The sequence below is a fragment of the Caloramator quimbayensis genome (assembly GCF_900167605.1).
GTDB classification, from domain to species: Bacteria; Bacillota; Clostridia; order Clostridiales; family Caloramatoraceae; genus Caloramator_B; species Caloramator_B quimbayensis.
Genome location: NZ_FUYH01000002.1, coordinates 129,189 through 186,859, shown reverse-complemented (window position 1 = coordinate 186,859; position 57,671 = coordinate 129,189). Strand labels below are relative to the sequence as shown.

The 57,671-nt window shown below is 32.7% G+C and carries 48 protein-coding genes, 1 pseudogene, 2 riboswitches and 1 other annotated feature; of the genes and pseudogenes, 14 read left to right on the top strand and 35 right to left on the bottom strand.

What is annotated here, in order from left to right:
- The first annotated feature begins 36 nt into the window (after nt 1-36).
- Entirely contained in the window at nt 37-1,995 is a 1,959-nt protein-coding gene (locus B5D15_RS02145; protein ID WP_078695459.1) for a sensor domain-containing protein, read from the top strand.
- A gap of 187 nt (nt 1,996-2,182) precedes the next feature.
- On the opposite strand, the gene B5D15_RS02140 is transcribed toward B5D15_RS02145, so the two are convergent.
- The 7 genes from B5D15_RS02140 to B5D15_RS02110 all read right to left on the bottom strand — a co-directional run bounded on the left by B5D15_RS02140 (nt 2,183) and on the right by B5D15_RS02110 (nt 10,372).
- The gene (locus B5D15_RS02140) at nt 2,183-2,536 is read right to left on the bottom strand and encodes a hypothetical protein (protein ID WP_179122156.1); all 354 of its coding nucleotides are present in this window, start codon (nt 2,534-2,536) and stop codon (nt 2,183-2,185) included.
- Nucleotides 2,494-3,681: a glucosidase family protein gene (locus B5D15_RS02135; RefSeq protein ID WP_078695457.1), complete on the bottom strand. Its 1,188-nt coding sequence runs from the start codon at nt 3,679-3,681 to the stop codon at nt 2,494-2,496. The genes B5D15_RS02140 and B5D15_RS02135 overlap by 43 nt, the downstream gene beginning before the upstream one ends.
- 19 nt (nt 3,682-3,700) lie before the next feature.
- A complete protein-coding gene (locus B5D15_RS02130) occupies nt 3,701-4,528 on the bottom strand; it encodes a carbohydrate ABC transporter permease (protein ID WP_207651442.1) in 828 nt (275 codons plus the stop codon).
- 20 nt (nt 4,529-4,548) lie between these two features.
- The gene (locus B5D15_RS02125) at nt 4,549-5,460 is read right to left on the bottom strand and encodes a carbohydrate ABC transporter permease (RefSeq protein WP_078695456.1); all 912 of its coding nucleotides are present in this window, start codon (nt 5,458-5,460) and stop codon (nt 4,549-4,551) included.
- Nucleotides 5,461-5,588: 128 nt separating this feature from the next.
- Entirely contained in the window at nt 5,589-6,851 is a 1,263-nt protein-coding gene (locus tag B5D15_RS02120) for an ABC transporter substrate-binding protein (RefSeq protein WP_078695455.1), read from the bottom strand.
- A gap of 180 nt (nt 6,852-7,031) precedes the next feature.
- Entirely contained in the window at nt 7,032-8,066 is a 1,035-nt protein-coding gene (locus B5D15_RS02115) for a LacI family DNA-binding transcriptional regulator (protein ID WP_078695454.1), read from the bottom strand.
- Nucleotides 8,067-8,092: 26 nt separating this feature from the next.
- Nucleotides 8,093-10,372, bottom strand: coding sequence for a glycoside hydrolase family 65 protein (locus B5D15_RS02110; protein ID WP_078695453.1), 2,280 nt, complete (start codon nt 10,370-10,372; stop codon nt 8,093-8,095).
- 152 nt (nt 10,373-10,524) lie between these two features.
- Here B5D15_RS02110 and B5D15_RS02105 point away from each other — a divergent pair, with 152 nt between their 5' ends.
- The 3 genes from B5D15_RS02105 to B5D15_RS02095 are packed head-to-tail and all read left to right on the top strand — an operon-like array spanning nt 10,525 to nt 14,161.
- Entirely contained in the window at nt 10,525-11,601 is a 1,077-nt protein-coding gene (locus B5D15_RS02105) for a GerAB/ArcD/ProY family transporter (protein WP_078695452.1), read from the top strand.
- Nucleotides 11,598-12,692, top strand: coding sequence for a Ger(x)C family spore germination protein (locus B5D15_RS02100; protein ID WP_179122155.1), 1,095 nt, complete (start codon nt 11,598-11,600; stop codon nt 12,690-12,692). Before B5D15_RS02105 ends, B5D15_RS02100 begins: the two co-directional genes overlap by 4 nt.
- 14 nt (nt 12,693-12,706) lie before the next feature.
- A complete protein-coding gene (locus tag B5D15_RS02095; protein ID WP_242948671.1) occupies nt 12,707-14,161 on the top strand; it encodes a spore germination protein in 1,455 nt (484 codons plus the stop codon).
- Between the two features lie 61 nt (nt 14,162-14,222).
- On the opposite strand, the gene B5D15_RS02090 is transcribed toward B5D15_RS02095, so the two are convergent.
- The 3 genes from B5D15_RS02090 to B5D15_RS02080 form a co-directional block, all read right to left on the bottom strand.
- Nucleotides 14,223-15,032: a CPBP family intramembrane glutamic endopeptidase gene (locus B5D15_RS02090; RefSeq protein ID WP_179122154.1), complete on the bottom strand. Its 810-nt coding sequence runs from the start codon at nt 15,030-15,032 to the stop codon at nt 14,223-14,225.
- Between the two features lie 56 nt (nt 15,033-15,088).
- Entirely contained in the window at nt 15,089-15,862 is a 774-nt protein-coding gene (locus B5D15_RS02085) for an alpha/beta hydrolase (protein WP_078695448.1), read from the bottom strand.
- A gap of 110 nt (nt 15,863-15,972) precedes the next feature.
- On the bottom strand, nt 15,973-17,643 hold the full coding sequence (locus B5D15_RS02080) for a glycosyl hydrolase family 18 protein (RefSeq protein WP_078695447.1): 1,671 nt from the start codon (nt 17,641-17,643) through the stop codon (nt 15,973-15,975).
- Between the two features lie 282 nt (nt 17,644-17,925).
- On the opposite strand from B5D15_RS02080, the gene B5D15_RS02075 reads away from it, so the two are divergent.
- From B5D15_RS02075 to B5D15_RS02065, 3 genes are all read left to right on the top strand, one after another.
- Nucleotides 17,926-18,378, top strand: a complete 453-nt coding sequence (locus B5D15_RS02075; protein ID WP_078695446.1) for a hypothetical protein — start codon at nt 17,926-17,928, stop codon at nt 18,376-18,378.
- Between the two features lie 281 nt (nt 18,379-18,659).
- Nucleotides 18,660-19,460, top strand: a complete 801-nt coding sequence (locus tag B5D15_RS02070) for a ZIP family metal transporter (RefSeq protein WP_078695445.1) — start codon at nt 18,660-18,662, stop codon at nt 19,458-19,460.
- A gap of 382 nt (nt 19,461-19,842) precedes the next feature.
- A complete protein-coding gene (locus B5D15_RS02065) occupies nt 19,843-20,886 on the top strand; it encodes an IS110 family RNA-guided transposase (protein WP_078695444.1) in 1,044 nt (347 codons plus the stop codon).
- Between the two features lie 392 nt (nt 20,887-21,278).
- On the opposite strand, the gene B5D15_RS02060 is transcribed toward B5D15_RS02065, so the two are convergent.
- From B5D15_RS02060 to thiD, 20 genes are all read right to left on the bottom strand, one after another.
- Nucleotides 21,279-22,445, bottom strand: a complete 1,167-nt coding sequence (locus tag B5D15_RS02060; RefSeq protein ID WP_078695443.1) for an SIS domain-containing protein — start codon at nt 22,443-22,445, stop codon at nt 21,279-21,281.
- A 28-nt stretch (nt 22,446-22,473) separates the two neighbouring features.
- Nucleotides 22,474-23,328, bottom strand: a complete 855-nt coding sequence (fba, locus tag B5D15_RS02055) for a class II fructose-1,6-bisphosphate aldolase (RefSeq protein WP_078695442.1) — start codon at nt 23,326-23,328, stop codon at nt 22,474-22,476.
- A 4-nt stretch (nt 23,329-23,332) separates the two neighbouring features.
- Entirely contained in the window at nt 23,333-23,974 is a 642-nt protein-coding gene (locus B5D15_RS02050; protein WP_179122152.1) for an HAD family hydrolase, read from the bottom strand.
- 81 nt (nt 23,975-24,055) lie between these two features.
- Nucleotides 24,056-24,493, bottom strand: coding sequence for a PTS sugar transporter subunit IIA (locus B5D15_RS02045; RefSeq protein WP_078695440.1), 438 nt, complete (start codon nt 24,491-24,493; stop codon nt 24,056-24,058).
- 1 nt (nt 24,494) lies between these two features.
- Nucleotides 24,495-25,304 carry a PTS galactosamine transporter subunit IID gene (agaD, locus tag B5D15_RS02040; protein WP_078695439.1) on the bottom strand — a complete coding sequence of 270 codons (810 nt, stop codon included), beginning with the start codon at nt 25,302-25,304 and terminating at the stop codon, nt 24,495-24,497.
- The gene (gene agaC, locus B5D15_RS02035; RefSeq protein ID WP_078695438.1) at nt 25,282-26,076 is read right to left on the bottom strand and encodes a PTS galactosamine transporter subunit IIC; all 795 of its coding nucleotides are present in this window, start codon (nt 26,074-26,076) and stop codon (nt 25,282-25,284) included. The genes agaD and agaC overlap by 23 nt, the downstream gene beginning before the upstream one ends.
- A 14-nt stretch (nt 26,077-26,090) precedes the next feature.
- Entirely contained in the window at nt 26,091-26,564 is a 474-nt protein-coding gene (agaB, locus tag B5D15_RS02030; protein ID WP_078695437.1) for a PTS galactosamine transporter subunit IIB, read from the bottom strand.
- Between the two features lie 173 nt (nt 26,565-26,737).
- Nucleotides 26,738-28,378 (bottom strand): mannose/fructose/sorbose PTS transporter subunit IID, encoded by a 1,641-nt coding sequence (locus tag B5D15_RS02025; protein ID WP_078695436.1) that lies wholly within the window; start codon nt 28,376-28,378, stop codon nt 26,738-26,740.
- Nucleotides 28,379-28,381: 3 nt separating this feature from the next.
- A complete protein-coding gene (locus tag B5D15_RS02020) occupies nt 28,382-28,864 on the bottom strand; it encodes a PTS sugar transporter subunit IIB (protein WP_078695435.1) in 483 nt (160 codons plus the stop codon).
- 16 nt (nt 28,865-28,880) lie between these two features.
- A complete protein-coding gene (locus B5D15_RS02015) occupies nt 28,881-29,282 on the bottom strand; it encodes a PTS sugar transporter subunit IIA (RefSeq protein WP_078695434.1) in 402 nt (133 codons plus the stop codon).
- A 38-nt stretch (nt 29,283-29,320) separates the two neighbouring features.
- Nucleotides 29,321-32,089, bottom strand: a complete 2,769-nt coding sequence (locus B5D15_RS02010; protein ID WP_242948669.1) for a sigma-54-dependent transcriptional regulator — start codon at nt 32,087-32,089, stop codon at nt 29,321-29,323.
- 184 nt (nt 32,090-32,273) lie between these two features.
- Nucleotides 32,274-32,735, bottom strand: coding sequence for a 6,7-dimethyl-8-ribityllumazine synthase (gene ribH / locus B5D15_RS02005; RefSeq protein WP_078695432.1), 462 nt, complete (start codon nt 32,733-32,735; stop codon nt 32,274-32,276).
- Nucleotides 32,722-33,939 carry a bifunctional 3,4-dihydroxy-2-butanone-4-phosphate synthase/GTP cyclohydrolase II gene (locus B5D15_RS02000; RefSeq protein ID WP_078695431.1) on the bottom strand — a complete coding sequence of 406 codons (1,218 nt, stop codon included), beginning with the start codon at nt 33,937-33,939 and terminating at the stop codon, nt 32,722-32,724. The genes ribH and B5D15_RS02000 overlap by 14 nt, the downstream gene beginning before the upstream one ends.
- A gap of 12 nt (nt 33,940-33,951) precedes the next feature.
- Nucleotides 33,952-34,593, bottom strand: a complete 642-nt coding sequence (locus B5D15_RS01995) for a riboflavin synthase (RefSeq protein ID WP_078695430.1) — start codon at nt 34,591-34,593, stop codon at nt 33,952-33,954.
- 4 nt (nt 34,594-34,597) lie between these two features.
- Nucleotides 34,598-35,689, bottom strand: a complete 1,092-nt coding sequence (ribD, locus tag B5D15_RS01990; RefSeq protein WP_207651441.1) for a bifunctional diaminohydroxyphosphoribosylaminopyrimidine deaminase/5-amino-6-(5-phosphoribosylamino)uracil reductase RibD — start codon at nt 35,687-35,689, stop codon at nt 34,598-34,600.
- 70 nt (nt 35,690-35,759) lie between these two features.
- Nucleotides 35,760-35,879: riboswitch (FMN riboswitch) on the bottom strand.
- A gap of 42 nt (nt 35,880-35,921) precedes the next feature.
- Nucleotides 35,922-37,670 (bottom strand): methyl-accepting chemotaxis protein, encoded by a 1,749-nt coding sequence (locus B5D15_RS01985; protein WP_242948668.1) that lies wholly within the window; start codon nt 37,668-37,670, stop codon nt 35,922-35,924.
- A gap of 145 nt (nt 37,671-37,815) precedes the next feature.
- A complete protein-coding gene (thiE, locus tag B5D15_RS01980; protein ID WP_078695429.1) occupies nt 37,816-38,451 on the bottom strand; it encodes a thiamine phosphate synthase in 636 nt (211 codons plus the stop codon).
- Nucleotides 38,441-39,277 carry a hydroxyethylthiazole kinase gene (gene thiM / locus B5D15_RS01975; protein ID WP_078695428.1) on the bottom strand — a complete coding sequence of 279 codons (837 nt, stop codon included), beginning with the start codon at nt 39,275-39,277 and terminating at the stop codon, nt 38,441-38,443. Before thiM ends, thiE begins: the two co-directional genes overlap by 11 nt.
- The gene (cytX, locus tag B5D15_RS01970) at nt 39,235-40,470 is read right to left on the bottom strand and encodes a putative hydroxymethylpyrimidine transporter CytX (RefSeq protein ID WP_078695427.1); all 1,236 of its coding nucleotides are present in this window, start codon (nt 40,468-40,470) and stop codon (nt 39,235-39,237) included. Before cytX ends, thiM begins: the two co-directional genes overlap by 43 nt.
- The gene (thiD, locus tag B5D15_RS01965) at nt 40,463-41,287 is read right to left on the bottom strand and encodes a bifunctional hydroxymethylpyrimidine kinase/phosphomethylpyrimidine kinase (RefSeq protein ID WP_078695426.1); all 825 of its coding nucleotides are present in this window, start codon (nt 41,285-41,287) and stop codon (nt 40,463-40,465) included. The genes cytX and thiD overlap by 8 nt, the downstream gene beginning before the upstream one ends.
- 57 nt (nt 41,288-41,344) lie before the next feature.
- Nucleotides 41,345-41,456: riboswitch (TPP riboswitch) on the bottom strand.
- Between the two features lie 157 nt (nt 41,457-41,613).
- Here thiD and B5D15_RS01960 point away from each other — a divergent pair.
- The 4 genes from B5D15_RS01960 to B5D15_RS01945 all read left to right on the top strand — a co-directional run bounded on the left by B5D15_RS01960 (nt 41,614) and on the right by B5D15_RS01945 (nt 44,980).
- Entirely contained in the window at nt 41,614-41,838 is a 225-nt protein-coding gene (locus B5D15_RS01960) for a FeoA family protein (protein WP_078695425.1), read from the top strand.
- Nucleotide 41,839: 1 nt separating this feature from the next.
- Nucleotides 41,840-43,603 carry a ferrous iron transport protein B gene (gene feoB / locus B5D15_RS01955; protein WP_078695424.1) on the top strand — a complete coding sequence of 588 codons (1,764 nt, stop codon included), beginning with the start codon at nt 41,840-41,842 and terminating at the stop codon, nt 43,601-43,603.
- 240 nt (nt 43,604-43,843) lie between these two features.
- Nucleotides 43,844-43,981 (top strand): FeoB-associated Cys-rich membrane protein, encoded by a 138-nt coding sequence (locus B5D15_RS01950; protein WP_078695423.1) that lies wholly within the window; start codon nt 43,844-43,846, stop codon nt 43,979-43,981.
- Nucleotides 43,982-44,608: 627 nt separating this feature from the next.
- Nucleotides 44,609-44,980 carry a hypothetical protein gene (locus tag B5D15_RS01945; RefSeq protein WP_078695422.1) on the top strand — a complete coding sequence of 124 codons (372 nt, stop codon included), beginning with the start codon at nt 44,609-44,611 and terminating at the stop codon, nt 44,978-44,980.
- A gap of 226 nt (nt 44,981-45,206) precedes the next feature.
- Here B5D15_RS01945 and B5D15_RS01940 read toward each other — a convergent pair.
- Nucleotides 45,207-45,760: pseudogene (locus tag B5D15_RS01940) on the bottom strand (ABC transporter ATP-binding protein); the annotation flags it as partial.
- A gap of 199 nt (nt 45,761-45,959) precedes the next feature.
- Nucleotides 45,960-46,231, top strand: a binding site (T-box leader).
- A 122-nt stretch (nt 46,232-46,353) separates the two neighbouring features.
- On the opposite strand from B5D15_RS01940, the gene B5D15_RS01935 reads away from it, so the two are divergent.
- Nucleotides 46,354-47,802: a tryptophanase gene (locus B5D15_RS01935; RefSeq protein WP_078695421.1), complete on the top strand. Its 1,449-nt coding sequence runs from the start codon at nt 46,354-46,356 to the stop codon at nt 47,800-47,802.
- A 148-nt stretch (nt 47,803-47,950) separates the two neighbouring features.
- On the opposite strand, the gene carB is transcribed toward B5D15_RS01935, so the two are convergent.
- Together carB and carA are read right to left on the bottom strand one after the other, a co-directional pair.
- Nucleotides 47,951-51,136, bottom strand: a complete 3,186-nt coding sequence (gene carB / locus B5D15_RS01930; protein ID WP_078695420.1) for a carbamoyl-phosphate synthase (glutamine-hydrolyzing) large subunit — start codon at nt 51,134-51,136, stop codon at nt 47,951-47,953.
- Complete coding sequence (gene carA, locus B5D15_RS01925; protein ID WP_078695419.1) at nt 51,129-52,253, bottom strand: glutamine-hydrolyzing carbamoyl-phosphate synthase small subunit; 1,125 nt, start codon at nt 52,251-52,253, stop codon at nt 51,129-51,131. The genes carB and carA overlap by 8 nt, the downstream gene beginning before the upstream one ends.
- A 493-nt stretch (nt 52,254-52,746) precedes the next feature.
- On the opposite strand from carA, the gene B5D15_RS01920 reads away from it, so the two are divergent.
- Both B5D15_RS01920 and B5D15_RS01915 read left to right on the top strand, forming a co-directional pair.
- Entirely contained in the window at nt 52,747-53,145 is a 399-nt protein-coding gene (locus B5D15_RS01920) for a GntR family transcriptional regulator (RefSeq protein WP_078695418.1), read from the top strand.
- On the top strand, nt 53,145-54,551 hold the full coding sequence (locus B5D15_RS01915) for a DUF5808 domain-containing protein (protein WP_078695417.1): 1,407 nt from the start codon (nt 53,145-53,147) through the stop codon (nt 54,549-54,551). Before B5D15_RS01920 ends, B5D15_RS01915 begins: the two co-directional genes overlap by 1 nt.
- A 184-nt stretch (nt 54,552-54,735) precedes the next feature.
- Here B5D15_RS01915 and ppaX read toward each other — a convergent pair whose 3' ends face one another.
- The gene (gene ppaX / locus B5D15_RS01910) at nt 54,736-55,365 is read right to left on the bottom strand and encodes a pyrophosphatase PpaX (RefSeq protein WP_078695416.1); all 630 of its coding nucleotides are present in this window, start codon (nt 55,363-55,365) and stop codon (nt 54,736-54,738) included.
- 715 nt (nt 55,366-56,080) lie between these two features.
- Nucleotides 56,081-57,466, bottom strand: a complete 1,386-nt coding sequence (locus tag B5D15_RS01905) for an ATP-binding protein (RefSeq protein WP_078695415.1) — start codon at nt 57,464-57,466, stop codon at nt 56,081-56,083.
- Nucleotides 57,467-57,671 lie beyond the last annotated feature (205 nt).

Sequence of the window (57,671 nt, the reverse complement as noted above, 5' to 3'; positions counted from 1 at the left end):
GGCTTATAAACTTAAAAAGATTTCGGAGGGTTTATTTTGTATTTATACTTTAAACTTTTAAGCAGCAGCATAATTAGCTTAAATAATTATTTTTGCACCATTAAAAACATAGATTTGCCCTTTTGGCTTAGAAATTGGGCTTTAATTGCTGCAATATTAATCATCTCAATTATTTCAAATTTTTTAATTATCATTTATTCTATGAAAATCGTAAAAATGAAAAAACAGCTCCAAAAAAGCAACGAAGAACTTACTTCATTATATCAGCAGATAACAGCAGCGGATTCACAGCTTAAAGAGCAATATGAAGAGCTCAGTGCACTAGAGCAGCATCTTCGAGAAAATGAAGAAAGATACAGGCTTATTGTTGAGGCGGCTAACGATGCAATTTATGAATATAACTATAAAACTAATACACTTAATCTATATGGTAAATGGAAGGAACTCACAGGATACAAGCCTGATGAAATAGTATTATTGGGGGGATTTAAAAATTTAATTCCTCCTGATGATTATAGCACTTTAAAAAATGCTATAGAAAATCACATAAAAGACAAAACTCCCTGCTTTACATTACAATATAGGATAAAAACTAAAAATGGGGATTATAGATATCTTATGCTAAGGGGAGTTGTACTTTTAGATGAAGAGGGAGAAAAAAAGACTTTAGTATCTGCAAGTATTGATATAGATGAACTTAAAAAGGCTCAGGAAAATCTTCACAATCTTGCATACAGCGATTATCTTACAAAACTTCCAAACAGAATTGCACTTTGTGAGGATTTTGAAAAAACTACACTTCCTAAATATGCTGTGTTTTTGTTTGATATTGATAATATGAAATACATAAATGATACCATGGGGCATGATTTTGGAGATAAGTTCATTATAGAACTTTCTAAAAGATTCAAATCTGTTTCCCAAAACTATGGAAAGCTTTACAGCTATGGAGGGGATGAGTTTTTACTTGTTGCATCCTTTGAAGCTGAAAACGATATTAAAGCAATCGCAGACAGCATTATTAAATCAACACATACCCCTGTAGTTGTCCAAAACAGAGAAATACATTTTTCAGTAACAATGGGTATATCTTATCACCCCTATCACGGCTATGTTTTCAGCCAAATACTTATGAATGCTGATATTGCAATGTATAAAGCAAAAATGCAGGGGAAGGGAAAATATTTATTTTATAACCCTTCTATGCATGAGGGAATCATAGAAAGGCTAAAAATAGAGAGCCATCTTCAAAACGCTCTAACAAAAAACGAGTTTATGCTTTATTTTCAGCCACAATACGATTTAAGAAACTCAAAGATTACAGGGTTTGAATCCCTTATAAGGTGGAACAGCCCGGAACTTGGATTTATACCCCCTGATAAATTCATAAAAATAGCAGAGGATAATCACTTTATAATCCCTCTTGGTAAATGGGTACTTGAAAAATCCTGTGAATTTATAAAAAAGGTTCATGAGATGGGATATAAAGACTGTATTATAAGCGTTAATATATCAGTCGTTCAAATACTTGAGGATGACTTTACTGATATTGTTGTTGATGCAGTTAAAAATTATGGAATAGACCCCTCATATATTGAGCTTGAAATCACCGAATCAGTACTTATGGAATCCTTTGAGATTATTATAAACAAGCTTAATAAGCTTAAAAACATGGGCTTTAAAATCGCTCTGGATGATTTTGGACAAGGATATTCCTCTTTAAGCTATCTTCAAGCCCTTCCAATCAACACTTTAAAGATAGATAAATCATTTATAGACTTGATAGATGCAAAGAAAAGAAAACGCTCGATTACCGACTATATAGTAATCCTCGGAAGAAGGCTTGGACTTTCAATAGTTGCTGAGGGAGTTGAAACACAGGAACAGATGAATTACCTTAAAAAATTCAAATGCAATAAGATACAAGGATATTATTTCAGCAAACCCCTGCCCTTAGAAGAAGCGCTGAAAATTATTGATAAAAACAAAGGCTAAAGGCTGCAGTTAGCAGCCTTTAGCCTTTGTTTTTTACCTTTACATTTACATTTTCAGATGAAAAAACTTTAACCTTCCACTCATTTTTCAATGAGTAAATTTCAATATATTTTCCATCATCTTCTTCATTATATATTATATCGAATATATTATCCCCTGCATAAAGGTTTTTTATTGAATAATATTTCTAATCATCTGAAAGATTAGGAGCTACTGTAAATATTTTTTCATGGGCATTTGGCTTAATACCAAATATACCGTCGATAAGAGGCCAAACAATACCATTGCCGGACCATGCCTGAAGGAAACATCCATAATCAGGAGATATTTCACTTAAGGTCCCTGGCATTGCAACATCTATGAATGATGCCATTTTCTTCATATATTTAAAGGCTTTGTCTGATTTTTTATAGTTTGCCTCACAAACTGCCATAACCCCTGTTGAAATTGACATTGTCATATCATCTTTATAAGCTCCATTTTGGGGTACAAAATTTTTTAAAAACTCATTTCTTTGAGAAATTCTACATCTCCTGTCCACAGAAAAACATAATAAACCATTTTTATAAAGTGGGGCGTTTCCTGAGTATTACCATCATTCGATACTACTCCATTTGTTACAACTTCATGGATTATTCTCCCGTTACCATTTTGTTCTTTGGATATTTTCATTAAAAGTCTTAAGGTATTCTTTGCTAAATCAAACTGTCCTAAAGCTATGGCACCATAAAGTGCATAGGAAGAATCAGTTCCAAACCACCAGGGGTATTCTGGTATACCTGCCCCAAGTCCTTCCCCAATACCTGCAACTTTTCTATTTAACATATCATAATTTATTTTTATCCAGTCAAAAACCCTTTTATAATCTTTATCACATATATTAATATCACTTCTTTGCAAAAGATCATTTATCCTTTTTTCTTTTTGATTATACAATATTTTATGATTTTCTCTTACATAATTTAATGTATCTATACATTCCTTCCTTGAATTGCACGATCCTGCAATAAAAAATCTTATATCTTCTTTTCCTAAAGGTGCAATACATAAATCATATTTTAAATATCCCGTTATACCTCTGCCCTTTGTTTTTTCAAAGGCATATAAATCCTTTTCAACTTTATATTCACAAGGAATAAAATCTGAACCAAAAGCAACAAACCATGGATTTTTTTCATCATAGGCTACCACTGCCTTTAAGTTTTTTACATATTCTCCAAAATCATCCTCATCATGAGCCCCCACCCAATCTGACGTCCAAACTCCCCTAAGTTCTGTTTTCCCATAAAATTCTAAACTTATATTTCTTCCCCTGTTATCTAAATTTTTTATAGTAAAACACACAACATATCCCTCAATATCATCTGGACAAAACTCATGCCTTAAAACTTCAATATTTAATTCTTCTACTTTATATTTTAGCTCATTAAAAAAGCTCCCTGTTGTATATTCTAAGGCACTTTCAAGCCATACTTTTTTGTCATCTTCAATAAGTTTTATCCAATACCCATCCATTAATTTTATAGGATGATCCCATATACCGCCCATTTCATATTTTATATGATTCCCAAAATCCGGAAAGGTACCATCCTGAGCCCCTATAAGATAAACCCTATTACCAAAGCAGCCATATAAGTCCTTTAGATTATTTTTCTTCGAAATTTTCATATGCTTTAAACAGTCCATACTGTATACTCCTTGCTATTTATTTCATACCTGATGTAGTTGAATTTTCAATAATGTATTTTTGAAGAACTAAGAACATTATTATAATTGGTATTGTAAGACACATCGTTCCTGCCATAACCTGATTTTGAAATGAAAAATATCTAAATTCAAGATCTCCAAGTCCTACAGGAAGAGTAAACCATTCCTTTTTGGTTGCAATAAGGCTCGGCCACAAAAAAGCATTCCAATTCCCTATAAAAAGACCTATCGCCTGTGTTGAAAGTGCTGGTTTTACAAGTGGAAGGGCTATCTTAAAGAATATCCCTCCTCTGCTCATTCCATCTATAAAAGCTGCTTCCTCAAGATCTTTTGGAATTGACATAAAAAATTGTCTCATCATAAATATATAAAAGCTGCTAAAAAGGAAAGGTATTGTAAGTCCTCTAAATGAGTTGAGCCAGTTTAATTTTGAAAGCATAACGAATGTTGGAACCATAAGAACCTGCCCAGGAATCATCATTATTCCTAAAACAATCATAAACATTATATCTTTCCCCGCAAACTCCAGCCTTGCAAAGGCATAGCCTGCCATAGAATTTATAAGAAGATTCCCTACTGTTACTATTGCTGCTACGATTACGCTATTCAAATAATATCTTCCTATTGGGAGGTTGGTAAAAATATATTTGTAATTCATCATGCTCAAATTTTTAAAACTTATATTTATTTTATTTACATCCTCAGGAGTTCTAAAGGATGAATAAAAAGACCATATAAATGGCATAATTGCAATTAATGCATATGATATTGTGATTATGTAAAATATAACTTTAGACATATTTATTTTACTGCTATTTTGATTCATTTTCTCTCCTCCCCCCATTATCAATAACTTTCAGCACCCTTATCGAAGAATTTCTTTTGTATTAAAGTTAGAGTAAATATAATTGCAAAAAGAAGAAATGCAAGAGCTGATGGGTATCCCATATTAGCATTTGTTGTTCTAAAACCCTTATTGTATATATAAAGAACAACAGTCATAGTAGAATCCAAAGGACCTCCGCTTCCTCTTGATACAATATAGGCCTGGTCAAACACTTGCAGAGTTCCTATAATGCCAGTTACAACTGCAAAAAAAATCGTTGGTCTTAAAAGGGGTAGTATAATTTTTAAAAACCTTTGAAATCCATTGGCACCATCTACCTGTGCAGCTTCAATTACAGAGCTTGGTATGTCTTGAAGTCCTGCAAGAAATAATATCATACCTCCTCCAACTGAGGACCATATTGCCATAATCATACAAAGAGGAAGAGCATAACTAGGATCCTCAAACCAACTTACAGAGTGAAATCCAAAATTTGATAAAAATCTATTAATAATTCCCTGCTGATTGAATAAAAATTTAAACATCGTTCCAACTGCAAGAGCTGAAGTTATTGAAGGAATATAGTAGGCTACTTTAAAGAAAGTTTTACCCTTTATTCTGCTGTTGCAGACAAGAGCTAATAGCAGTGATATTATAGTCTGCACAGGAACAACTATCAAAGAGTATTTAAATGTATTTGTTAGAGCTTTTTTAAAAGTATCATCAGAAAAAGCTCTTATGTAATTTGCAAATCCTACGTACCTTGCCTTTTCAGGAGTTAGATATTTAAAATTCATAAAACTCAATCTAAAAGCAAATATCATGGGGTATATTATCCATACTGCAATTAAAATCATTGCAGGAAGAACAAATAAATATCCCCAAACAGCATCTTTCTTTGCATAGGATGGTTTCCCTCTTTTTTGTGGCATTAATCTTCCTCCTCTAATTTTATATTTATTCTCATAATCTTATATCATATCAAATTGCAATAGAAGGATATTTACCCCCTATAAATAAATTTTAGGAGTAAATATCCTTTTAATCTTAGTCCTTTGTACTATTTAACATCAGCAAGATATGCTTCTATATTTTTTTGTGCTTCATCAAAGGCTGATTTAGCATCAGACTTTTTAAGCTTTATTTTTTCAAGAGCTTTTCCAACCTCGTCTATTACTGTTGTACCTGCAATGCCATAATTATATGGAGCAGCGTATTCATAGGATTTAGTAAAGGCATCCCACATTGGGAATTTGTCCTTAAATTCCTGATGAAGTGATATTCTTGATGGAAGAGCATTTTGCTCTGGTATAACTTTTCTTTGATTATCCTTGTTAGTAATAAAAGAAACGAATTTAAATGCTGCATCTTTATTAGGTGATGTGGAAGCTATACCCCACGCAACTGTAAAAGCCATAGTTGACTTTGTTTTATTAACTGGAAGTTCAACAACACCATACTTAAGATTAGGAGCTGTGTTTTGAAGATATTTGCACATCCATCCGCCTTCAATTGTCATAGCAACTTTACCCTTGCCGAAGGCATCTCCGTCCCATCCTTCTCCAATATCCTTAGGCTCTACTGCAAGACCATCTTTAAATAAGCTTGTCCAAAATTCCGCAGCCTTTATGTTTTCATCTCTGTTTACCTTGGGATTTTGTCCATCCATCATACTTCCGCCGTTTTGATATGCAAGGGGCTGAAATCTTGCAATTTCGTTTTGAAGTGCTAAACCTTTAACATCCTTTGTTGTAAGCATCTTTGCACACTGTCTTAGCTCTTCCCAATTTGTAGGTGGTTTTAATCCTTTTTTCTCAAACATTTCTTTGTTATAAAAAAGTCCAAGCATGTTATAGTCCTTTGCAATACCATATAGCTTTCCATCCCAAGTAAAGGCTTGCCTTAAGGATGGCACTATATCATCAATATCATAATTGTACTTACTTATGTAATCGTCAATAGGCTCAACCTTTCCAGCATTTATTAAGGATGGTGCTTGAACTATATCAAGATAAAATACATCTGGTGCCTGATTTGCTATAAATTTGTTTTCGAGAGCTTTAAAAAAATCTCCTGGATACTGCTCAAGATTAACCTTAATGTCAGGATTCTGCTTCATAAACTCATCAGCAACTTCCTTTTCCCATTTGTTGCCGAAAGCATCAGAGAAGGTTGCAACCGTTATTGTTACTGGTTCCTTTTTTTGTTCTGTCTGTTGTTGCTGTTCATTTTGCTGATTTGTCTGAGCTGCTTTTTTACTGCAGCCTGCAAATAATGTTACTGTCATGCACAAAGCAAGAAATAATGATAAGACTCTTTTCATATTTAGATCCCCCTTTTTTATAATTATCTATGCAAAACCCTTAAATATTGCTATGCTGATTGAAAATATACATTTTTTATTTTATAATTAGTTATCATGTATTTTTATTATCCAGTATAAGTTGTAACTGCGCAAAAAATATTACAATTTATGCTGGATTTTTATTTAGCAATAGCTAAGTTAAGGGTTTGCCTTCAAATACTGAGCTTTTGTTGATTCCCTTATAACTATTTCAGGCTGAATAACTACTCGCCCTATTCTCTGCTCTGAAATAAGATTTATTAAAAGATTAGCAACAGATTCTCCAATTGCCTGTGCATCCTGTTTTATGGTAGTAAGTTTTGGATTTGATAGCTGTGCAAGATATAAATCATCAAATCCTACTATTGATATATCATCTGGAACTGAATAACCCCTGTTATTTAATGCATTTATAGCTCCTATAGCCATAAGGTCGCTGGCACAAAATATAGCAGTTATATCTTTATGCCTGATAAGAAGTTCTTCTACTGCAGCTGCCGCTCCTTGATCTGTAAAGTCGGCATAATAGATTAAACTCTTATCAACCGGTAGTGCATATCTATTTAGTGCAAGCATATATCCATCCAGCCTCTCATAGCTTACAAAAGCATCCTTATGCCCATTTATCATGGCTATTTTTTTATGTCCTAAATTTATTAAATGTTCAACAGCTAAAAATGAACCCTTAGTATTATCAACCCCAACGCATCCAACATTAGGATTGTTTATATATATATCATAGAGCACGCAGGGATGATTAAATTCAATAAGTTCTCTATAATAGTCGTCTGATAATTTAAGACCCATAATAAAAGCACCATCAAACTGTTTTTGTGAATAAATCGTGCTAAGTTTAACTGACTTTTGTGTATCAGTGTTTGTAGATAAAAGAACCACCTCATATCCTAATTTATCAGCTGTGCTTTTAAAAGACATCATTATTTGGAAAACTAAAGGGTTTAGCATACCTGTTATATTATAATCCTCAACTATCATTCCAAGCCTAAAGTTTCTATTTGAACTAAGGCTCTTTGCTACTATGTTAGGCTTGTAATTCAACTCCTGCGCAATTTTTAATATGTTTTCCCTTGTTTCAGGATTTATATCACTGTAATTATTAAAAGCTCTCGATACGGTGCTTACAGAAACACCAGCTTTTTTTGCTACATCTTTGATTGTAAGGTTTTTTTCCATATTTACCTCCTCTGAAATTTTATTTATTAGTGCTTATCTATAATGATTTTTTCATTCTTAGCAGCTTCATACTTTCTTCCATAAACCTTAATTGTTATATCCTTTGAGCTTTCAATTTCAACCTTTCCCTTCATAACGCTTACTTTAATTAAAGCACTTTTCCAATTTATTTTATATGTCAGCTGGTTCCACTTTTCTGGAATCCAAGGACTAAAATTAGGAATTTCGTCCTTATCAACACTAAACCCTCCGAATCCAAAAACAGCGCTTTGCCACGAGCCTCCAGTTGATGCTGCATGAAGTCCAAAATCTGTATTCCCCTGATTATCCTCAAGGTCTGTATATATTGTCTTCATAAAATATTTGTATGAATTGTGGGTATCTCCAACGTTAAGCCCCATAATAGAATACATAGATGGACTTAAGGATGATTTGTGCATAGTTCTTTTCTCATAGTATTCATAGTTTATTTTCTTAGTCTCTAAATCGAATTCATCTCCTAAAAGAAGCATAAGCATTATAACATCTGCCTGCTTTATAAGCTGTGTTTCATGAAGCTTTAACCCTTTTAAATCCGGCCAAGCTGGCATACCATTTTCATCATATTCTTTTATATCAATATCATCTAACTCAAAATATCCTTCAAACTGCTCTATTATTTTCCCATCCTTTGACATAGGAATATATATCTTATTTGCCTTTTCATTCCACTCTTTAAAGTCATCCTCTGTAATACCAAGAAAGCTACAAAGCCTGTTTACTAATTTTTCATTTCTTACTTTTAAAATCTCTACAAGCTGTAATGCTTTTTTAATATTCCACTTTGCAAGATAATTTGTATAAACATTATTATTTATATGTTCATGGAACTCATCAGGACCTATAACTTTATTTATCTCATATCTATCATACTTTTCATTATATTCAATCCTGCTATTCCAAAATTTAGCAGTATCAAGAAATATCTCTATACCATATTTAAGTAAAAATTCCTCATCACCGGTTGCTCTATAATATTCCCATATTCCAAAGGCTATGTCAGAGTTTATATGAAATTCCTCATCTCCTGTCCATATTCTAACGGGATTGCCATCATAGTCAAATCCCCATTTCGGAGTAACCTCAAGACCATCATCAGCAGATTCCCAAGGGAACTGTGCCCCTTTATATCCGTTAAGCTTAGCATTCTCCCTTGCTCCATTTAGTGTATTATATCTGTACATTAAAAGGCTTCTTGCAACCTTAGGATTTGTATAGATAAAAAATGGAAGCATAAATATTTCAGTATCCCAGAAAACATGGCCTTTGTATCCTTCCCCATGAAGAGCCTTTGCTGCAATGCTTACCCTATCATCTCCATCATAAGCAGATGATGATAGGTGATAAAGATTAAATCTTATTCCTCTTTGCGCTTCATCATCGCCTTTAATTATAATATCAATCATATCCCAAAGCTCTTTAACTTTTTCAGAGTGAAGATTTTTTTCTTTTTCATAACCATCATATAAAAATTTTAAAAGTTCTTCCTTTGAAAGCTCTGATATATCCTTATCGCTGTCTCTCGATGTATAGGTTGTCCCATATTTTACTATCACATACTCCACTGCCTCTTTTACATAGGTTTCATAGAGTTCTCTTGCAGTTTCTCCAAACCTTTTAAACTTTCTTTTAGTAAATATATTTCCTTTTTCTTCACAATTGATATAGGCTGTTTCAATAATTTCTATACATTTATCTATTGTTTTAGACTTTAATGCAATCCCCGGTTTCAAATCTAAAACATCGGTTACATTTAAATGCTTTGTTTTGTTTTCAACATCAAAACTGCTATTTGTAACAGTTCCATCGATTATATTTTCAATGAACATCTTCCCTGAAAAGTTAACTGGAGTTATTTTATATCTTTGTGCCCATCTATGAACATTATTTCTGCTGACAAAACGATCTGTTTCAATTTTTACTACTTTTCCTGAAGGAAGCTTAAGTAAATATTTAGAATATAAAATGCCTTCTTTCATATTAAGTTTTCTTTCAAACTCTAAAACTTTTGAAAAGTCAATATCAACTTTCTCACTGTCAAAATATATATTAAAAGCCAACGGATTTTGACAGTTTACTATTTCCGTAACTTGGGCATCATTCTTATCAAAAATACCTGCAATAAAATTTCCTGCTTCAAATATTTTCGAAAATTCCTGAACCCCTCTAAATCCTCTGTATCCATTAGATAACGTAAATATAGTTTCATATTTTCTATTGTTTTTATAATTATAATCATTTAATACAATCTCCCATAATGAGCCCATCGAAAAACCTCCTAAAATTCCGTAATCGTTTTTGTTATTTTCATTATATGTAATATTTGCTAAAAAATCAATATTTTCTTTATATTAGAATATTTAAAATTTTGATACATAGTAAAAAACTAATGTGATAAACTAATAATGAAGGTGATTATGTGAAAAAATATCGCAACGAAATTACCCGTTTTCAATATATGTACATAGTTCAAGGCTCAATGATAGGAGTTGGAATACTTTCTCTTTCTTCAACGGTATGTAAAACCGCTCAGCAGTCAGGGTGGATTAGCGTTCTTTTAAGCGGCATTTATCCAATCTATGTTGTTATTTCCTCATGTCTTATTTACAAAAACATGGACTACCTAAATTTTAATAAATTAAATCAAAAGATATATGGCAAAGTAATTTCCTATGTTTTATCCTTTGCTTTTATACTATATTTTTTATCTTTTTCAGCCTTTGTTATTTCTGGCTTTACCAATGTATTAACATTTTCGACTACTAAATTTTTACCTTATTATATAATACTTTTTATTACTTCATTCATAACCTATTTATCTATTAATTATGGACTAACTTATATTGGGAGAGTATCAGAAATAATTTTTCCTCTTACAATATTATTGCTTTTAATACCGCTCTACTTTGTTAATAGGGGAGATATTACCAATCTTCTTCCACTAATCAGCAGTTTTGATGGAATATTAAAGGCAATGCCCGATACTCTTTTTTCCTACTCCGGAGTTGAAATTTGCTTTCTTATAATTCCATTTTTATCTAAAAAAGATAAAGCAATAAAATATGGTATATTAGGAAGCCTTATAACAATAGTTCTATACACTTTAACTATACTTTTAATCATAAATTATTGCGGCTGGAAACTTACATCTAAACTTCAGTATCCTTTTTTATACCTTGTTGCTGGTGCTGAAATCCCTGTATTATCAAACTTTGAACCTATATTTATTTTCTTTTGGGGAAACAAAATTTTCCATACGATTTCAGTTGGGGGATTTGGATGCTCTTATTTGTTATCTGAACTATTTAATATCTCATATAATAAGTGCTCTATTATTTTAACTGTACTGATTTTTTTTGCATCATTATTTTTAATTCCAGAGTATAATAGGTCCCAGATAGTCAATACTGTTCTTCCTTATATGATAATATTTATATTTTCATGGTCTCTTTTGACATTAATAATAAGCTATATAAAAAGAGGTGCATCAAAGTGAAACATTTTAAAGTTTTTTTTGTAATTATTCCTCTTATTTTACTGTCAGGATGTTATAATAAAGTCCCTATTGAAAGAACTTCAGTAGTATCTGGAGCAGGCCATGATATTATAGATAATAAAATTCTATCTGGTACCCTCGAGTTTCTTATTTTTTCAGATAATAATAAGATATCAAAGGATGTTTCAATCCAAACAGGAAAATCAGTTTTTGATATGTACAACAAAAGACTTCTTTTAACTAAAAAAACATATCTTACTGGAACTTTAAAAACACTTCTAATAAGTGAAGACAGGGCCAAATTTGGAATAAGCGATATTATAGATACCTTTTTAAGAGACCAGGATAGAAATTTAAACACAACGGTTGCAATATGTAAAGGTAAAGCTTCAGATATCCTTAATATGAAACCTTTAGAATCAACCTCTATGTCAGAAGAAATAGAGGGTTTAATAAAATCTTCCTATGAAACTAACTTTACTCAAAGGGATACCAATATAAAGGATTTGTACAACATGAGATTCCAAGAGGGAAGAAGAATAATGCTTCCTTATATTGAAAAATATGAAGATACAATTAAGCTTAGCAGCATTGCCGTATTTGAAGGGGATAAAATGATTTTCAAAATTCCCGAAGAAGATGTAAAATATGTAAATATGCTAAGAAATGAAAACTCCCTTGGATATCTAAATTTTAAAGGTAAAAGTACTTTAGAATCCTTTGATATTATTTCCAAAAACAAAAGAAAAGTAAAGGTTAATATTGAAGATGATAATATTACATATGATATAAAACTAAATCTCAATTCTCTTATAAAAGAAGACAGCTTAAGTGAAATTGAAGAACTTGATAAAAAAACTATAGAAAATATTCAACAAAAATATTCTGAAGAATTAAAGACAAAGCTTGAAAATATAATACAAAAATACCAAAGGGAATATGGAGTTGATGTTTTCGATATTCAAAAATATGCTGTTGCAAAACTTGGAAAGGATAAGGAAAAGCTGATTATAGATAAATTTCAAGATTCTACAATTAATGTTGAGGTTGAAATAAAAATAAATTCAATAGGTAGAGTTATAAGGAGGTGAAAGCTTTGGCTGATATGTTAAGCACTAATATTAGTGAAAATTTCAATATTATTTCGTCTAATATTCCTTCAAACTTTAATTTTATAAAAAGAGAAATATATATTGGTGAAAATATATTATGTTATATATTATATATATCTGGACTTTCCGATAAAAACGATATACAAGAAACTATAATAAAACCCCTGCTAAGTAGCACTATATCCGCATCAGATTCCTTTGAAGGCATTTCTCAAGACTTGATTAAAAAATATATATATTGTCCTGAGGTTGAAGCAACTACCTCAATAAAGAAAATATGCACAGAAATCTTATCTGGTAAAAGTATAATACTTATAGATGGACATATTTATGCTATAATCTGCAATACTGTTAGCTCAAAATACAGGCAAATTCAAGAATCTACAACCGAAAAGTCTATTCAGGGTTCAAAGGAGAGCTTCGTCGAAAATATCGATGTGAATATCTCGCTTCTGCAGCGCAAAATAAAAAGCAGCGAGTTTAGAATGGAGCGTTTTACAATAGGAGAAAAAACTAATACTGAAATAGTTTTAACATATGTAAACAATATTATAGATCCAAAAGTCTTAGAGAATATAAGAACAAAGATAATAAACATTTCAACCCCTGCTATTTTATCATTAGGATTTTTAGAACAGTATTTTGATGACAATCAGTACAATATTTTCCCTATGAGCAAAGTTACTGAAAAACCTGATAAAGCTGCCTTTGACTTACTTGAGGGAAAAGCTGCTATATTCATTTCCGAATCTCCCTCAGCTCTAATCGTCCCTGCAACATTTATAGAGTTTTTTCAAGGTTTTGAAGATTATTCTGATAAAACAGTAATTGCATCCTTTTCGAGAATTTTAAGGTTTATAGCAATAATTACTATTATAATATTAGAACCAATATATTTAATTCTTCTATATTATAATCCTGAACTTTTTCCCTACGGATTGACGACTGTTATTATTTCATCAAGGCAAAACATACCTCTTCCCCCATTATTAGAAATACTCGCAATGGATCTTGCAGTTGAAATTCTTCGTGAAGGAGGAATAAGGCTTCCTAACCCTATTGGAACTACACTTGCTATAGTTGGAGGTATTGTAATAGGGGATTCTGCAACTAAGGCAGGGCTTGTCAGCTATGCAACTCTTTTTATAGTTGCAATAACTGTTATATCTACTTTTATAATTCCAAACTATCAGATGGCGCTAACTATTAGATTCCTACGTTTTCCTCTTCTAATACTTGGACAGCTTTTTGGCTTTTTCGGGCTTCTAATAGGTTTATATTTAATCATAATAATATTAGTGAAGCTTGAAAATTGTGGTATTTCATACTTTGCGCCTCTTTCTCCAGTTAGATTTACAGACATGTACGATGTTATTATAAGGGCTCCCCTTAAAAAAGTTCTTGTTCAGCCAAGAAGCCTAAGACCGAGCAAAAAGACAAAGAAGTGAAAAAAAATCAGGCTGCGCTTTTCACAGCCTGATTTTTTATCCAAAAATTTTTATTAAAAATTTATGCCTCAACATTTTCTTTATAGTTCATTATATTTTCCAAGCATTGTATGTTATTTGGAATGTTTTTTATAATAAAGCCAGCAGCTGTTACAATTACTATTCCTGCAATTAGAGTATATATGTGTCTTCCATTTAGCAAAAATACACTTCCCCCAAATAATGCTATAAAATTGTTAAGCATATGTCCAATTATACATATAAAAAGAGAACTTGTCTTAATATATATAATACCTAAAACAATTCCAAGTAAAATTACTATAGGCGTTTGTACTATATTACCATGAAAAAGACCAAATAATACTGCCGTTATAATTACTGACTTTTTTATACTGTAATTCTTAAGGAAACCCTGCAGTATAATGCCTCTAAAAACTATTTCTTCTAATACAGGTGCAATTATGATTACACTTAAAATACTAAACCATTCTTTTGAACTTCCAAATAAAATACTTGATAATCTTTCCTGAGTCTCCCTTGCTGCCTGAGAATTATTTATAAAAATAGCAGCCAAACCTGACATTACAAACCACGTTCCTACGACAAGTACCATAAGACATAGAATGTTTTTAATGTTTATCTTCGGGCTTTCAAATATTTTTTTAAGCGGAGTTTTTGCCTTTTTTAAGCCTATAAATATTATAACTATTTCAGAAATAAAACTAATAATAAGTATTAGTTCTGTAAAGTTTTGAAACTCCTCCCCCTTAACTATACCTCCAATAATGCCACCTATAATTTGGATTAAAAACGCAATAAGCAGAAGAATAACTGCCTGCTTTATACTTGGATAATACTTTTTGTCTTCCATAAAATTCCTCCTGTTTAAAATATATACTTTCATGTTAATAAAATATCAATTAATTGTCAATATTTAAGCTCTTCCGCAAAGAACTCCACTGAGTGTTCTAACACTTCATCTTCCCAGTCTTTCCTGTTAAATGTATGGTCTGCACCCTCAACTATATGAAGTACCGATTTTACACCATAGATGTCAAGATATCTTTCTGACGCACTAAGGGGTACTGTCATATCCCTATCCCCATGAAGTAATAAAACGTTTTTATCAAAGGATGAAGCCTTGCCATATATGTCAAGATTTAATACATCATCTATAAAATCTTTTCCAACAAGCAGTCCTCCTGCATCGTAAAATCCAATTTCTCTTACTTTATCGATTTCTTCTTTAGTTCTTTGAGATATAATAATTTCTCCCATATTTCCTGCAGGTGCCCAAAGGCATAGCGATTTAATATCATCCTTGCATTCTCCTGCAAGCATGCTTGCAACAGCACCTCCCATGCTAAGTCCCAAAACTCCAATTCTATCTAAATCTGCAAATTCCAATGATTTTGCATAGGATAAAATATCCCTTGCCTCTTCAAGCTCCCTTGACAGTGTCATGTCAATAAAATCTCCATCGCTCTCTCCGCTTCCGCTAAAATCAAATCTAACACTTGCTATTCCCCTTTTTTCAAGAAGTCTCGAGAGCTTTACGAATATAAAATGGGGCTCCATTTTATTTCCTGTAAAACCATGAAAAATACAAACAACAGGAATTTTCCCCTCAGTATTTTCAGGATAATGAAGCATTCCCCTCAATGTAAGATTTCTACTTTTAATTTCAACTGCCCTTTGCATATACTAACCTCCGTTATTTTAATTTTGAATGTTTGTTGTATTTAAAGCTAATATTTTTCAAATTATGCCCTGCAAATAATTTTTATGCATAACTTTAAAATTACCTAAAACTATTTATTCAATTTATCCTTTATAGTTTTAAGCATATCCTCTGTTTCATAGTAAAGCTGCCATGCTGCTAATCCCTTCAAATTATATTTATTTAATAAATCAATTCTCCATGATAGAGTATCTTTATTTTCAACCCATGCAGTATGTTTCAAATTATCCTTATAATACTCAGCAATATATTGTTTTACTGATTCATCATAGTAAGCTGTTCCATTGTTTTCACTCATTCTATCATTTAAAGTCTGAAGTTTTAATGATTCGTAGCCTACAACAAATCTTTTGATAGTATTTGCTTTAACTAAGGTACCTGATTCTAAAGGTATATAATATATATTCTCTCCTTTTTCATCGCTAACCTTGTAAAAATTTTCTGTTGAAGAAATATATTTAAAAGTTCCATATTTAATATCTTTATTCTTTGCTTCATCACTTAAAACCTCTGATGTATAAATATCTCCCTTTTTGAGGAGTACTACTGAATCATAGGGTAAGTTTACATCTATCACTGCATAATCATAGGTATAAAATGGAACTCCAAGTATAAGCTTATCCTTAGGCACTCCAAAATTTAAAGTGTCAGAAATGGCTTTTTCAGTCCAATTATATGAAGCTACAGAACCAGCCTCCTTAAAGGAACCCCCATGTTCCCCATAGGCCATAAGTATCATGTAGTTACAATATTTTGAAAGCTCTGCCCTATTATAAAAATTATAGGAAGATACCTCAGGCTTTGTAATATCAATAGATACTAATAGATTGCTGTATTTTGCACTATTATAAAATTTTGAAACAAATTTAGTAAATCCATCTTTATTAGATAGTCCAAGCCCCTCAAAATCTATATTTATTCCATCTATATTATAATCTTTAGCATATTTTATAATATTATCTATTATATTGCTGCTTAAAGTATCATCTGAAAAAATCCGGCTTGCCCTTTCAGGACTGCTCTCAAAAAAGGTTGCCCAAACCTGATACCCATTTTTATGAGCTGTCTTTACAAAATCACTATCACCTTTATCAACTATATCCACAGTATCATCTTTATATGACATTTCAAACCATGTGGGGCAAAGAACATCAAGTCCCGTATCTGTGCTTTTTCTATTAACATAGTCCTTTTCATCATCCATAAATCTTTGATTATACTGCTTTCCATTTACATATATAAATCCAAGAGTTATATTGTCTTTATAGTTTAATCCTTTAAGTATTTGGGCATTTTGTTTAGGGATATATCTTAATTTACCATAATAATCTATTTTATAATAACCTCCTGTATCCCCAGTAACTTTATATTTTTTCCCCTCAACAGCATATCTTTCATCTAAATCTCCATCAGGGGATAGTAAAAGCGGCATATCCTCTTTCACAGATACATAAACATCTAATTTTGGAGGGATATATTTTTTTACATAGCTTGAATAAATGTATCCCTTTGGTGTTTTTAAGTATTTACCTGATGCTCCTATTATGTCAACTATCTGGCCTTTACTAAGGCTTCCTGTAATTTTTCCCTTTGAAGAGGGGGTTTTTCTTATATATAATTTTTGTGCTATGACTATAGCCTTATAACTTTGAAATTTAGCTGCAGCAAAGGCTTCAATATTTATTTGAAATAAAAAAATAAAAGTTAAAGCTATGATTAATGAAGATTTTAACCTTTTCAATTTTCCATCCTCCCAAAATTTATAATTCAACTATATTTTACACTAATAAGTATAATACTTCCAGTTTATTTTTAAACTCATATTTGGCTCAATCTTTTTTGCATTTAATATTCATAAACAAACCATAGATAAAGGTAAAAACGCATAAAAAATATAGTTTATTTTATTTTTAAGAATTCAGGTGAACATGACTCTTAAACTAAAATTTAATATTTTATGATATTTATCAGACTCCGGTTATGTTGTATAATATCAATATAAACTTTTGAAAGGGCGGTACATATGGAAGAATTATTAAAGCAGCTAATCGTAGAAGTAAAGGGAATGAGTACAAGGCTTGATAAGATTGAATCAAGGCTTGACAGGATGGATGGCAGGCTCGATAAGGTTGAATCAAGACTTGACAGGATGGAAGGAAGGCTCGATAAAGTTGAATCAAGGCTTGACAGGATGGATGGTAGGCTCGATAAAGTTGAGTCAAGGCTTGATAGGATGGAAACAGACATTAAAGTCTTGAAAGAAGACCAAAAATTGATGAAATCACAGCTTGATGAAAACACAAGTATACTTAAGGCATTAGAGCATAAAGCAGAAATAAATAAAGCTGAACACGACAACTTTACCCTTCAGCTTGCAAGAATCGAAGGTTCTGTTAATGAAATTAAAAATGAAGTTGTAAAGGGTCAGGAAGCCTATAATTTTATGCAGGGAATTAAAAATATTTTAGTTAAGTAAGGCTTTAAGGCCTTTTTGTTTTGTCAATAAATCATATCATTTCATATAAATTCATCATTTTAGATACAAACAAATATTTAAATGTTGCATAGTTAATATACACCTCAAAAGCAATTTAAATTTTCTTTCTCCTAATAAATAATTAATACTAAATTATTTTCACATCATTTTAATATTTTTTAATATCATATTTTTTAAATTTCATAAAAATATTCTTCAAAAAATACTTGTAACACATTCCTCCTTTCGTAAATATTCTAAATTATTAGGGGGTGGTGTTTTTGAACATACTAAGCAAATTTTCACCAGTAATTTTAGCGCTGTTTGCAACTTTATTTACTTACTCTGTAACAGCTCTTGGGGCATCTTTAGTCTTCTTTTTTAAAGATGTAAATAAAAAAATATTAAATTCAATGCTTGGCTTTTCAGCAGGTGTTATGATAGCTGCAAGTTTTTGGTCCCTATTATCCCCTGCTATTGAAATGTGCAAAGGCAGCAATGAAAGCCCCGTAATTCCAACAGCCTTAGGATTTTTGCTTGGGGGGCTTTTTATATACTTTACAGATATTTCAGTGAATAAAATAACAGTGTTTAGAGAGAAGGAAGAAAATAATAAGGCTTGGAAGAGGATGTTTCTTTTAATACTTGCAATAACCCTTCATAACATCCCTGAGGGACTTGCAGTTGGAGTTGCCTTTGGTGCTTTAAAATTTCAAAACAGCCAATCCATATTAGTAGCCGCGATTGCTCTTGCAGTAGGAATTGGCATACAAAACTTTCCAGAGGGAGCTGCAGTTTCCCTTCCCTTAAGGCGTGAAGGAAGTTCACGATTTAAAAGCTTTATGTACGGTCAGGCTTCAGCAATAGTTGAGCCTATCGCCGGAGTTATAGGAGCTTACCTTGTTACTTTTATAAAAGCAATCCTTCCCTATGCTCTATCCTTTGCAGCTGGTGCAATGATATATGTAAGCGCAAAGGAGCTTATACCCGAATCCCAGTCAGAAGGCAATGAGGGAATTATAAGCATTGTAACTTTAATAGGATTTGCAGTAATGATGGTTTTAGATGTGGCCTTAGGATGATTGTTTTTATATTAAACAAAATAAGTAACAGTGCATGACTAAAAAATAGCCACAACGACAGAATGAAACATACGCAGCAATTTTATATAATAGAAATGGCAGGATAAAAGTCGAGGAACGGTTTGGTGGTAACACCCCGTTTTTAACATGACTTTAGTTGTCTTCGAGCACAACGAATTGCTTTTTAAAAAGCGTACACTAAACTTTTTACTTTCAGACAACTTCTCCTGCCAATTAATATTATATAGGAGTTTGTTTAATAATGAAAGCTATATTAAATATTTGTTGTGGGTTAGATATTCATAAAGAAAGTATTGTAGCTTGTATACTAAAGGGTATGCCTGATGAAGATGTCACAGTAATAAGATAAAGTTTTTCTACAATGCGAGGGGACATATATAAACTGAGGGATTGGTTGATTGAAAACGATTGTAAACATGTGGCGATGGAAAGTACGGGTGTCTATTGGAAGCCTATTTATGATATACTTGAAGAACTTGACGATATTACAATATATGTGGTTAATGCACAGCACATGAGAAATATTCCTGGGAGAAAAACTGATATTAAAGATGCTGAGTGGATTGCAGAGTTATTTCGTTATGGGCTTTTAGAGAATAGCTTTATTCCTTCTAAAGAAGTTCGTGAGTTAAGTGAATATGTTAGATATTACAAAAAGCTTAATGAAGATAAAGCCCATCAAATTACCCGAATTGAAAAATTTCTGCAAACCCATGGATTTAAATTGTCTTCTGTTATAACTGATATTGTTGGTCTTTCTGGGAAAAAGATTTTAAATAGGCTTGCTGATAAAGGTTCTATAACTTTCCTTGAGGTTTCAGCACTTATAAGTAAAAGGATTAAGAAATCACCTGAGGAGATTTCCTATGCATTAAACGGTAGTCTTTCTATAAACGAAAGAAAGTTACTCAAGAAGATGCTAACTTTTCTTGATACACTTGAAAGAGAATTAGAAGAGCTCAAAGAACTAATTTTTGAAGTTGCTGAACCATTTAAAGAATCTATAGAACTTTTATCCACTATTCCTGGACTTGATATACTTTCATCCTTATATGTATTGGGAGAAATCGGAGATAATATGGACTCTTTTCCTTCAGCTGCTCATATATCATCATGGGCAGGGCTTTCTCCAAGGAATAATGAGAGTGCAGGCAAGAAAAAATCTCAAAAGATAATGCCAGGAAATAGCTATATAAAATCAATTCTCTGTCAATGTGCATGGGCTGCAACAAGAACCCGAAATACCCGCATCGCCAGATGGTTTTGGTCTCATCAAGGAAAGATAGGACAAAAGAAATCAGTTATTGCTGTAGCAAGAAAATTATTAGTTTATATATATTATATACTTAAAACCAAATCCCCTTATGATTCTGCCCTTGATTGCGTAGCAAAAAATTCAGGATAATATTAATTGGGTAGAAAATGGTTTGTTCAACAATTCAATAGGAAAAATAGGCGTCAAAAAACATATTGTTTTGATGCCTATTTCTCATGCCTTTAAAAATATCTATATTAAATTTTTTTGGATATTTGTTTCACACTAACAGTCCCCAAGCCTGTCCTTAAATTCCACAGGAGGACGGTTACTTATTTTATGTATTTTAATTCACGTTTCTCTATTCAAAGCTTTACCTCTATCAATATTTGGTTTATTTCTAAATAGGCATACTTAACATAATTAATAATTATTACTACCAAACCAATAGCTGAGTTTTACCGTTGAGCTGACGCCCATACCGGACATACACTTAAAGCACTTCCGCCTAAAAAATAAGACTGAAGTGCTTTTCATTAACATTATTTACTATAATCGTATATTATAACTCCCTTAACTACCCTGTTTACATATCCTTCTGGATTAGGATTATCAGGAGTTATTCTAAGGTTTAATGATTTAAACATCCCTAACATCTGCGCATAAATAATATACAAAGGAACTAAAAAGGCTTCATCTATTTTATTAAAGTCCTTTTTAAGGCTGAAAATATAGTCTGCACCGCTAACATTCATTTCCTCAGGTAAAAATACCATTATTTTCCTATCTCCAGGCTCATTTGCAATCTCATTCAGTAAATCCAAATCATATCTTTGTGTATATTCATGGTTTGAAATAAACATACCTAATAATGTTGAATTGTTAATAACTGACTTTGGTCCGTGTCTAAAACCTAAAGGTGTATTTGAGTTTGTATTTACAACTCCATGAGTAAGCTCTAAAGATTTTAATGCTGATTCCATAGCACATCCTTTTAGCCCTCCGCTTCCAAGATATATAAGTCTATCATACTCATTTCTTGATATTTTTTCTATAATTTCCGCATCTTCGCTTATTATTCTTTCTGCTTCACTTGAAAGAACATCAAACAATTCTTTCTTGTTTTCAATCTCATTAATAAACGGAAGCATTAAATCAGTCAAAAGCATACTTGTAAAGCTGCTTGTCATTGCAAATCCATCATCATTTGATTCTTCAGGCATAAAAATATTTAAACAGTTTTGCTTTTCCATTGTATTTTTTGCCATGCTGCCATTTTTGTTACACGTAATATTTAAAAAATAAACCTCATCTATTATTTTTTCAGCAAGTTCAATCGTTGCTAAACTTTCTGGGCTGTCACCAGATCTTCCATGAGATACTAAAAGAGTTGGCTTTTCTTTAAAAAAGAAATTATCAGGTGAAGCAACAATATCAGTTGTATCAATTGCTTCTATATCTAACTTTAAATTTCTTCTTAAATATCCTTCACTGCAATTCCCAACGAATGCAGAAGTACCAGCACCTGTTATTATAATCCTTATTCCCTCTCTATTAAGAATTGGAGTTAAAAAATTGCTTATCTCTAATTTTTGATTTAAAAGAATATTATAAAGTTCTCTCCACACACGTGGCTGCTGTTCTATTTCTTTTGCTGTCGAATATGCCTTTTTATTCTTTAATTCTTCCACATTATATCCAAGTAACATATTTATTCCTCCTATATATTAACATTTTTTATGCTCTATCATAACACCCGAAAAGTTTAATTTTTTCTTTTACTACTTCTTCAACACTCTTTTCACCATTTAAAAGATACTTTCTTGGATCGCTTTCATCTGGATTTTGTTTAAATACTTCTTTTATTGAATTTGCAAAAGGAATCTTTAATTCAGTTGCAATATTTATTTTATTTATACCTAAGTTTATGGCCTTCTTAACCAAATCATCAGGAACGCCGGATGCTCCATGCAGTACTAATGGAATATCTATTAATCTCCTTATTTCTTTTAACCTTTCAAAATCAAGTCTTACTTCTCCTTTATATAGTCCATGGGCTGTACCAATTGCTATTGCCAAGGAATCAATTCCTGTTCTTTTAACAAAATCTACTGCTGTATCAGGATCAGTATATGATTTTTTATCATCATTTAAGTATAAATCATCTTCAACCCCTGCTATGCTTCCAAGCTCTGCCTCTACACTAACTCCGACAGCATGTGCAATTTCGACTACTTTTCTTGTAGTATCAACATTTTTTTCATAGTCCAACATTGAAGCATCAATCATAACCGAAGTATATCCAGCTCTAATACACTTTACAACAAGTTCAAAAGAATTTCCATGATCTAAATGAAGCGCAATAGGTATATTATATTTTTCAGACGCAGTCCTTGCAATCGAAGCAATATAATCTTCTCCAGCATGCTTTATAGTACCTGGAGTTGTTTGTAAAATGACCGGTGAATTCATTTCGGAGGCAGATTTTACAACCGCTTTTAAAGTTTCTAAATTATGAATATTAAACGCGCCAACAGCATATCCATTAATTTTCGCTTGGTTAAGCATTTTATTTGTATTTACTAATGCCATTTATTTAACCTCCAATTACATAATCTAATATTTCAAAGGGCTTATTACATATTTTAAAATTAATGCATTCAAAATTGCTTTTTCTATCTATTTCTCCCCAATTTGCTAATATAAAATCTACATCTCCATTATTAGCGCATCCATAGTCGTAAATCGTATCCCCAATAAAAACTGCATCTTTTGAATTTATATTAAACTCTTTTATTGCTTTCAATATTTGATCAGGATATGGTTTAGGCTTAAGGCTGTTATTATAAGTAACAACAACATCAAAATGATGAATAATTTTCCTTAGTACCGTATCCACTTCTACCTCAAAATCATATCTTGAAGTTACAATCCCAAGTTTTATGCCTTTACTTTTCAGGATATCAAGAAGTTCTTCAATTTGAGGATATAGCTTCGTTTTATATGATAATTTTTGAATAAGCTCTCCCCAAACTTTAAGAGTATAATCAATATTTTTAACATTAAGCTTTTCCAAAGCACATCTGCCTGGTATACCCATAGCAAAATATAATTCTTCTTTACAATATTCTATATTGTAAAGGTTTTTCATAGTTAACCTTAATGCTTCAATAGTTGCTTCTTCTGTATCTATTAACGTCCCATCAACATCAAAGAGTACACATTCTTTTTTATACACCAAACCACCACCTATTAAATATAATCAATAAAAGCAGAGCCAACTATAAATAAAATCAACTCTGCTTTTATGATTTTTAGATTAAATTCCCTCCTCTGTTTCCTTCACAGTTAAGGTTTGTCCATTAGAAACCTTTTTAAACTTCATAACAGAATTTTTGCTAATATTTACTATGTGTTCAGCCAATTCAGAAATAGTAAGCATATCTTTTTGGAAGTGAACTTCTAATAAAGAACTAATGTTACATCCTGCTGTGACTTCGAAATTATCGTTATAATTTGAAATCTCCGCTGCAACTTTAAAGGGTGTTCCTCCAGCTATATCACATACAAATAATACTTGTAAATTACTATTTTCATCTAATATTTTCTTTATTTTGTCTTTTAAAGTTATATCAGAATCTTCAACAGTAAAATCAACAGCATATAAATCATTATTTAACCCAGCTATTAAGTTTACTGAACTTTTTAGCCCTGTTGCAAAATTTCCATGTCCAGTTAGTATGATTATTTTCCTCATATTATAGAATACCAATAAATGATAATAATATTGCTAAAATAAATGTCATAAATATTAAAACTACAGGGCTTACTTTTTTCTTTTTCAATAAATAGAACATAAGAAGAGTATATCCAAGAGGTAAAATATTAGGGAAAATCTTATCAAAGAAATCTTTCTGCAGTGATACTGCATGGTCAGCATTTATTGCTATAGTGCTTAAAACATTAATGTGTACATATGATGCAATCAATCCTCCAATAACTGTTATACCTAATATTGACGCAGCTTTTGATATCATTTGGGAGTTAGTTTTAATTATATCTATAGCTTTCGTTCCTAAATTGTAGCCAAGGTGAGTCCATACAATACGGAGTAAAAATATAGTTAAGTAAACAGTAAAGAATAATATTGGTCCTAAAGCATTTCCCTGCATAGCAAAGGATGAGCTTATTCCTGCAACTATTGGTAAAATAGTAAACCAGAATATTGCATCGCCTATACCCGCTAAAGGTCCAAATAAAGCTACCTTTAAGCCTTTAATTATTCCTCTGTCTTCATGGCTTTCCTCTAACGATAAAAGTAGTCCCATCAAAAATCCAACAAAATTAGGATGAGTATTTATAAATTCCAAATTATCAGTCATAGCTTCTGATAATCCTTTTTTATCATCCTTATATATTTTCTTTAAAAATGGCAGTTGTGCTGCAGTGAAGCCTCCCGCCTGCATTCTCTCATAATTAAAGCTTGCCTGTAAAAATGATGACAAAAAACCTAACCTTGTAATATCTTTTTTAGTTAAAACTTTATTAGATCCCTTCACTGTAATCATCTCCTTTCACAATTGCTGATTCGCCTTTTAATAGTTTATCTTTAGAATTGAAATACTCATAAATAGCTAATGCTGCTCCAATAACAGCAACTGGAAGTAAATTTGAAAATGGGATAAATGATGCAACAAAGAATCCTACCATTAAATATGGTACATACTGAGCTTTCATCATAACCTTTAGAAGCATTCCAAAACCTACTGCTGGTAAAATTCCTCCTGCTATTTCGAATCCATGTGCAAGCCATGCTGGCATTGCTGCAACTAATGCTTTCATCAAATCTTGTGCAACAAAAACACATAAAAATACAACTATACCATAGGTTATTGCTACAATAGATGTTGTTAAAATATTTAATTTTACTAAAGACTTTGTATCAGCTTCCTCTGCATATTTGTCAGCCTTTGCCATAAAGAAAGAAAAGCTTGAATAATAGAATAAAATTATATACTGCATTAAAAAGCTGAAAGGTAATGCTAATCCTATTGCTGTTTTAGGATCTGTTCCTGTTGTAAATGCTATAACCGTTGTCATAAGTCCTGCTAATATTGGGTTTGGAGGCTGTGTTCCTCCGGCTGGAGTTAATCCCGCAAATGCTAATTCAGTTAATCCTCCCGCAATCAGACCTGTTTGCAAATCTCCAAGAATAAGTCCTGATAAAGTACCTACTATTATAGGTCTGAATAAAAATAGTGCCTCAAGCCAAAAGTCGACACCAACTATAATTGCCAAAAGGGCTAATAGTAAACCCTGGGTTAAAGTAACACTATGCATGACATCTTTCCTCCTTATTGAATAAATTCTTTTTTATCATCAGGAGTGTCTTGTATAAAAACATTCACTCCTTTTTTACTTATGTAGTACAAATCATCTAAATCTTTATCATCAACATAAACCTTCTTGCTAATCTGTCGTTTTCCATGGGAAAAGTGCATGTTCCCTACATTTACTTCTTTAATCGGTACCCCACCATCAATTAGTTTTCTAATTATTTCTGGTGTCTTACATACAATAAATATCTTTTGAGATGGTGCAGCTTTGTGAATTACATTGATTGTATGATCCACAGTAAAAAATCTGATTCCTACACCAGATGATTCAGCTGTAACAGACATGAGCTGCTGCTGCAATGGATCCTTTGAAACATCATCATCAACTACTACGATTAGATTTGCACCAATTGATGTGGTCCATATAACGCCAACTTGTCCATGAACCAGCCTATTATCAATACGTGCTAATAAAATATTTGGCTGAGCCATTTTTAAAACCTCCTCGTCATTAAATTCACCTATTAATAAAGCAAAAAACATGCCAAGCAGTGTAACACTGCAAAGCATGTTTTTACAGGCTGTTTTTATATAAAGTGTATTTATTTTTTTGACACTATATAAAAATCTATATATAATTACAATACTGTCAATGACACTATTTTTTATTTTATAATTCCAAAGGAATATCCTATAATACCTAATATCATTAAACCTATTATACATAAAACTGGAGGAACTTTTTTTCTTAACAGATAGTATATTAAAAATGTAAAACATAAAGGAAGAATGTTGGGCATTATAGCATCAAGCTGCTGCTGAACAGTTACAGTTATTAATTTGCCATTAGATTTATAAGAGTATAATCTAATTGGTACATTAATTACTGTCCATTTTGCAACAAGGCCTCCCATAACTGTATATGCAAGTACCGTTACTGTTTTCATAATTTTGGGCATTATGTCCTTTATTGAAGTCATCATATTAACTCCTTGATTATAGGATATAATCAAACCATAATACCTCATTATTAATCTAATAATATTAATAATTACAAAAAATATTATTGGCCCTGCTATATTTCCCCCAAGGGCTATACCCGCCCCTATTGCTGCAGTCATCGGTCTTAATATCCCCCAGAATACAGGATCTCCCAAGCCTGCTAAAGGGCCCATAAGAGCTACTTTAATACCGGTTATCATTTCATTATCAATCTTTTCATCATTTGCCATTGCTTCTTCCATAGCTGCATTTACTCCTAATACTACAGGTACTGTAAATTGGTGTGTATTAAAGTATTCCATATGCCTTTTTAGGGCTTTTGATAAGTCTTCTTTTGTTTTATATAATTTTTTTAAAACAGGTATCAAACTGTAGCAATAACATAAATTCTGCATTCTCTCATAATTCCACGAAAGCTGATAAAATTGCATTCTCCAGAATACTTTCATAAAGTCTTTACGATTCAGCTTAATTGATTCTTTTTTTTCATTCAGTTCATTCTCAACATTAACAGCATCACTATTTAAATCAGCTGTCTTTGCTCTTCTGCTTCTTCCCGTACTTCTATTATCATCTTTAATAAAGTAAAAATAATATATTGCTGCTAAACTTCCTCCTAATATCGCTAAACCAACAAGAGTTATATTTGAAAACGTTGTTGCCAAAAAACCAATAAAGAAAAATGGCAGTAACTCTTTTATATTTAAAAGCTGCATAATCATTGCATATCCAACAACCACTAAAAAACCCGAAGCAACCTGTAACCCTGAAGTAATAGGCTTAGGTATTTTATTAAGCATTATCTGAACATAGGATACATTTGCAAAATATGCGACCATCAGAGAAGGAACCGCTACCCTTAAAGCACTTGGAATTCCTGTTAGAAAATGCATTGCAGTTATTCCAGCTGTATTACCCCTTTCTGCAAATTTATCTGCCCAATGCATTATTATTACATCTATTGTACTCTTTTGTACTATTTGAAGTATCTGCCCAGCAACTGCTACTGGAATAGCAATGCTTATCGATATACCAATATTCTGCTTACCAATAATAGTTAATATAGCTGCAATAGTCCCCGCAAGAGCAGGATCTGGAGGAACCGATGCCCCTATTGTCATCCACCCTAATGCGACTAATTCCATTGAAGCTCCAGCCATTACACCAGATTTAATATCACCTAAGGCAAGTCCAACTAATGTGCTGGCAATCAGCGGCCTGTGTGTTTGATATTCTTCTGTTGCAGCTCCTATTCCAGATATTGATGTTACAACAAACAACAATATAAACTTTGTTATTGTCAATCATCATTCCTCCTTTAACTGCAATAGAGTTAAAACATTTATACTTTTATCTGTCGGGAGCATTCTAACATCTAAAACAATATTTTTTTCAGCAATTTTTTTAAAAGCCTCTATTTCGCTTTCACTTACATAAATAGCTGTGCTGATGCGCCTTTTACCATCTTTATATGGCAGTCCTCCTATATTTACTTTCTCAAAATGGCCTCCTTTCTCTAAAAACTCTAATATTTCAAAGGGATTGCTGAAAAGAATCATTAATTCTTCATATTCGCTTTCTTCTTCATATATTTCAACAGCTTCATCAACATCACAAAATAATATATTTATTCCTTCAGGCACTGCCATTTCTATAAACGTTTTTCGTATTTCATCTCTTACCACATTTTTATCTACTACCATAATTTCAGTTATACCTTCGCTTGAGCACCAGTTGTTTACTATTTGTCCATGTACCAATCTTTCATCAAGTCTTACTACTTTTAGCATATTTACCTCCACAAAACTATTTGTTTATTTTCTCTGATAATTTTTCTTTAACATCAACGATTCCATTTTTACCTGCACGTTTTGCAGCTTTAGATATTAAACCCAAAGGTTCATTTCTTCTTGATATAATGTCAAGAAGCATCGGCATATTAAATCCAGTAATAACATTTACTTTTTCATCTATCTCTAATGAGCTTACATTATATGGGCTTCCTCCTAATATATCTACGAGAATTAAAGTATATTCTGTTTTAAGTCTATCTTTTGCTGAATTTATTTTCTCTTTTAAATCTTCTGTGCTCTCTCCTGTTTTAAAATTTATCGTCTCAATTTTTTCCTGCTCGCCATGTAGCATTTTTATGGATTCATATAATGCCTCAGCATAATTGCCGTGAGATACTATAATTATTCCTACCATTTTTTATTTTTCTACCTCCCAATAGATTCTAAAATTTATCATACAGCTAAGTCTTTTACTTTTGAATATATAATGTCATATATAAATCCTATCTCTGATGTAGGTATCTCTACTTTATAAATATCTTCAATTGCTTTTAATGAAGATTTTGCATATCTTATAAATTTTCCATGACATTCCTCAAATTTTTTTAAATTATTATAAGATGTTATCGGGTCCTTCATTATCAATCTCTCTATAAGACAGCTTATGTGTATATAAAGCCCTATCTTTAAGTCGTTTGAAAATTTAAAGTTAAGGCTAAGTTCCAAATTAGAAATTGCCTTCTCAACCTGTTCAATTATTTTATCTGGGTTGATTATAGTTAAATATCCAAGAACATTTTGAAGTGAAAAAAGCTTTATTATTTCCTGGTTAACTTGCTCTATAGTTTTATTATTTGTTAAATCCTTTAAAACTTTATTTAAAACCGAATCCCCTCGCCCTTCTATTAATTCTTCTAAAGATATATAAGGAATTTTTTCTATTTCTGGATCGGATGTTCCAATTATAAGCTTAACATTATAATTTTTAAAAATTTCATCCTTCATACCGTTGCCTTTAAGCCTATCATAATCATATGCAATAATTTCAATATTATCATTTGCAAGGCATTGCTGCAAAAGATTTTTAATGTTTACTGCAGTTCCTATACCTGTAATACATGTAGTTATAATGCAGTTCTTTTTCTTTTTATTTGACTTTATAAATTTAAAACTGCTGTTATTCTTCTTAACAGACTCAACAACTATCTGTTCTAATGGTTGTCCATTGATAATTCTGTTTCCTACGTCTAAGGCCAACTGTGTTGTTATATTATTTATAATAGCTACATCCCCATCAACTAAATTAGGTAAAGTTTTATATATAGCTTCAAGAGATCCCATATCAACCAAAATAATAATTCCATTTGAAGTATCTATATTTTTAAGATAGCTTTCTATTTTTAATATAATTTCCTGCGATGACATATCAATAGGCATATCAAAGGCTTCAAATATAAATTGCCCAAGCAGTCTATTTGCAACACTTGCTATACTGCTTGCAGTTGAATAGCCATGTGCAATAATAATTGAATTTATTGTTTTAAAATTATCACTCTTGTTCATGCTTTTTATGTATAATGTAAAATATATTAAAGCTATTTTATCTAACTTTGTATCAAGATTTTTCTCAATAAGCTCTATTATTTTGCTTGCAATAGTAAACTCTTTAAAAAACAGATTTTTTAAAACTTCTATTGTATTTTCAATGTCAGCGCAGCTATATTTATAGTTTGTATTAATTCCTTCAAGCAATTTATTTGTAAAATGCGTAAAAATAATCGCTGTATTGCCATAATATTTTATTCCATAGTTATTCTCTATGATGCTTAAAATATTTTCTATTACATTTTTTATCCCGTTATAAACTATTGAATCCGTAAATTTATCGTTATTTTTAAATATTACTATATCTGAAAACCTATTTAATAATATAAAAGAATTCTTTTTTAAAACATCAATATTTATATCTCCATTAGAATAGCTTTCAAATAAGTTTATAAATTCTTCTGTTATTTCATTTATTATTTTGTCATCTTCTATTCCCCATTCGAAATGCTCATCAATTTTATTTCGTGAAATAAGCATTCCATTAAAATTAAAACTGCCGCTATTTAATATTTCACCTGCATCATACTTTATTTCCTGAGGCAAATCGTTCAAATGAATATTTAATATTTTAGACTTATTATCTGATAGCTGACAATATGCCTGAGCACAGCTGTATTTTATAACATTTATCATCTTTCCGATATTTCCAGATACCTTAGTCTTTAAAAGCACATTTAAAACTTGATTGCTTATTAAAATATCCATTCCTAAATTTCTTGATTCTTCTTTGTAGAAAGCATAAATCATCTGCAATCTTTCATATAATGGTCTTTCATTTAACGATGGAATATTTATTACCAATGGTATTCTTCTTAAAAATGTTTTTATAAGGCTTTTTTCCGGTTCTTCAGTTGTAGCAAATATAAATCTAACCCTCGATGTTCTCCATTTGCTCGTTTCTCCAAGCCTTCTAAAAACTCCTTTATCTAAAAACAAAAAAAGCTTCTCCTGTCCTTCTGGAGGCAACCTGTGAACTTCATCTAAGAATAAATATCCTCCGTCTGCTTCCTCGAGCAAACCCATTTTGTCCCTATCTGCACCAGTAAATGCTCCTTTTACGTATCCAAAAATATTTGCCGCCAAAAGCTCAGCATTATTTGCGTACTCAGAACAGTTGAAAATCACATAAGGAGCATTATTATCAATTGCATTAATAGATTTTGCATATTCATAAATAAGCTGAGCCATAAAACTCTTTCCAACACCTGTATTGCCAATCAATAATGCAGGCAATCCATTTGGAGGATATGAGGCAGCCGATTTACAAAGTTTTACCTGAGTCTTAAGGCTTCCGCTGTAGCCTATAAGTTTTGCAAAAGTATCTTCATTTGAATATCTAATTGAAGACTCTTTGTTGTTTCTGATTTCTTCTGATTCTATTATTTGTTTTTCATAAAATTCTTTATCTATAAAATAAACAGGTCTTGTATTTATTTTAATTATTTTGCCTTCTTTATAAAGTTCATTTAAGAGATGACTTACTGCATTTCTTTTAATATTTAATTTTTCACCAATTTCTTCTGCAGTTAGACCTTTTTTTTGTTTAATTCTTATATCTTTCGATAATTCTTTTAATGTATTATATACTTTTTCTTTATTTTTCAAGGATATCATCTCCTTTAATAGAGCTTAAAACTTATTTGCCTTAAGATTGAATAAATTCTACATAAAAGTATACCATAATATGCTGAGGATTTTTAGATACAATGTATTATTGAAACAAACAAAATCATCAAGCTCATGTGTAATTACTAATGACAAAAACAGGCTGTGAACCTGCACAGCCTGTTTTGTATTATTATAACTGTTTTAAAAGGTTTGCCATCTCTATCGCAGCCATTGCTGCGTCATAGCCCTTGTTTCCTGCCTTTGTTCCTGCCCTTTCTATGGCCTGCTCTATTGTATCAGTTGTTAGAACCCCAAATATTATGGGCACTCCAAGCTCTAAGGAGGCATTTGCAATTCCCTTTGAAACTTCGCTTGAAACATAGTCAAAATGAGGTGTTGCTCCCCTTATTACTGCCCCAAGGCATATTACGCTGTCGTACTTTTTAGATTGCGCAATTTTCTTTGCAGTAAGGGGTATTTCAAAGGCACCTGGAACATAGGCAATATCTATGTTTTTTTCATCTGCTCCGTGGCGCAAAAGTCCATCCATAGCCCCTGATAAAAGTTTTGATACTATAAACTCGTTAAACCTTCCAACTACTATTCCAAATTTAAGTCCTGCCGCTATAAGTTTTCCTTCATATGTTGCCATCCTGCTCATCCTCCATTTTCAAAATATGTCCCATCTTTTCTTTTTTAGTTTTTAAATAAAACTCATTTTTTTCATTTCTGCCTGTTTCTATTGGAACTCTTTCTACTATTTCAAGCTCATAGCCTGAAAGCCCTGAAATCTTTTTAGGGTTGTTAGTCATAAGCCTTATTTTTTTAACTCCAAGGTCTGATAATATCTGGGCACCGATGCCATAATCCCTCAAATCCGCTGGAAATCCAAGGGCAATATTAGCTTCAACAGTATCCATTCCCTTATCCTGAAGCTCGTAGGCCTTAATCTTATTTATAAGCCCAATGCCCCTTCCCTCCTGCCTCATATATAGTATTACTCCTCTTCCCTCTTCATTTATTTTCTTTGCAGAAAGTGCAAACTGCTCCCCGCAGTCGCACCTTAAAGAGCCAAAGACATCTCCAGTTAGGCATTCAGAGTGAACCCTTACTAAAACAGGCTCCCCATCATCAACCTTCCCCTTAACAAGGGCAACATGGTGCTCGTTATTTAGCTTGTTTACATAACCTATTATTGTAAAATCTCCGTATTTAGTTGGAAGATTAGCCGCAGCCTCTCTTACTACGAATTTCTCTGTTTTTCTTCTGTAGGCTATAAGGTCAGCAATAGTTATAATCTTTAAACCATGCTTTTTAGAAAACTCAATAAGCTGAGGAACCCTTGCCATTGTACCGTCATCATTCATTATCTCGCATATAACCCCTGCAGGATAAAGCCCTGCAATTTGGGCTAAGTCAACAGCAGCTTCTGTATGCCCTGCCCTTACTAATACTCCTCCTTTCCTTGCCTTCAGGGGAAATACATGCCCTGGCCTTTTAAAATCCGAAGGCTTTGAATTCTCATCAAGAACCTTCTTTATAGTGGCGGCTCTTTCATAGGCAGATATACCTGTTGTAGTATCCCTTGAGTCAATCGATACTGTAAAGGCTGTTTTATGAATATCAGTGTTATCCTGAACCATTGGAAAAATCTCAAGCTCCCTTAACCTCTCTTCTTTAATCGGCATACATATAAGTCCTCTTCCGTATTTTGCCATAAAATTTATACTCTCAGGAGTAACCTTTTCTGCCGCCATCAAAAGGTCTCCTTCGTTTTCTCTGTTCTCATCATCTACAACTATAACCATTTTCCCATTTTTTATATCTAAAAGTGCTTCTTCAATAGTATTAAACATATAATCACCTCTTTAAATCAAAAATCCATTGTCCCTTAAAAAATCCATGTCTAATCCTTTTTTAGAATTAAAATTCAGCATTTTTTCAACATATTTTGAAAGTATGTCGCACTCAATATTAACCTCATCCCCAGTCTTTTTATAAAAAAGAACTGTACTTTGAAGGGTATGGGGTATTATTGAAACTTTAAAAGTAAAATCATCAACAAATGCAACTGTAAGGCTTATGCCGTCGATTGTAACTGAACCTTTGTAAACTATATATTTTAATATTTCAAAGGGAGCTTTTATTTCAAACCATACTGCAATCTCATCCCTTTGAATGCTCTTTATAGTCCCGATTCCATCAACATGGCCGGATACTATGTGCCCCCCAAGGCGGTCTTTTAGCCTTAATGCCCTTTCAAGATTTACACTGTCATTAGGTTTTAAATTTTTAAGGTTTGTTTTAATAAAGGTCTCTGTCATTACATCTGCAGTAAAATTATTTGAGCTGTAATCTGTAACCGTAAGGCATACTCCATTTACTGCTATGCTGTCCCCAAATTTCACGTCTTCTAAAACCTTATCTGCGTTTATTATTATTTTTGCTGATTTTTCTCCCTTTATTATTTTATTTATCTTACCAATCTCCTCTACAATTCCTGTAAACAAACTATCACCTCTTTATATAGCCCTCGTAGAGTATATCTTCATCAAAACTTTTAATGCTTATGTCTTCGATTTTTACAGCATCCTTTATAAACTCAAATCCCTCTCCTTCAACAGGGGTTTTAGAGCTTTCTCCTCCTATTATTTTCGGGGCAATAAATATCATAACCTTATCAACTATTCCTTCCTTTAGAGCGGAAAAATTCAAAATTCCTCCTCCCTCTAAAAGAACGCTGTCTATATTAAGTTCCCCGAGGGATTTTATAAGATACTTAATGTCTACTCTGTTATCCTTAAGGGGGGTTTTAATTATATAAACTCCGAGGTTCTTTAGTTTTTCTATTTTATTATTATCTGCATATTCGCTGCAGGCTATTATTGTTTTGGAAACTTTAGTATCAAGAACATTAGAATTTAAAGGTATTTTAAGGTTTGTATCTACTATTATCCTCGTTAAATCCTTAATAACATTTCCTTCTTTTCTTGCTGTAAGATGGGGATTATCATTAATTACAGTCCCAATACCAGCCATTATTGCGCTTACCCTTTGTCTTACACTATGTACATAATCCCTCGATTTTTCATTTGTAATCCATTTAGAGTCCCCGCTAAAGGATGCTATCTTTCCATCGAGAGTCATTGCACTTTTTAATATTACAAAGGGAGTCTTTGTTGTAATATACTTTATAAATATCTCATTAAGTTTTTTTGCCTCATCTTCAAGAACCCCAAGTCTTACTTCTATTCCGCTTTTTATAAGCTTTTCAAGTCCCTTTCCTGCAACAAGAGGGTTAGGATCCTTCATAGCAGCAACAACCCTTTTAATTTTCTTCTCAATTATTGCATCTGCGCAGGGAGGAGTTTTTCCATAGTGGCTGCAGGGCTCTAATGTAACATAAAGGGTTGAGCCTTTAACATCATCCTTTGCATTTTTAAAGGCGTTTATCTCAGCGTGGGGCCCTCCGTAGCGCTCATGATATCCTTCCCCAATTATCTTTCCATCTTTAACAATAACAGCACCTACAAGCGGATTAGGGTTTGTATAGCCCTCACCTAATTTTGCAAGCTCTAAGGCTCTTTTCATATAAAACTCGTCCATTAAATCACCTCAAATAAAAAAGCTCTGAAGATATTATCCTCAGAGCACAAAAAATCTATACATTAACATGCACCTCCTTCTTCCATCCAGACTTTACTGTCGGCTCTGGAATTTCACCAGAATCTGCAGCATTATGCCGCTCGCGGGCTGTACCGCCGGTCGGGAATTTCACCCTGCCCTGAAGGATAAATATATAATTTTGTAGATATTATATCACTAACATATTAATAAATCAAATTTTAAATCTTTGTATCATTTCATTTAGCTTTTCAGCAGCCTCATTCTGGCTGTGAATTGATACTGCAACCTTTTCTATTGCCTTTGTTGTTTCATTAACGCTCTCCATAATCATCTGAGCCTGTTCTCCTGTCTTTTGAGAATTTGCAGCCATACTAACAGCAGCATCGGAAACCTGTCCAACTGTTGCTGTAAGCTCCTCGGACATAGCAGCGATTTCCTGTGACATTCTGCTTACAAATTCAGAATCCTCAAAGTACTGCTTTCCTGTTTGCCCATAGGCTTTAAATTGCTGCCTTACATCGCTGTTTATAAAATTTAGAATATCGCTGTTGGCTTCAATGCTTTCTTTAAAGGCTTTTTGAACATTTACAATCGTCTCCTGAATGTTTTTAACAGCTTCCGACGACTGCTCTGCAAGCTTTCTAACCTCGTCGGCAACAACTGCAAAGCCTCTTCCCATCTCTCCAGCTCTCGCAGCTTCAATTGCAGCATTAAGGGCAAGAAGGTTTGTCTGTTCTGATATGCTGCCTATTGTATCTGCCATAACCTTTATATTATCAACTACTTTACCTTTCTCTATTACTCTCTCCATATGTTTTTTCTTTTCTTCAAATATTTTTTCGTTATCCTCAATTGCTCTTTCGCTGCTTTTTTGAACTTCAAAAGCCCTTTCTTTAAACTCATTTGCGTTATTGCTTCCCTCTAAAGCTCTTTTTGAAAGCTCATTTATGCTCGCATCTACCTCTTCAATTGAAGCGTTTATCTCCTGTGTCGCTGCCGTTGACTCCTGCATAGTTCCTGCTATGCTGTTTACTGCCTCATCTATTGTAATTGATTTTATTGTTAAATCTTCAATAGCTGAGGATAAATCCTTTGATGAAATTTTTATCTGATTTGAGCTGTCCATTATCATTTTTATAAAGCCTCTAATGTTTTCCTGAGCTGTATTTAAAGACTGTGCAGTCTGCCCAAACTCATCCTTTCTCTTTATATTAATAATCTGAGAAAAATCGTAGTTTGAAATCCTTTGTGCAAAGCCTTTAATTTCTTCAAGAGGAGAGATGATGTTTTTACTTACTATGTACGCCAAAAGAAGCACTATAATAAAGGCTATTAATGATGTTATTGCTATTATATATGTAATTGTTTTAAATAATTTTATATTGTTAGCATTATCATTTTTAGCTACTTCATCGTTTATTTCTATACATCTATGTATCTTTCCCAAAATTGAATCGGTTACGGGTTTAAGTTCTGTATTATAGGCTAAGACCGCATTGTTAAAATCATTGTTCTTAGCAAAAGTCGTAACCCTGTTTACCTTATCTGTATATTTTGTAAAATCGTTTTTAAATTCCTCATATAATTTTTCTTCTTCCTGCGTTCTCTTCATAGTATCGTAGTGCTGGATTGCATTATATATTTTTGAAATAGAATCATCTATACTTTTTGACAAATCATTTATTTTACTGTTATCTTTTTCATATATAAGCTTTAAGACATCCGCTCTTATTTCATTCATGCCTCCCTGAATCTCATGCAAATCCTTAATTGACACCAAATTTGTGCTGTACATATAATCTGCAGAGGCGCTTATTTTTTTTGTGCTTATTATTCCTATTGCTCCAATTGACAATTGAAAAATAAATATTAATACAAAAATAGATGTAAGCTTCTTTCTAATGCTTAAATCTACAAAAAACTTCATGACGCTTCTTTCTTTTCTCATATTTAACTTCATATCGTCTACCCCTTTTCTCATATTTATCTATAGCTAATAAATATTATCGTAATTTCTATAAAATTCTACACAATTAGATTTTACACTATTTTAGTTTTTTTATCCACTAAAAAATAGCCCTTGATTTTCCAAGGGCTATTTTGGGTTAATATATAATATTATCTGCGCGCTCTGACATAATCTTAGCTGCCTGTTTAATATTATCTTTGCCTAAAATACATGAAACTACCGCAATTCCATCTATTTTTGCGGCTTTTAAAAGCACTGCATTGTTTTCATTTATTCCCCCAATTGCAACAACAGGAATAGACACGCTTTCTTTAATTTCTTTTAAACGCTCAATCGAAACTGCGTCTGCATCTTTTTTGGTGCTTGTTGGGAAAACAGCCCCAACGCCAATATAATCTGCTCCATCTTTCTCTGCTTTTCTTGCTTCATCAACACTGCAAACAGAAACTCCAAGTATTTTATCTTTTCCAATAAGTTTTCTTGCAATATCTGCAGGCATGTCTTTTTGCCCAACGTGAAGCCCTGCAGCATCTATTGAAAGAGCTATATCAAGCCTGTCATTTATAATTAAAGGTATGTCATATTTATCAGTAATTTTTTTAATATTTAAAGCTATATTATAAAATTCTCGGGTTGATATATCCTTTTCCCGAAGCTGGACTAAAGTTACTCCTCCTAATATAGCCTGCTCAACAGCCTTTGAAAAATCATTATTTTTTAATATATTTCTATCAGTAACAAGATAAAGCTTATAATTAACATTATTCTTCATAAACTTTCCCTCTTTGTATTATTTCTTCCTTTGATAATTTATAAATTGAATCTATTAAATATGTTTTAAAGCTACCTGTTCCTTCATCATTTTTATTCATTTTTTCAAAGGCCTTTTCACCAGCGATGCCCATAGACACAATACCGGATAAAGCAGCTAAAAGATAATTATCTGCTGCTCCAAGGTATGAACCGATAAGAGAAGTGCACATACAGCCTGTTCCTGTTATTTTAGACATTATTTTATGACCATTTGTAACGGAATAAATAGTTTTCCCGTCTGTTATTATATCTGTTGCCCCAGTTATTGCACATATGGTATTGAATTTCTTTGCAAAATTTCTTGCAATTTCTTTTATTTCAGTAAGTTCATCCCTACTTGATGAAATCGGCTCTGAGGCATCAACGCCTTTTGTCTGTGTCTCTAATCCGTATAGGGTTTTAATCTCTGAAATATTTCCCCTTACAACAGATAGTTTAATTTCATCAATTATTCTATTAGCATTTTCTGTTCTGTATTTTGTAGCTCCTGCACCAACAGGATCAAGTATAATTGGGATATTAAGTTCATTTGCCCTTTTACCGGCTTCAATCATAGATTCAACAGTTCTTTTATTTAATGTTCCAATATTTAATATAAGAGAGGATGCAAGGGATACCATATCTTTGACTTCATTTATATCATCTGCCATAACCGGCGATGCTCCGATTGCAAGGGTAATATTTGCGCAGTCATTTACAGTTACATAATTCGTTATATTATGTATTAGAGGATTTTTTTCTCTTAAGCTGCATAATAATTCTCCGATTTTTTTACAAGTTTCCATTTGTTAATCCACCTCCAGGTAATTGTATAAATAATGCTTGTAGTTATCATTGCTGGAACTGTTGCTCCAAATAATAAATCAAGTTTAATGAAGCTGTAATATAAAGCAACACCTATTGCCCATACTATAAATGCTCCTAAGTTAATAAGAACATCACTCTTATTTTTATTGTTTTTCTTTATAATAAAATAGTCAGTTATAAGAATTGCAAACAAAGGTGCAAACACTGAACCTATTGCATATAAAAAGCTTTCATAGTTTGCAATTGGAAAAACTGCAGCGATTACAGTTCCAATTACCGTCATTAATATTCCTATATTTTTTTCACTTTGTTTTGGCATTATGTTTAAAAAGGAAACCCCTGCTGAGTAAACATCTAAAAAAGTAGTTGTAACTGTTGAAAGCACTACTATGCCAAGTGCAGTTATTCCAAGATTTGCAGCAAGCATCATAGCTGAAGGATCTGGGTTGTTTGATACTATAGCTGCACCAAGTCCAATAATATACATCCATGAACTTCCTAAAAAGTATCCTAAAAAGCTTCCTAAAGCTCCTTCTTTTTCACTCTTTGCAAATCTTGTATAGTCTGCAATAAGAGGAAGCCAAGAAAGAGGCATAATTACATTAAGTTCAAGAGCCCCGCCGACAGATATGCTGCCGCTTCCTGCTCTATCAAACAAAGTTTTATCTTTAAATATTACAGTACCTAAAACAATCGTCAGTGCAAAGAGCAAAAATACAGCAATACTATTCAGCTTTTTCATACCATCCTTCCCATACCAAATCCAAAGTGCAACAAGTACTCCAACTAAAACAATGCTGAATAAAACATTGTCAAAGCTCCATAAACTCTTTGCTATAAGGTTTATTGAATCTGCTGCAGATTTTATCATAACCGCTGTCCAGCCTATGAGCTGAAGTACGTTTAAAATCGAGAATAAATATACTCCGTATTTCCCAAAGGATATATTTGTTGAAGTTATTGCTGGAACCTTTTCTCTTGTTCCAATTATTCCTCCCAAAACAAGCACTAAAGTTCCAATCAAATGCCCAGCTAAAATTACAATAACACCGGTTTTAAAACCAAGAGGTGCAATCAAACCTCCAGTTAATATTTCTGCAATTGAAACTGCCGCTCCAAACCATAAAAGTAAAAACGTCCAAAAACCAAGCTTTTCGTTATCTTTAGTCATTTAAAATCCCTCCAGCCTTATATAGCATATAAAAATGATTAGTTGGTCCAACTCCATGCCCTATATCAAGGGAATGCTTTATAGCTGTTGTTATGTATTCCTTTGCTCTTTTTACAGCATCTTTAATTTCAAATCCGAGGGCTAAATTAGCCGTTATTGCAGATGATAATGTGCAGCCTGTTCCATGTGTATTTTTTGTATTAATTCTCTCGGTGCTGTAATGAAAAATATTTTCTCCATCAAATAAAACATCAACCGCTTCTCCTTTAATATGTCCTCCCTTTAAAAGAACACTTTTACATCCAAGTTTATATATTTCTTTCGCAGCTTCTTCCATTTCACTTACTGTCTCAATTTTTATATTTTCATTATTTACTTCATTAAGTATTTCTTCAGCCTCAGGAATATTTGGAGTAATAATTGATGATAGGGGAATAAGCCTGTTTATAAGTGCAGTTTTTGACTCAGGTTTTAACAGAGAATATCCGCTTTTTGAAATCATAACCGGGTCTAAAACAAGATTCTCAGGATTATACTGCCTTATCTTTTCACTAATTGCTTCAATTGTTGAAATTCTTGAAACCATGCCTATTTTAACCGCATCAACCTTAATATCAGTAAAAACTGCATCAATCTGGGCTTTAATAATTTTCTCATCAATATCCTGTACTGCAAAAACGCCCTGTGTATTTTGTGCTGTTACTGCTGTAATCACGCTCATTCCATATACTCCGTTTGCACTGAATGTTTTTAAATCTGCCTGTATTCCTGCACCGCCGCAGCTGTCTGATCCTGCAATTGTTAATGCCTTTTTCATATTTTCCCTCCTTCTTAATACAAAAAAAACACAAACCCATAGGATTTGTGTTTAAATCAAAAATTTACAAACATCTTCCTACGCTGGAATTATCCAGTTCAGGTTCATAGGGTCAAAGAATTATGGTTCTTACTCTCAGCCGGCCTACCCAGCTCCCCCGTGTTTTGTTCTATTAAAATTTACATGATAATCATAACACACAAATTATTCTTTGCAAATCATTTTTGATTATTATTTTTAAAAAAATTTATACAAAGCTTCTTGAAATATGTTTATAAAGATGTTATTATTTAATTGAAAATGATTTTCATTACGAGGTGATAGATATGTGCATTTGTGATTTAACTGTTGGAAAGAAAGGTTATATCTGCGATATACAGGGCAACGAGCTTTTGGCTAAAAGACTTTTATCCCTTGGAGCAACCTATGGGACAGAGGTTTATATTAAAAATTACGCTCCCCTTGGCGATCCTATAATAATCAGTTTTAGAGGTTTTGACCTTGCAATTCGAAAAAAAGATGCAAAATATATATTTGTAAAGGAGGCATAAAATGACTATTGCTGCACTGCTTGGTAATCCTAACGTTGGAAAGACAACCCTTTTTAATGCCCTTACAGGTTCAAATCAATACGTTGGAAATTGGCCTGGGGTTACAGTTGAAAAAAAGGAGGGCTATATTGATAAATCAATAAAAATAGTTGACCTCCCTGGAATTTACGCCCTTGATACTTACTCTAACGAAGAGAAAATATCTAAGAATTTTCTTTTAAATGAGAATGTAGATGTAATAATAAACATAGTTGACGCTTCAAATTTAAGCAGAAATCTTTATCTTACTATGCAGCTGAAGCAGTTTAAAAAGCCTATCGTTCTCATTTTAAACATGATAGACGTTGCAGAATTTAAAGGAATAAATATTGATTTTAATAAGCTTTCAAAGGAGCTGAATGTTACGGTAATACCCATATCTGCCTCAAAGGGTAAAGGAATAGATAAAGTAAAGATGCTGCTAATGAGCAGTAATTTTTTAAAACATTTAGATGATAATGATTATCATTTTAACTCAGAGCAGGATACTTATGAATATATAGAGAGCATTCTTAAAAAATGCATAACCTACAGCAAAAAAAATATAGTAACTCCTACAGAAAAAATAGATAAAATTGTTCTTAATAAATTTTGGGCCTACCCCATATTTTTAACTTGCCTTTATTTTATTTTTAAATTTACCTTCAGCTATGTGGGGCAGCCCATGTCCGATTTTTTAGATTCATCTTTAAATGATTATTTAGTACCTATTGTTGAAAATTTATTAAGCAGCAGCAGTCCTTGGTTTAAGTCTTTAATAATCGATGGTGTTATTGGAGGGGTTGGCTCGGTTGTTGTTTTCCTTCCGGTTATACTATCTTTATTCCTTGGAATAAGCTTTTTAGAGGACAGCGGATACATGGCAAGGGCCGCATTTATAATGGATAAACTTATGAGAAAGATGGGACTCTCGGGAAAGGCCTTTATACCAATGATAGTCGGGTTTGGATGCAGCGTGCCTGGTATTATGTCTGCAAGAACATTAGAGAGCGAGAAGGATAGAAGGCTTACTGCCCTTTTAGTTCCCCTTATGTCCTGCAATGCAAGGCTTCCGGTTTATGCTCTCTTTGCTTCAATATTTTTCCCCAAAAATCAAACTTTAGTTGTATTTTCACTTTATATTCTCGGAATACTTCTTGCCTTTTTAGTCGGCCTTATTTTTAAAAACACGCTCTTTAAAAAGGATGAAGAACCCTTTGTAATCGAGCTTCCTGAATATAAAATGCCTGAGATGAGAAGCCTTTTTATTCATACATGGGATAAGGGAAAGGGATTTTTAAAGAAAGCTGGGACAATCATATTTTCAATTTCAGTAATAGTATGGTTTTTATCTAATTTCAATTTCAACGGAATGACTGATATCAATTCAAGCTTTTTATCTAATATTGGAAGGTTTATAAATCCAATATTTATACCCCTTGGCTTTGGAAAGTGGCAAAACTCGGTATCCCTTTTAACAGGGCTTATGGCTAAGGAAGTAGTTGTTGGCACAATGGGTGTAATTTATGGAGGAGATTTGTCTCAAGCGCTTAAAACAGCTTTTACCCCTCTTTCAGCCTACAGCTTTTTAGTGTTTGTACTTTTATACACCCCCTGCGTTTCGGTAATTGCCACTATGAAAAAGGAGTATGGATTAAAGATGACTGCTTTTTCTATATCCTATCAGCTAATCTTAGCATGGATAGTTTCGTTTATAGTATATAATGCAGGAAAATTAGTTTTTTAAATTAAATTCAGGCTTTTCATCTAATATTTTGCTCAGTATTTTTCAAGTTTAATATATGTAATTTAAACGTTTCTAAACTCAACCTATACAAAAAAAGCGCATAAAAGTATAATTTTTTATATTTTTATAGGTTCAGCCTAATATGAATTTATATTGATTTTATAAGCAACTGCTTTTAAAAAGTAGAAACATAAATTTTAATATTACTTTATGCCTTAGGGCGAAAGGATGGAGATATATATGGTTGAAATTATTATAACATCGCTTATTGCTGCAGCAGCTTTGTATTTTCTATACAAAAGCATCAAGAAAAAGGCATCCGGCAAATGCGATTGTTCAAGCTGCAGCTCCCATTGCAGCAAGTACAATACAAAGTAGATGTTAAGATTTTTATTGATATGCACCTAATGCAGGCGGTTTGATGTTTTAACTGCTTACACTGGGTGCATGTTTTTATAGGCAAGTTAGGGTACGGTTAGTATGAAAATGTCCCTTTACAAAATAGGAAGAAAGTACAAGCCGAGGGACGGTTACTTATTATAGATACTTTTTGTGATAATCAATACAAGCCGAGGGACGGTTACTTATTTTATACACAATATCTACAAAATTAGGAGACAGGCATAAAATATTATTGTAATTTAATATAATAAGTAACCGTCCCCCTTGCACCCCTTGCAACATTTGATAAGCTTAAAACTTTTTTATTCCGTTTCTGAGGCTATCTTTTAGTCATGACCTGTTACTTATTTCATAAAGTTTAACTTAAAATATGCCTGTCCAAAATATACCAACACATTCTTTATGGCTGCTCATCAGATTTACTATATAAGTAATTTTTAATAGATGATTTTTTGACTTCAAAAGATAATAAATTAATCTATATTTTTTCAAAAACATGTTGCATATTTATTTAATTTAATGTATAATTATTTCAAAGAAAAGCAAATCTATATATGAAAAGGCAAACCAATTTTATATAAATATTTATTTGGAGGTGTTATTATGACAGCATATAAATTAGCCTCAGAAGTTGAAAAAGTAAAAGGAAAGGTAGCAATTATAGTTAACGAAAGCGATGTCCTTTCTGCACTTTGTACTATAAAAGGCATAAGAGATTCTGAAATAGATTTGTATATAAATACATCAAGAGGATGCACAATTATAAATGACATAAAGGACAAAATTGATAATATAGAAAGTACAGTTAATACAGTATTAAACTACAGCGTAGATAAAGTGCTAAATCCCTTCGATTACAACGCTGTAATTAGCTTAGGCAATATCAATAACATAGATAAAATAATTGATATATGCAAAAAATATGCAACCCCAATTATATCCAATATTAACACACCCCTATTAAAAACCGCATAACCCCCTATTCAAGGTGAGATATTCTCACCTTCTTTTTTATTAAAATTTAGGAGCGCCAATACCATAAGTAGCACCCTTCCCCTTTTTGTTAAAGCTAAAATTGTACTTATTTTATCTAATTGCAGTCATCTTAATCTATTCTTGTGATATATGTAAAATAAGTAACAGTGCATGACTAAAAAATAGCCACAACGACGGAATGAAAAAGTTTGTCACTTGTCAACTGGGTGGCACTTTTTTTGATAAGAACTTTTATTGAATCTAATATGTGGTTTCTCGACTGAGGATCGATTCCAACCGTAGGCTCATCCATTATAATAAGCTTTGGTCTGTGGGTTATTGCACAGGCAATATTCAGCCTTCTTTTCATACCTCCAGAAAATTTTACAGGATATTCCTTTCTCTTATCCCAAAGGCCTACGAAGTTAAGTGCCTCTTCAACTCTTTCTTTTAAAAGCGTCCCAGATAAACCATAGAGCCTTGCAAAATATTTTACATTTTCATAGGCAGTTAAATCCTCAAACAGAGCTATATCCTGCGGCACTATACCATATTCTTTTTAATTTCAATCTCGTCATCTTTAATGCTTTTACCAAATACCTTTATCTCCCCTTTATCAATTCTGCAAAGCCCAGCTATTGTATTTATAATCGTTGTTTTTCCTGCGCCGTTAGGTCCTAAAAGCCCGAATATCTCCCCTTCTTTAATGCTCATACTAACATTATCAACAGCAAGTACATTCCCATATCTTTTTATAAGGTTTTTAATTTCAACAACCATACTAATCCTCCCATAATTTTCTTAATTATATAATATAAACTTTAAAGGGTTGTAAATAGTGATTTTAAGAACAAATTAATATGACAATTGTCATAAAAAGTTGATTGGTCAGCAGCTTATAAAAACTTGCACAACCATAGGTACGGTTAATGTAAAAAAAGTATTGACATTGTTAATATTCTGAATTAAAATAGTTCCAATAAAAGCGATGACAAGGAAGAAGTAGAAACTGTTCAATCCTTAAAGAGAGTTGCCGGCTGGTGGAAGGTAACAGGAATACAGTTTTGAATACATCCTTAAAGCTGCTCATCAAAAGGATTTAATACTTTTAAAAGTCCGAGTAGGCTGAGCCGGCTGCCTGCACCCGTTACAGTGCTAGAGTATAACTGCATCTGTAGCGTACTTGATAAGGTTGATATCGTGAGGTATCAATAAATAAAGGTGGTAACACGGAGAATATCCGTCCTTTGAGCATTCAAAGGACGGTTTTTTTATACCTTGAAAGGAGTTGGTTTTATGGATCCTTATTATTATTCAAAGAAAAAGCTTATATTTAAAATTAAAAATCATTTCTATTAGGATGGAGGAATATTATGTCAAATATTAAATTTTTTAGTAATGAAGAAATACCCCTTGAAATGCATAAGGTTAGAATAGTTCAAAAGCTCTCTTTAAAACCTATTGAAAGAAGGCTTGAAGCTATAAACGAAGCTGGAAACAATACTTTTCTTTTAAAAAATAAAGATATATTTTTGGATATGCTGACAGACAGCGGCGTTAACGCCATGAGCGACAGGCAACAGGCTGCCATGCTTATTGCCGATGACAGCTATGCAGGGAGTGAAACCTTTACAAGGCTTGAAAATAAGATAAAAGAGATATTCAACATGGAGTTTTTTCTTCCTGCCCATCAGGGAAGAGCCTGTGAAAACATTATATCAAAGGTTCTTGTTAAGGAAGGTCAAATCGTCCCTATGAACTACCACTTTACTACCACAAAATCCCATATAACCGTAAATGGAGGTACTGTTGAGGAGATTTTTACCGATGAAGCTTTAAAAATAAACAGCACCAATCCCTTTAAAGGGAATATAGATACTGATAAATTAAAATCCCTTATCGCTAAACACGGCACAGAAAAAATAGCCTTTGTAAGGCTTGAAGCTGGAACTAACCTTATAGGAGGCCAGCCCTTCTCCCTTAAAAATCTTATTGAAGTCAGCAGAATATGTAAAGATAACAACATAATTCTAATACTCGATGCAAGCCTTTTATCCGATAATCTCTATTTTATAAAAAGCCGCGAAGAGGAATTTAAGAATTTAAGCATAAGAGAGATAACCCTAAAGATTGCCTCCCTTTGCGATGTTATTTATTTTTCTGCAAGAAAGCTCGGATGCGTCAGAGGAGGAGGAATATGCACAAACAATTCAGCACTCTTTGAAAGGATGAAGGAGATTCTCCCTCTTTATGAAGGATTTTTAACCTATGGAGGAATGTCAGTCAGAGAAATGGAGGCCTTAACCGTAGGACTTGATGAGACTATGGATGAAGATATGATAAATCAAGGGCCTATATTTATTGAATATATGGTAAATGAGCTCAGCAAAAAAGGAATCCCCGTTGTCACTCCTGCCGGAGGGCTTGGCTGCCATATAGATGCAATGCGGTTTTTAAGCCACATACCTCAAACTCAATACCCTGCCGGCGCTCTTGCTGCTGCACTTTACATTGTTAGTGGCGTCAGGGGAATGGAAAGAGGAACACTTTCAGAGCAGAGAAATCCCGATGGAAGCGAAGTTTTATCCAACATGGAGCTTTTAAGGCTTGCACTTCCAAGAAGAGTTTTTACACTTTCACAGGTTAAATATGCTATAGACAGAATTCAGTGGTTATTTGAAAACCGTGAACTTGTAGAGGGTTTAACCTTTGTAGATGAGCCTAAAATTCTTAGATTCTTCTTTGGGAAGCTAAAGCCTGTCTCCCCTTGGCAGGAAAGGCTTACTGAAAAGTTTAGAAAAGATTTTTGGGACAGCCTGTAAAAGTGCCTCCAGTTAGTAAATTGAGTTTGCCGCCTATCTACTGCTATAATATTTCCAATAGGTCTATATAAAACATTCTCCGGTGGTTGGCACCGGAGAATGAAGAAAGCACTCTTTCAAAAAAATATAAAGGACGGGTATCCGTCCTTTATATATCTAAATAATACGAGAGGGAGTTGTAAAACAATGGCAGGTCATTTCTTTTAACGTCAACTGCTCTAAGATAGATTTTAAGGGTATCTATGCAGGTAAACAGAGGAATTTTAAGCTCAACGCATCTTTTTCTTAGCCTATATCCCCTGCTGTTTTTAATATGCCCCGTATCGGGAGTATTTATTACTAAATCTATCTCTCCCTTTGAGAGCATTTCATAAACTTCTTCAAAGGAAACCTCACTGCACTTTACATCATTTTCCTTCAAAGTCTTTGCTGTACCCTTTGAAGCTAATATTTTAAACCCTCTATTGCAGTACTCTTTAATAATCTCAGCTCCCTCCTCTTTATCATAATCCTTAAGGGAAACATATATAGTACCTTCCTTTAAAACAGGGATTCCTGCCGCTGCAAAGCCTTTATATGCCGCAGCATCAAGACTTTCTCCCACTCCTAAAACTTCTCCCGTTGACTTCATCTCAGGGCCTAAGAATATATCCCCATCGGCTATCTTTTCATTTGAAAAAACAGGGACTTTAACTACAAAGTAGTTTTTGTTTTTCAAAAGCCCTGTGCCGTATTTATTATCCCTTAATTTTTTGCCAAAGGCAGTTTCAACAGACAGCTTTACCATAGGAACTCCTGTAACTTTACTTAAAATTGGAACCGTCCTTGAAGCCCTCGGGTTAACTTCAATTACATAAACATCTTTTCCGTCGTAAACATACTGTATATTTATAAGCCCAACGGTATTTAATCCTAAAGCAATCTTTTTTGTATAATCAGCAAGTTTATTTATAACCTCATCCGGTAGAGTTACAGAAGGATATACAGTTATGCTGTCCCCTGAATGAACCCCTGTTCTTTCAATGTGCTCCATAATACCAGGGATTAAAACATCCTCCCCATCGCAGACAGCATCAACTTCAATCTCAGTTCCTCTTATATATTTATCTACTATAACCTGATATTCTTCAAAAATATTCTCTGCCTGTTTCATGTAATCAATGAGGCTTTCTTCATCATATATTATCCTCATTGCCTTTCCGCCTATTACATAGGAAGGCCTTACAACAACAGGATAACCTATATCCTTTGCTGCTTTTATAACCTGACTTTTTTTCAAAACAGCACAGCCCTTAGGAGTTGGAATGTTTAGATTTTCAAGAAATCCCCTGAATTTGTCCCTATCCTCTGCAATATCTATTGACTCAACGCTTGTGCCAAGAATATTAACTCCCCTGTCCTTTAGCTTTTTAGATAGGTTTATAGCTGTCTGGCCTCCAAGCTGCACAAAAACTCCAATGGGATTTTCCTTTCTTACAACATTTAAAACATCGTCGATATACAATGATTCAAAGTAGAGCTTATCTGCTGTATCAAAATCGGTGCTCACAGTTTCAGGGTTGTTGTTTATTATAATTGCCTCAAAGCCTAAATCCTTTGCCGCCCACACTCCATGGACGCAGCAGTAGTCAAACTCAACCCCCTGCCCTATTCTTATAGGCCCTGAGCCTATTACAACAACCTTTTCTTTATCTGAAATAATGCTCTCATCCTCGCTCTCGTAGCAGGAATAATAGTAGGGGGTTTTTGCCTCAAACTCGCTGCTGCAGGTATCGACCATCTTATAAACAGGGTATATTTTGTTTTCTTTTCTTATGCTGTCAAGTTCCTCCTTTGATGCACCTGTTAAAATGCATATCTCATCATCAGTAAACCCTGTAAGTTCAGCCCTTTTAATTGTATCCTTATCAAGCTTTTTATTAATAAGTTCAAACTCTAAATCAACAATATTTTTAATAGCATTTAAAAACCATCTGTCTATTTTAGTTATTTCATAAAGAGTGTCTATTTTAACTCCAAGCCTTAGTGCCCTCGATACTGCAAATATTCTCTCATCATCGCAAAGCTTTATCTTATCAATTACCTCATCTATATTAAGCTTTTCAATTGAAGGAATTTTAAGCCCTGTTAAATTCCCCTCAAGGCAGGATATGGCTTTAAGTAGAGCGCTTTCAAAGGTTCTGTCTATTGCCATAACCTCACCTGTTGCCTTCATCTGAGTACCAAGGCTTCTTTTAGCAAGGCTGAACTTATCAAATGGCCACTTTGGAATTTTTAAAACTACATAGTCTATAGCAGGCTCAAAGCATGCACTGGAACACTTTGTAACATAGTTTGTAAGCTCATCAAGGCTGTACCCTATGGCAATCTTTGCTGCAATCTTTGCAATTGGGTACCCTGCCGCCTTTGAAGCAAGGGCGCTGGAGCGGCTAACCCTTGGGTTTACCTCAATTACTATATATCTGTCGCTGTTTGGATCAAGGGCGAACTGAACATTGCACCCGCCTTCTATATTAAGGCTCCTTACTATTTTAATAGAAGCGTTTCTAAGCATCTGGTACTGCTTTTCATTTAATGTTTGAGATGGGGCAACAACAATGCTGTCTCCCGTATGAACCCCAACAGGATCTATGTTTTCCATGTTGCATACGATTATGCAGTTGTCCTTTCCATCCCTTATAACTTCATATTCAATCTCCTTCCACCCTGCAACGCTCTGCTCTATTAGGACCTGTCCTATAGGGCTTAATTTTAGCCCCTTTTCACAAACTGCTGCAAGCTCATCAATATCCTTTGCAAAGCCCCCCCCCGTTCCTCCTAAGGTGTAGGCAGGCCTTACTATTAAAGGAAAGCCTAATTCTTTAGAAAGGTTTATGCACTCCTCAATGCTATTTGCAATACCGCTCTCTGGTATAGGCTCATTTATTTCAATCATAAGCTTTTTAAACTCTTCCCTGTCCTCTGCCTTTTTAATAGCTTCCTCCTTAACCCCTAAAAGCTCAATATTAAACTTATCTAAAACACCGCTTTTTTTAAGCTCTATTGAAAGGTTCAGGGCAGTTTGTCCCCCAAAACCTGCAAGTATTCCCTCAGGTCTTTCCTTTTCAATTATTTTCTCAAGGCTCTCTAAATTTAAAGGCTCTATATAAACCTTGTCTGCAATATTGCTGTCTGTCATAATAGTTGCGGGGTTGCTGTTTACAAGAACTATCTCAATCCCCTCTTCTTTAAGTGCCTTACAAGCCTGTGTTCCTGAATAATCAAACTCCGCCGCCTGTCCTATTATTATCGGCCCTGAACCTATAATCATAAGTTTTTTATACTTTTTATTCATTCTTACCCTCCTCCATTAGATACATAAACTCATCGAATAAATATTCACTATCCTTAGGCCCTGGTGCACCCTCTGGATGAAACTGAACAGAAAATATAGGGTAGTATTTATGCTTTAGGCCTTCTACCGTACCATCATTAAGGTTTATGTGGGTTATTAAAAGTTCTGTATCCTTCAGGCTTTTTTCATCAACGGCAAAACCATGGTTTTGAGAAGTTATATAGCACCTGTCCTTATATAAATCCTTAACGCCGTGGTTTCCTCCCCTGTGGCCGTATTTTAGCTTATAGGTGTCTGCCCCAAAGGCAAGGCTTAAAATCTGATGCCCCATGCATATACCAAAGATTGGGGTTTTGCCTATGAGATTTTTAACCGTTTCTATTGCCTCAACTGCACATTTAGGATCCCCTGGACCGTTGCTTAAAAGCACCCCGTCAGGCTTTATGCTTAAAATATCATCTGCACTTGAACTGTAGGGGAAAACAGTAATGCCGCACCCTCTTTCAGAAAGATTTCTTAATATGTTTTTCTTTACACCAAAGTCGAGAACTGCAACTTTTTTGCCTTTTCCTTCTATTTTATATACACTCTTTGTACCAGCATTTTTCATAAAGTCTTCCTTTTCACCTTTAATATCTTTAAAATATTCATCTAACCTTTCATATTTTTGGTTTAAAATTTTTGATAGTTCTTCAAGCAAAGATTCTTTGCTTTGAGCCTTGCTGCTTATTATGCATTTTAAACTGCCGCTGTTTCTTATTTTTCTTGTTATGCTTCTTGTATCAACATCATATATGCCCACTACCTCCATACTCTTCAGCATATCGTCAATTCCCTGCATGGACATATAATTAGAGGGCGTGTTAGAAATAGATTTTACCACAAGCCCCCTCGAAAAACTTTTATATGATTCGCTGAATTTTTCATTAACCCCGTAATTACCAATTAAAGGATAAGTCAAAGCAATAACCTGTCCTGCATAGGATGGATCTGTAAGTATCTCCTGATATCCTGTCATAGAAGTATTAAAAACAAGCTCTCCAAAGGAAGTTCCAACATGTCCAAAGCCTTTACCTTTATAGTAAGTTCCATCTTCAAGATAGAGAATAGCCTCCATTATATACCTCCGTTCATGTATATATATACAATATTTTTTATTATTATACCAATAGTGTTTTAATAAATCAACACAAAAAATTAATTTTATTCGTATTTATTGAATAATAATTAAATATATCTGCCTTTAGCTCATTATTATTCGCATTATTAAGACTGTTTATTTATATTTATGCTATGAGATAAGGTTTAGGCGGGGGACAGGCAGAGGGACGGTTACTTACTATATTAAATACCCATAATATTTTAGACATGTCCCCCTAATTTTGCATATATTGTATATGAAATAAGTAACCGCCCCTTCCCTTGTACTTTTTTCCTTATTTATAAAGTAATATTTTCACACTAACCGTCCTCCGGCTTGTGTTTCTTTTCCATTCTCCTTATCCGGTACCTGGCACTAAATTGAACAGCCACCAGTTTACAGCAAATTCTTGTCTTATTGTATTATTTGTATTATAATGTATAATACAAATATGCAAAGAGGTGTTAATATGAAAATAAAGCTTGATATGAGCAGCAGCATACCCATTTATGTGCAGCTTAGAAATCAAATAGTAATGGGGATTGCAAAGGGCGAGCTGCAGGTTGGGGATTATCTTCCCACAGTACGCCAGATGGCTCAGGATTCAGGAATTAACGTTATGACTGTAAATAAGGCCTACAGCATATTAAAAAGCGAAGGATTTATTGAAATAGACAGAAGGTTCGGCGCTAAAATATGCCCAAGAAAGGATTCTTCATTTGAATTTAGGGAAAAGCTTGAGGAAGAATTGTCACTTATAATCGCAGAGTCTGAATTAAAGGGAATTGATAAAAATGATTTTTTTGAAATGTGCAAAAGCATCTACGACAGAATTAACATAGTAAGTGTTAAAGGGTGTGAAGTGTGATGTTTATTTTTATAATTCTTTTTGTATTTTTTATTATGACAATATCTCTCTATGCAACATATATGGATGGGACAAAGCCAAAGGGAAATATAGTCCTTGGGGTTACTCTGCCCTATCAGAATCTTAAAGACGATGCTGTTAAAAAAATACTAATGGAATATAAAAGGGATATTAATATTTTATCAGGGATTTTATTTAGTTCTTCTTTCATTACTCTACTTTTTCAAAACTACCCTTCTTTAATTATTATTTACATGTTTGTTTGGTTTACATTATTCTTTTATCTTGGGAATTCTATATATATGAAAAATTTTAGAAAGCTTTATAAACTTAAAAAAGTAAATGGCTGGTTTTTCGGTTCAACGCATATCATAACTATTGATACTGAGGTTTCAAGGCTTAAGGATAAAATGCCAGTATCAAAGCTCTACTTTATACCAACTTTTATAATAAGTCTTATGCCCTTTATAATAGCTTTATTTTTAAAGGTTGAATTTAAATTCTATTATATCTTCTATTTTTTAATTTCAGTCCTTACTCACCTTTTACTCTTATATCTTTATAATCTATTTACATCTAAAAAGTCTGATGTATTTAGTGAGGATACAAAGGTAAATCTATACTGCAACTATGTTTACAAAAGGTACTATTCTATATGCTATATTTTATTAGCTTTTATCGAGAGCCTTTGCTTAATGTTTATATTTTTAAACATTTTAAAGATATATATTAATCCGATAGTTTTAACTGCAGTAGTTGTTGTATCCACGCTTTTCAGCACAGCGCTTATTATATACACTCAAAACAAAATAAAAAATATGCAAAACAGAATTTTAAGTATATCAGATAATCCTCTAATTGTAGATAATGATGAGTATTGGGAACGGGGATATTATTACAATCCGAATGACAGCAATTTAATGGTTGAAAAGCGTATAGGATATGGTTTAACCATTAATATGGCCCACAGATGGGGAAAGATAATAACATTTTTAACCTTTTCCTTTATAGCTGCTGTAATTATACCTTTATCAATTATGTTTATAAAATTTGATACGGCTAATTTTTCTATGAAAATCACTGGGGATGATGTTAAAATCTCTGCCCCGGTATACGGATACAGCTTTAGAATAAGCGAAATTGAAAAGGTTGAGATTATAGACAAAATGCCTTCTAAATTTAAAACTAACGGTGTAGCAACCAGTATTTATTGCCTTGGTAATTTTAACGTTGAGGGTTACGGCCCTTCTAAACTTTTTATATATAATAAGGTACCACCCTTTATTGCTATAAAGCTAAAGGATAGGTTCGTTTTTTTAAACAGTAAAGATAAGGATATAACTTTAAAGTATTATAGGGAGCTTATAGATAAGGCAAGAACTATAAAGCTTCAGGAAAATTCCTGAGGCTTTTTTGTTTAATGTTAGTCAAATTTTCATAAAAGCACTAAGTTTATGACATAGAAACCACTACTAAACAAAATATTTACTCTATGGACAGGCAGAGGGACGGTTACTTATTTCATGCAAAAATAAAAAAACTGCCCTAAAAGGTTTGTCACTTGTAAATTGGGTGGCACTCAAAGAAAAGTTAAACAGCATCAAGCAAATCATAGAGCCTGTCTATAGTATAATCAGGGCCGTATTTTAAAAGCTCCTCTAAGGGAAGGGCTGTGTACTTCTCAAGGCAGGTTAATGCTCCTGCGTTTTTGCCGCAAAGTATGTCAAAGGAAGTATCCCCCACATATATGGCTTCGTTAGGGCTTATGTTTAAAATCTCGCAGGCCTTTAAAACTGGCTCCCCGTGGGGCTTGTGCTTTTGCGTATCCTCACAGGTTATAAAAACATCGAGGGGCTCAGTTATGCCTGTTATATTAAGCCCTCTTTGTGCTATTACTCTTCTTTTTGACGTTACTATTCCAACTTTAAGTCCCTTTTCTTTAAGGGCCTTTAATGTTTCGTTTACCCCTTCAAAGGCTTGTACCATATCATCATGTCTCGACTCGTTATATTCTATATATGTTTTAAACATCTCCTGAGCTTTTAGCTTGTCATATCTTGAAAGGGTTGTTATAAGAGGCTCGCCGAAGTATTTTTTAATATCTTCCTCATTAACATCTAAATTAAGGTGCTTTTTATAGGTATGCTTGTAGGATTCTATTATCAGTCTGTTTGTATCCACAAGGGTACCGTCAAAATCAAACAAAACCGCCTTTATCAATGCTTTAACCTCCATATCTTTGTTTTTAATATTAATGACTTTTGAGAATGCTTTATTTTGTATAAATTTTAAAATACATTATAATCCATTTCTTTAATTTTTAAATCAGAGAACTATTATATGATACATTTTTTATTCTACTATATATTATAAATGCTGCATTATCAAGGGGAAGTTGTCCCATTTAATGCTGCATATAATTTCATATATTTTTAATTTTAATTTTAAGATTGTTTCTTTCTTATTCATAACGTTATCATCCCGCCGCAACCCATCTTAATTATACCTAAGAAGTTATCATTAATGTGGGGAAGTTTTTAACCAAAATTGGGGTTCGTTTTTAGTCTAACATAAACATAAAAACAGCAAAAAAATTTTAATTCGTTTTTTAAACTCAAAAATAAATATTCTATACTTTATTTATTCGTAAACTGACCAGTTTATAAAGCCGCTGCTTCGTGGCAACATAAAAATCTTATAAAGTAAAGATAAACTTTTCCTCTCAGCAAATTACTAACTCTAAAGTTAGTAACTTTAGAGTTAGTATATTAGAAGTATATCAAATTTTCAAGATTTTAATACCATTTTTAATGTGAAATATTGATTTTTTGCAGGAGATAAAATTGAGGGATATATTTGAAGTGTTTTATGAACAGGCCGTGGGACAGTTAGTGTGAAAAAGTTTGTCACTTGTCAATTGGGTGGCACTTTTTCCCTAAAGAACGTTCAAATCAAACAAAAGCATATTATCATTATCCCGTGCAAATCTTATAACATCCTCACTAAAACCACTCTTTGAAAAGAAAGCATAATATTTATTTTTATAATCCAAAATTCTGCTCTTTTCAAAAAGTGAATTTACAACAGTCATATTCAAAGGCTCATTTCTCCATTTGCACTCTCCAAATATGGCATTATCCCTGCTTACAGCAAGAATATCTATTTCCTCTTCCCTTTTTTTTAAAGGATTGTTTCCCCACCATCTTCCAATATCCTCAAATACAAAAGGAAGCTTCATATCTTTATTAAGATTTTTCAGATGCTGAATGCATATTTCTTCAAACACAGAAGAAATATAATCATTAAAATATAGTTCTATTTTATTATCATACACATATTCTACAAGTCCTTGCTCAATCAAGCTATAATTAGTAAAAACAAATCTGTACCAAAACTTAAAAAGATTGTCCTTTAAATTGTATATGGTTTTTCTTTTTTGATTCTTCTCGCTGCAGGGAAGTTCTTTTTTTACAATATCAAGTTCAATTAATGTATTAATATACTTAGCACATTTATCAGTGCTTTCACCTATTTTAGTTGATATTTCGTTTAATTTAGAACACCCTAAGGCAATAGCTTCAATTATTGAATTATACAAAGCAGGTTCCCTTAACTCCTGTTTTAAAAGATTTTTTGGCTCTTCATAAAGATAAGAATATTTATTTAGCAGATTTTCAATAACATTTTCCTTTATACTCTTGCTATCATCAAATTTCAAAAGATATTGGGGGATTCCACCTAATATGCTGTAGGATTTTATTTTATCTTCAACTCTATAATTATTAAAAAACTTTTTACTATCAAAATAATCAAAGGGCTCTATCTTAAACTGAGCTGTTCTTCTTCCATATAGCGGGCTTTTATAGCTTAATACTTCCTTTTCCATAAAGCTCAAAGAAGACCCACAAATTATTAAAAACAATTTAGTGTTTATAAGTTTGTGATCTATTATATTTTGCAATATTGAAGGGATACTTTTGTTTGATGATACTATATAAGGAAATTCATCAATTACAACAACAAGCCTTTCCTTTTCCGTTTGTTTTCCTAAAAAACTAAAAGCCTTCTCATAAGATTCAAAATTGCCCATATAATCTTTTAAATCAAAGTAAGTCAATATCTTATCTGAAAAATTTTCAAGGGCTATCTTATCATTATATTCCTCAGCCACAAAGAAAATATTAGGCTTATCTTTGCAAAATTCATTAATCAGAGTTGTCTTGCCTACTCTTCTTCTACCATAAATAACAACAAATTGAAACTTGTCCTGATTATACAGTTTATTAAGTTCATCTAATTCATACTCTCTGCCAATAAACATATTAACCTCCAAAAAATCTTATAAAGTAAAGATAAACTTTTCCTCTCAGCAAATTACTAACTCTAAAGTTACTAACTCCAAAGTTAGTAACTTTAGAGTTAGTATATTATAAGTATATCAAATTTTCAAGATTTTAATACCATTTTTAATGTGAAATATTGATTTTTTGCAGGAGATAAAATTGAGGGAAATATTTGAAGTGTTT

Coding starts and splice junctions, on each gene's coding strand:
- ribH (WP_078695432.1), bottom strand. CDS start 32,735: ATGGCAACATATGAAGGAAAACTTATAGCGGCAGGACTTAAATTTGGA.
- carB (WP_078695420.1), bottom strand. CDS start 51,136: ATGAATAAAAAGTATAAAAAACTTATGATTATAGGTTCAGGGCCGATA.
- agaD (WP_078695439.1), bottom strand. CDS start 25,304: ATGATTACAGTGAAGGGATCTAATAAAGTTTTAACTAAAAAAGATATT.
- thiD (WP_078695426.1), bottom strand. CDS start 41,287: ATGAAAAAGGCATTAACAATTGCAGGATCAGACAGCTGCGGCGGTGCA.
- B5D15_RS01905 (WP_078695415.1), bottom strand. CDS start 57,466: ATGTTTATTGGCAGAGAGTATGAATTAGATGAACTTAATAAACTGTAT.
- B5D15_RS01920 (WP_078695418.1), top strand. CDS start 52,747: ATGAAAATAAAGCTTGATATGAGCAGCAGCATACCCATTTATGTGCAG.
- thiM (WP_078695428.1), bottom strand. CDS start 39,277: ATGGAAACTTGTAAAAAAATCGGAGAATTATTATGCAGCTTAAGAGAA.
- B5D15_RS01935 (WP_078695421.1), top strand. CDS start 46,354: ATGTCAAATATTAAATTTTTTAGTAATGAAGAAATACCCCTTGAAATG.
- B5D15_RS01945 (WP_078695422.1), top strand. CDS start 44,609: ATGACAGCATATAAATTAGCCTCAGAAGTTGAAAAAGTAAAAGGAAAG.
- B5D15_RS02115 (WP_078695454.1), bottom strand. CDS start 8,066: ATGGAAAAAAACCTTACAATCAAAGATGTAGCAAAAAAAGCTGGTGTT.
- B5D15_RS02095 (WP_242948671.1), top strand. CDS start 12,707: ATGTTAAGCACTAATATTAGTGAAAATTTCAATATTATTTCGTCTAAT.
- B5D15_RS02125 (WP_078695456.1), bottom strand. CDS start 5,460: ATGCCACAAAAAAGAGGGAAACCATCCTATGCAAAGAAAGATGCTGTT.
- B5D15_RS02065 (WP_078695444.1), top strand. CDS start 19,843: ATGCGAGGGGACATATATAAACTGAGGGATTGGTTGATTGAAAACGAT.
- agaC (WP_078695438.1), bottom strand. CDS start 26,076: ATGCATAGTGTTACTTTAACCCAGGGTTTACTATTAGCCCTTTTGGCA.
- thiE (WP_078695429.1), bottom strand. CDS start 38,451: ATGAAGAATAATGTTAATTATAAGCTTTATCTTGTTACTGATAGAAAT.
- agaB (WP_078695437.1), bottom strand. CDS start 26,564: ATGGCTCAGCCAAATATTTTATTAGCACGTATTGATAATAGGCTGGTT.
- B5D15_RS02135 (WP_078695457.1), bottom strand. CDS start 3,681: ATGGACTGTTTAAAGCATATGAAAATTTCGAAGAAAAATAATCTAAAG.
- B5D15_RS02120 (WP_078695455.1), bottom strand. CDS start 6,851: ATGAAAAGAGTCTTATCATTATTTCTTGCTTTGTGCATGACAGTAACA.
- B5D15_RS01950 (WP_078695423.1), top strand. CDS start 43,844: ATGGTTGAAATTATTATAACATCGCTTATTGCTGCAGCAGCTTTGTAT.
- B5D15_RS01915 (WP_078695417.1), top strand. CDS start 53,145: ATGTTTATTTTTATAATTCTTTTTGTATTTTTTATTATGACAATATCT.
- B5D15_RS02010 (WP_242948669.1), bottom strand. CDS start 32,089: ATGATATCCTTGAAAAATAAAGAAAAAGTATATAATACATTAAAAGAA.
- feoB (WP_078695424.1), top strand. CDS start 41,840: ATGACTATTGCTGCACTGCTTGGTAATCCTAACGTTGGAAAGACAACC.
- B5D15_RS02000 (WP_078695431.1), bottom strand. CDS start 33,939: ATGTTTAATACTATTGAAGAAGCACTTTTAGATATAAAAAATGGGAAA.
- B5D15_RS02110 (WP_078695453.1), bottom strand. CDS start 10,372: ATGGGCTCATTATGGGAGATTGTATTAAATGATTATAATTATAAAAAC.
- B5D15_RS01960 (WP_078695425.1), top strand. CDS start 41,614: ATGTGCATTTGTGATTTAACTGTTGGAAAGAAAGGTTATATCTGCGAT.
- B5D15_RS02020 (WP_078695435.1), bottom strand. CDS start 28,864: ATGCTAAAAGTAGTAAGACTTGATGAAAGATTGGTACATGGACAAATA.
- B5D15_RS02060 (WP_078695443.1), bottom strand. CDS start 22,445: ATGTTACTTGGATATAATGTGGAAGAATTAAAGAATAAAAAGGCATAT.
- carA (WP_078695419.1), bottom strand. CDS start 52,253: ATGGAGGCTATTCTCTATCTTGAAGATGGAACTTACTATAAAGGTAAA.
- B5D15_RS02015 (WP_078695434.1), bottom strand. CDS start 29,282: ATGGTAGGAATAATTATAGTATCTCACGGCAATTATGCTGAGGCATTA.
- B5D15_RS02090 (WP_179122154.1), bottom strand. CDS start 15,032: ATGGAAGACAAAAAGTATTATCCAAGTATAAAGCAGGCAGTTATTCTT.
- B5D15_RS02075 (WP_078695446.1), top strand. CDS start 17,926: ATGGAAGAATTATTAAAGCAGCTAATCGTAGAAGTAAAGGGAATGAGT.
- B5D15_RS01985 (WP_242948668.1), bottom strand. CDS start 37,670: ATGAAGTTAAATATGAGAAAAGAAAGAAGCGTCATGAAGTTTTTTGTA.
- cytX (WP_078695427.1), bottom strand. CDS start 40,470: ATGACTAAAGATAACGAAAAGCTTGGTTTTTGGACGTTTTTACTTTTA.
- B5D15_RS02045 (WP_078695440.1), bottom strand. CDS start 24,493: ATGAGGAAAATAATCATACTAACTGGACATGGAAATTTTGCAACAGGG.
- B5D15_RS02130 (WP_207651442.1), bottom strand. CDS start 4,528: ATGAATCAAAATAGCAGTAAAATAAATATGTCTAAAGTTATATTTTAC.
- fba (WP_078695442.1), bottom strand. CDS start 23,328: ATGGCATTAGTAAATACAAATAAAATGCTTAACCAAGCGAAAATTAAT.
- B5D15_RS02085 (WP_078695448.1), bottom strand. CDS start 15,862: ATGCAAAGGGCAGTTGAAATTAAAAGTAGAAATCTTACATTGAGGGGA.
- ribD (WP_207651441.1), bottom strand. CDS start 35,689: ATGGACGAGTTTTATATGAAAAGAGCCTTAGAGCTTGCAAAATTAGGT.